Source organism: Candidatus Omnitrophota bacterium (assembly GCA_016209275.1).
Lineage (GTDB): Bacteria > Omnitrophota > Gorgyraeia > Aquiviventales > Aquiviventaceae > JACQWM01.
Genome location: JACQWM010000043.1, coordinates 1 through 57,138, shown reverse-complemented (window position 1 = coordinate 57,138; position 57,138 = coordinate 1). Strand labels below are relative to the sequence as shown.

59 protein-coding genes, 1 tRNA gene and 2 pseudogenes (1 of these 62 only partly in view) are annotated in these 57,138 nt (G+C 61.0%); 45 read left to right on the top strand and 17 right to left on the bottom strand.

From position 1 onward, the window contains the following. The 24 genes from HY737_06335 to aroB all read left to right on the top strand — a co-directional run. Nucleotides 1-816, top strand: part of the annotated coding region (locus HY737_06335; GenBank protein ID MBI4597999.1) for a valine--tRNA ligase (this coding region is incomplete at its 5' end). The annotated region extends 2,001 nt beyond the left edge of the window; 816 of its 2,817 annotated nt are in view. Between the two features lie 95 nt (nt 817-911). Continuing rightward, complete coding sequence (nadC, locus tag HY737_06330; GenBank protein MBI4597998.1) at nt 912-1,820, top strand: carboxylating nicotinate-nucleotide diphosphorylase; 909 nt, start codon at nt 912-914, stop codon at nt 1,818-1,820. Between the two features lie 16 nt (nt 1,821-1,836). Then, nucleotides 1,837-2,541: a DNA repair protein RadC gene (radC, locus tag HY737_06325; protein MBI4597997.1), complete on the top strand. Its 705-nt coding sequence runs from the start codon at nt 1,837-1,839 to the stop codon at nt 2,539-2,541. A gap of 4 nt (nt 2,542-2,545) precedes the next feature. Next, nucleotides 2,546-2,971, top strand: coding sequence for an exosortase system-associated protein, TIGR04073 family (locus HY737_06320; protein ID MBI4597996.1), 426 nt, complete (start codon nt 2,546-2,548; stop codon nt 2,969-2,971). Next, nucleotides 2,971-3,702: a hypothetical protein gene (locus HY737_06315; GenBank protein ID MBI4597995.1), complete on the top strand. Its 732-nt coding sequence runs from the start codon at nt 2,971-2,973 to the stop codon at nt 3,700-3,702. Before HY737_06320 ends, HY737_06315 begins: the two co-directional genes overlap by 1 nt. Nucleotides 3,703-3,724: 22 nt before the next feature. Then, nucleotides 3,725-4,819 carry a redox-regulated ATPase YchF gene (ychF, locus tag HY737_06310; GenBank protein MBI4597994.1) on the top strand — a complete coding sequence of 365 codons (1,095 nt, stop codon included), beginning with the start codon at nt 3,725-3,727 and terminating at the stop codon, nt 4,817-4,819. Continuing rightward, on the top strand, nt 4,816-5,811 hold the full coding sequence (locus HY737_06305) for an ornithine cyclodeaminase family protein (protein MBI4597993.1): 996 nt from the start codon (nt 4,816-4,818) through the stop codon (nt 5,809-5,811). The genes ychF and HY737_06305 overlap by 4 nt, the downstream gene beginning before the upstream one ends. Nucleotides 5,812-5,893: 82 nt before the next feature. Continuing rightward, on the top strand, nt 5,894-7,105 hold the full coding sequence (trpB, locus tag HY737_06300; protein ID MBI4597992.1) for a tryptophan synthase subunit beta: 1,212 nt from the start codon (nt 5,894-5,896) through the stop codon (nt 7,103-7,105). Beyond that, nucleotides 7,080-7,892 carry a tryptophan synthase subunit alpha gene (locus HY737_06295; GenBank protein MBI4597991.1) on the top strand — a complete coding sequence of 271 codons (813 nt, stop codon included), beginning with the start codon at nt 7,080-7,082 and terminating at the stop codon, nt 7,890-7,892. The genes trpB and HY737_06295 overlap by 26 nt, the downstream gene beginning before the upstream one ends. After that, nucleotides 7,892-8,977 carry a mannose-1-phosphate guanylyltransferase gene (locus HY737_06290; GenBank protein ID MBI4597990.1) on the top strand — a complete coding sequence of 362 codons (1,086 nt, stop codon included), beginning with the start codon at nt 7,892-7,894 and terminating at the stop codon, nt 8,975-8,977. Before HY737_06295 ends, HY737_06290 begins: the two co-directional genes overlap by 1 nt. Next, nucleotides 8,977-9,399: a Holliday junction resolvase RuvX gene (gene ruvX / locus HY737_06285; GenBank protein ID MBI4597989.1), complete on the top strand. Its 423-nt coding sequence runs from the start codon at nt 8,977-8,979 to the stop codon at nt 9,397-9,399. Before HY737_06290 ends, ruvX begins: the two co-directional genes overlap by 1 nt. A gap of 1 nt (nt 9,400) precedes the next feature. Further along, a complete protein-coding gene (locus tag HY737_06280) occupies nt 9,401-10,681 on the top strand; it encodes an insulinase family protein (protein ID MBI4597988.1) in 1,281 nt (426 codons plus the stop codon). 3 nt (nt 10,682-10,684) lie between these two features. After that, the gene (gene rpe, locus HY737_06275; protein ID MBI4597987.1) at nt 10,685-11,347 is read left to right on the top strand and encodes a ribulose-phosphate 3-epimerase; all 663 of its coding nucleotides are present in this window, start codon (nt 10,685-10,687) and stop codon (nt 11,345-11,347) included. After that, entirely contained in the window at nt 11,344-12,765 is a 1,422-nt protein-coding gene (locus HY737_06270) for a phosphoglucomutase/phosphomannomutase family protein (GenBank protein MBI4597986.1), read from the top strand. Before rpe ends, HY737_06270 begins: the two co-directional genes overlap by 4 nt. Before the next feature lie 28 nt (nt 12,766-12,793). After that, a complete protein-coding gene (lepA, locus tag HY737_06265) occupies nt 12,794-14,590 on the top strand; it encodes an elongation factor 4 (GenBank protein MBI4597985.1) in 1,797 nt (598 codons plus the stop codon). A gap of 12 nt (nt 14,591-14,602) precedes the next feature. Then, nucleotides 14,603-15,217: a signal peptidase I gene (lepB, locus tag HY737_06260; GenBank protein MBI4597984.1), complete on the top strand. Its 615-nt coding sequence runs from the start codon at nt 14,603-14,605 to the stop codon at nt 15,215-15,217. 57 nt (nt 15,218-15,274) lie between these two features. Then, nucleotides 15,275-15,634: a hypothetical protein gene (locus HY737_06255; protein MBI4597983.1), complete on the top strand. Its 360-nt coding sequence runs from the start codon at nt 15,275-15,277 to the stop codon at nt 15,632-15,634. 64 nt (nt 15,635-15,698) lie between these two features. Further along, a complete protein-coding gene (locus HY737_06250; protein MBI4597982.1) occupies nt 15,699-16,241 on the top strand; it encodes a CDP-alcohol phosphatidyltransferase family protein in 543 nt (180 codons plus the stop codon). Between the two features lie 82 nt (nt 16,242-16,323). Beyond that, the gene (der, locus tag HY737_06245; GenBank protein MBI4597981.1) at nt 16,324-17,622 is read left to right on the top strand and encodes a ribosome biogenesis GTPase Der; all 1,299 of its coding nucleotides are present in this window, start codon (nt 16,324-16,326) and stop codon (nt 17,620-17,622) included. Then, the gene (plsY, locus tag HY737_06240; GenBank protein ID MBI4597980.1) at nt 17,619-18,233 is read left to right on the top strand and encodes a glycerol-3-phosphate 1-O-acyltransferase PlsY; all 615 of its coding nucleotides are present in this window, start codon (nt 17,619-17,621) and stop codon (nt 18,231-18,233) included. Before der ends, plsY begins: the two co-directional genes overlap by 4 nt. 59 nt (nt 18,234-18,292) lie before the next feature. Beyond that, nucleotides 18,293-18,913 (top strand): SPOR domain-containing protein, encoded by a 621-nt coding sequence (locus tag HY737_06235; GenBank protein ID MBI4597979.1) that lies wholly within the window; start codon nt 18,293-18,295, stop codon nt 18,911-18,913. Between the two features lie 3 nt (nt 18,914-18,916). After that, complete coding sequence (locus HY737_06230; GenBank protein MBI4597978.1) at nt 18,917-19,186, top strand: small basic protein; 270 nt, start codon at nt 18,917-18,919, stop codon at nt 19,184-19,186. 35 nt (nt 19,187-19,221) lie between these two features. Beyond that, nucleotides 19,222-19,863 (top strand): NAD(P)H-hydrate epimerase, encoded by a 642-nt coding sequence (locus HY737_06225; GenBank protein MBI4597977.1) that lies wholly within the window; start codon nt 19,222-19,224, stop codon nt 19,861-19,863. After that, nucleotides 19,860-20,945 (top strand): 3-dehydroquinate synthase, encoded by a 1,086-nt coding sequence (gene aroB, locus HY737_06220; GenBank protein ID MBI4597976.1) that lies wholly within the window; start codon nt 19,860-19,862, stop codon nt 20,943-20,945. Before HY737_06225 ends, aroB begins: the two co-directional genes overlap by 4 nt. A gap of 9 nt (nt 20,946-20,954) precedes the next feature. Here the strand turns inward: aroB and HY737_06215 are convergent, their stop codons facing one another. Together HY737_06215 and HY737_06210 are read right to left on the bottom strand one after the other, a co-directional pair. Next, nucleotides 20,955-21,518, bottom strand: coding sequence for a hypothetical protein (locus HY737_06215; GenBank protein MBI4597975.1), 564 nt, complete (start codon nt 21,516-21,518; stop codon nt 20,955-20,957). Between the two features lie 12 nt (nt 21,519-21,530). Further along, nucleotides 21,531-22,349 (bottom strand): AAA family ATPase, encoded by an 819-nt coding sequence (locus HY737_06210; GenBank protein MBI4597974.1) that lies wholly within the window; start codon nt 22,347-22,349, stop codon nt 21,531-21,533. A 141-nt stretch (nt 22,350-22,490) separates the two neighbouring features. Between HY737_06210 and HY737_06205 the strand changes: the two genes are divergently transcribed. The 21 genes and pseudogenes from HY737_06205 to HY737_06105 all read left to right on the top strand — a co-directional run bounded on the left by HY737_06205 (nt 22,491) and on the right by HY737_06105 (nt 40,976). Continuing rightward, nucleotides 22,491-22,853: a PilZ domain-containing protein gene (locus tag HY737_06205; protein ID MBI4597973.1), complete on the top strand. Its 363-nt coding sequence runs from the start codon at nt 22,491-22,493 to the stop codon at nt 22,851-22,853. Nucleotides 22,854-23,413: 560 nt separating this feature from the next. After that, nucleotides 23,414-23,626: a hypothetical protein gene (locus tag HY737_06200; GenBank protein MBI4597972.1), complete on the top strand. Its 213-nt coding sequence runs from the start codon at nt 23,414-23,416 to the stop codon at nt 23,624-23,626. Between the two features lie 6 nt (nt 23,627-23,632). Next, nucleotides 23,633-23,977: a histidine triad nucleotide-binding protein gene (locus tag HY737_06195; GenBank protein MBI4597971.1), complete on the top strand. Its 345-nt coding sequence runs from the start codon at nt 23,633-23,635 to the stop codon at nt 23,975-23,977. Further along, on the top strand, nt 23,977-24,333 hold the full coding sequence (locus tag HY737_06190) for a PilZ domain-containing protein (protein MBI4597970.1): 357 nt from the start codon (nt 23,977-23,979) through the stop codon (nt 24,331-24,333). Before HY737_06195 ends, HY737_06190 begins: the two co-directional genes overlap by 1 nt. A gap of 39 nt (nt 24,334-24,372) precedes the next feature. Next, the gene (locus tag HY737_06185) at nt 24,373-25,200 is read left to right on the top strand and encodes an alpha/beta fold hydrolase (GenBank protein ID MBI4597969.1); all 828 of its coding nucleotides are present in this window, start codon (nt 24,373-24,375) and stop codon (nt 25,198-25,200) included. A gap of 23 nt (nt 25,201-25,223) precedes the next feature. Then, on the top strand, nt 25,224-25,934 hold the full coding sequence (locus HY737_06180; protein ID MBI4597968.1) for a glycerophosphodiester phosphodiesterase: 711 nt from the start codon (nt 25,224-25,226) through the stop codon (nt 25,932-25,934). Between the two features lie 311 nt (nt 25,935-26,245). Continuing rightward, nucleotides 26,246-26,836, top strand: a pseudogene (locus HY737_06175) (hypothetical protein). Nucleotides 26,837-27,001: 165 nt separating this feature from the next. Next, a pseudogene (locus HY737_06170) lies at nt 27,002-27,253 on the top strand (patatin-like phospholipase family protein). 15 nt (nt 27,254-27,268) lie between these two features. Further along, the gene (locus HY737_06165) at nt 27,269-28,153 is read left to right on the top strand and encodes a patatin-like phospholipase family protein (protein MBI4597967.1); all 885 of its coding nucleotides are present in this window, start codon (nt 27,269-27,271) and stop codon (nt 28,151-28,153) included. 12 nt (nt 28,154-28,165) lie between these two features. After that, entirely contained in the window at nt 28,166-29,356 is a 1,191-nt protein-coding gene (locus HY737_06160; protein MBI4597966.1) for a thiolase family protein, read from the top strand. A gap of 11 nt (nt 29,357-29,367) precedes the next feature. Further along, complete coding sequence (locus HY737_06155; protein MBI4597965.1) at nt 29,368-30,588, top strand: hypothetical protein; 1,221 nt, start codon at nt 29,368-29,370, stop codon at nt 30,586-30,588. A 15-nt stretch (nt 30,589-30,603) separates the two neighbouring features. Next, nucleotides 30,604-31,395 (top strand): enoyl-CoA hydratase/isomerase family protein, encoded by a 792-nt coding sequence (locus tag HY737_06150; protein MBI4597964.1) that lies wholly within the window; start codon nt 30,604-30,606, stop codon nt 31,393-31,395. 1 nt (nt 31,396) lies between these two features. After that, a complete protein-coding gene (locus HY737_06145; GenBank protein MBI4597963.1) occupies nt 31,397-33,253 on the top strand; it encodes an acyl-CoA dehydrogenase family protein in 1,857 nt (618 codons plus the stop codon). Between the two features lie 16 nt (nt 33,254-33,269). Then, entirely contained in the window at nt 33,270-35,057 is a 1,788-nt protein-coding gene (locus HY737_06140) for a long-chain fatty acid--CoA ligase (protein MBI4597962.1), read from the top strand. Continuing rightward, the gene (locus HY737_06135; GenBank protein ID MBI4597961.1) at nt 35,054-36,307 is read left to right on the top strand and encodes a tetratricopeptide repeat protein; all 1,254 of its coding nucleotides are present in this window, start codon (nt 35,054-35,056) and stop codon (nt 36,305-36,307) included. Before HY737_06140 ends, HY737_06135 begins: the two co-directional genes overlap by 4 nt. Beyond that, nucleotides 36,304-38,040: a DNA polymerase/3'-5' exonuclease PolX gene (gene polX, locus HY737_06130; GenBank protein ID MBI4597960.1), complete on the top strand. Its 1,737-nt coding sequence runs from the start codon at nt 36,304-36,306 to the stop codon at nt 38,038-38,040. The genes HY737_06135 and polX overlap by 4 nt, the downstream gene beginning before the upstream one ends. Before the next feature lies 1 nt (nt 38,041). After that, the gene (era, locus tag HY737_06125) at nt 38,042-39,004 is read left to right on the top strand and encodes a GTPase Era (GenBank protein MBI4597959.1); all 963 of its coding nucleotides are present in this window, start codon (nt 38,042-38,044) and stop codon (nt 39,002-39,004) included. Further along, nucleotides 38,988-39,437 (top strand): GatB/YqeY domain-containing protein, encoded by a 450-nt coding sequence (locus HY737_06120; GenBank protein MBI4597958.1) that lies wholly within the window; start codon nt 38,988-38,990, stop codon nt 39,435-39,437. The genes era and HY737_06120 overlap by 17 nt, the downstream gene beginning before the upstream one ends. Beyond that, on the top strand, nt 39,437-39,694 hold the full coding sequence (locus HY737_06115; protein MBI4597957.1) for a 4Fe-4S binding protein: 258 nt from the start codon (nt 39,437-39,439) through the stop codon (nt 39,692-39,694). Before HY737_06120 ends, HY737_06115 begins: the two co-directional genes overlap by 1 nt. Beyond that, nucleotides 39,687-40,070, top strand: a complete 384-nt coding sequence (gene metG / locus HY737_06110; protein MBI4597956.1) for a methionine--tRNA ligase subunit beta — start codon at nt 39,687-39,689, stop codon at nt 40,068-40,070. Before HY737_06115 ends, metG begins: the two co-directional genes overlap by 8 nt. A 24-nt stretch (nt 40,071-40,094) precedes the next feature. Beyond that, the gene (locus tag HY737_06105) at nt 40,095-40,976 is read left to right on the top strand and encodes an alpha/beta hydrolase (GenBank protein ID MBI4597955.1); all 882 of its coding nucleotides are present in this window, start codon (nt 40,095-40,097) and stop codon (nt 40,974-40,976) included. Between the two features lie 61 nt (nt 40,977-41,037). Here the strand turns inward: HY737_06105 and HY737_06100 are convergent, their stop codons facing one another. From HY737_06100 to HY737_06030, 15 genes are all read right to left on the bottom strand, one after another. Next, nucleotides 41,038-41,796, bottom strand: a complete 759-nt coding sequence (locus HY737_06100; GenBank protein MBI4597954.1) for a DUF3108 domain-containing protein — start codon at nt 41,794-41,796, stop codon at nt 41,038-41,040. A 55-nt stretch (nt 41,797-41,851) separates the two neighbouring features. Continuing rightward, nucleotides 41,852-42,187: an exosortase system-associated protein, TIGR04073 family gene (locus HY737_06095; protein MBI4597953.1), complete on the bottom strand. Its 336-nt coding sequence runs from the start codon at nt 42,185-42,187 to the stop codon at nt 41,852-41,854. A gap of 10 nt (nt 42,188-42,197) precedes the next feature. Next, nucleotides 42,198-42,557 (bottom strand): exosortase system-associated protein, TIGR04073 family, encoded by a 360-nt coding sequence (locus tag HY737_06090; protein ID MBI4597952.1) that lies wholly within the window; start codon nt 42,555-42,557, stop codon nt 42,198-42,200. Continuing rightward, on the bottom strand, nt 42,554-43,438 hold the full coding sequence (locus tag HY737_06085) for a CPBP family intramembrane metalloprotease (GenBank protein ID MBI4597951.1): 885 nt from the start codon (nt 43,436-43,438) through the stop codon (nt 42,554-42,556). The genes HY737_06090 and HY737_06085 overlap by 4 nt, the downstream gene beginning before the upstream one ends. Continuing rightward, nucleotides 43,419-44,519 carry an inositol-3-phosphate synthase gene (locus tag HY737_06080; GenBank protein ID MBI4597950.1) on the bottom strand — a complete coding sequence of 367 codons (1,101 nt, stop codon included), beginning with the start codon at nt 44,517-44,519 and terminating at the stop codon, nt 43,419-43,421. The genes HY737_06085 and HY737_06080 overlap by 20 nt, the downstream gene beginning before the upstream one ends. Nucleotides 44,520-44,572: 53 nt before the next feature. Then, nucleotides 44,573-46,726, bottom strand: coding sequence for a hypothetical protein (locus HY737_06075; GenBank protein MBI4597949.1), 2,154 nt, complete (start codon nt 46,724-46,726; stop codon nt 44,573-44,575). Between the two features lie 63 nt (nt 46,727-46,789). After that, a complete protein-coding gene (locus HY737_06070; protein MBI4597948.1) occupies nt 46,790-48,157 on the bottom strand; it encodes an alginate export family protein in 1,368 nt (455 codons plus the stop codon). A 384-nt stretch (nt 48,158-48,541) separates the two neighbouring features. After that, nucleotides 48,542-48,616, bottom strand: a tRNA-Arg gene (locus HY737_06065). A 21-nt stretch (nt 48,617-48,637) separates the two neighbouring features. Continuing rightward, nucleotides 48,638-49,546: a sigma-70 family RNA polymerase sigma factor gene (locus HY737_06060; protein ID MBI4597947.1), complete on the bottom strand. Its 909-nt coding sequence runs from the start codon at nt 49,544-49,546 to the stop codon at nt 48,638-48,640. Between the two features lie 87 nt (nt 49,547-49,633). Continuing rightward, nucleotides 49,634-52,339 (bottom strand): pyruvate, phosphate dikinase, encoded by a 2,706-nt coding sequence (locus HY737_06055; GenBank protein ID MBI4597946.1) that lies wholly within the window; start codon nt 52,337-52,339, stop codon nt 49,634-49,636. A gap of 3 nt (nt 52,340-52,342) precedes the next feature. After that, nucleotides 52,343-54,442, bottom strand: a complete 2,100-nt coding sequence (locus tag HY737_06050) for a glycine--tRNA ligase subunit beta (protein MBI4597945.1) — start codon at nt 54,440-54,442, stop codon at nt 52,343-52,345. Between the two features lie 34 nt (nt 54,443-54,476). Continuing rightward, entirely contained in the window at nt 54,477-55,337 is an 861-nt protein-coding gene (locus tag HY737_06045; protein ID MBI4597944.1) for a glycine--tRNA ligase subunit alpha, read from the bottom strand. A gap of 205 nt (nt 55,338-55,542) precedes the next feature. After that, on the bottom strand, nt 55,543-56,268 hold the full coding sequence (gene recO, locus HY737_06040) for a DNA repair protein RecO (protein MBI4597943.1): 726 nt from the start codon (nt 56,266-56,268) through the stop codon (nt 55,543-55,545). Beyond that, on the bottom strand, nt 56,249-56,593 hold the full coding sequence (gene ybeY / locus HY737_06035) for an rRNA maturation RNase YbeY (GenBank protein ID MBI4597942.1): 345 nt from the start codon (nt 56,591-56,593) through the stop codon (nt 56,249-56,251). Before ybeY ends, recO begins: the two co-directional genes overlap by 20 nt. A 144-nt stretch (nt 56,594-56,737) precedes the next feature. Then, nucleotides 56,738-57,138, bottom strand: a 401-nt coding sequence (locus HY737_06030) for a PhoH family protein (GenBank protein ID MBI4597941.1), incomplete at its 5' end; no start/stop codon positions are given.

The following is a 57,138-nucleotide window of genomic DNA, read 5'->3' as shown; positions in this document are numbered from 1 at the left end:
CTGCAGCGCACCATCCAGCGGGTCACCGGCTCGCTGAATACGCATGTGTTCAGTGACGCCGCCAACGCGCTGTATGACTTTCTCTGGCACGACGTCTGCGACTGGTATCTGGAAATCGCCAAAGTCCAGCTTCAGACGCCAGACAATACACAACAGACCGCAGATATCCTCGTCCACGTGTTGGAAACCAGTTTGCGACTGTTGCATCCCGTGATGCCGTTTGTCACGGAGGAGCTGTGGCAGCATCTCATGCCGGCACACAGCACACAGCACACAGCACATAGCATCATGAAGGCGGCGTGGCCCACGGCGACAAAGAAACTGATGGATGCTGAGGCGGAGAAACTCTTTGAACGGTTTCAGGCCGTGACGGTGGCGATTCGCAACACGAAGGCTGAACTGAATCTGCCGCCGGAGAGCCGGCCGGCGGTGCACCTGGTCAGCCATCACGCCTCGGTGCGGAGCTTTTTTGCGTCGCACGACGCGCTGTTGAAAATGCTCGCGGCCACCGGCGAGGTCCATGTGGCCGCCGACCGCACAAGCATCTCGCATGCCGCCGCAACGGTCGTTGACGGCATCGAAGTGCTCATCCCCCTCGCCGGGCTGATTGATCCGCAGAAGGAACAAGCACGACTGCAACAGAAAATTGATGAGCTGTCGCGCTATATCTCCCACACCGGTAATCGCCTGAAGGATGCGCAGTTCGTCTCGAAAGCGCCAGCCGAGGTGGTGGAGCAAACCAAAAGTAAGTTGACGCAAGCCGAAGAAACCCGGAAGAAGTTAGCGGAGTTGCTCTCGCTTGTCCAATCCATGTGAGATGCTCAAAAATACGTACAGTGGCCCCTGGCCAGCCCAGCGAGCACTGAGCGAGCGGGCTGGCCGGGGGTACGTGTAACAGAGATACTTTTCATATGATAGCGAGATCAGATGTCCTTCCACTCATTCGAGCTGCGCTGCGGGAAGATGCGGCGGCTCACGACATCACCTCCCGTGCTACGATTCCCGCCTCGCGGCGCATCCGGGCGCGCATCATCGCGAAAGCCTCCGGCATCCTGGCGGGCGGACCGATCGCCGTCTGGACCTTCCAGGCGGCTGACCCGACACTGCGCTGCCGCCTCCAGGCCAAGGAAGGGGCTCGACTCGCCAAGGGGCAGACGATTCTGACCGTCGAGGGCAAGGCCCGATCGATCTTTGCGGCCGAGCGCACCGCGCTCAATGTCCTTGGGCATCTGTCCGGCATCGCCACGCTCACGCGCGCCTTTGTCGACCGCGTGAACGGCACCCAAGCCAAGATCCTCGACACCCGCAAGACGCTGCCCGGCCTGCGAGCGCTGGAGAAGCATGCCGTGCGCGCGGGGGGAGGGCAGAGTCATCGCGCGTCGTTAGCAGACGCACTGCTCATCAAAACGAATCATCTCAGAACGGCGACACACGACACACGACACAAGACACATGACCTTCAGTCGCTTGTCCAAAACGTCAAAAAACGTTACCCACATCAGCCCATTGAAATTGAAGTCGTGGATTTGAGGGAATTTGATTCGGCGTTCGCAACGCGTCCCGATATCATCCTCCTTGATAATTGGTCAAACAGCCATATTCGCCTTGCGGTTCTTCGACGAAATACGTCGTGTGTCATGGGTCATGGGTCATGGGTCGCACTTGAAGTGTCGGGCGGTGTGACGCTGCAGAATGTCCGCGCCATCGCCGCAACCGGTGTGGATCGCATCTCCATCGGCCGCCTCACCCACTCCGCACCATCACTTGACCTCTCATTGCAAGTCGTTTATTGTGGGATTACACCGATTATGAAAAGATGATGACACAGATTATACGATGTTAAACCGTCTTACGGTCCGTGACTTACCGCTCTCGGAGCGGCCAAGAGAGCGGCTGACCCGTTTGGGGGCGGAAGCCCTCTCCGATCAGGAATTGCTGGCGTGCGTCTTAGGCCGCGGGGTCGCCGGCGAATCCGTCCTCGTGGCCGCCCAGCGGCTGCTGGCAACGTTTGGACACTTGCCAGGGGTCGCCGAGGCTTCAGTCGAACAACTCTCTGGCGTGTATGGCATTGGTCCAGCGAAAGCCGTGCAGCTCAAAGCCGCGGCAGAGTTGGCCCGCCGAATGGCCTTGGCTGGGTCCCATGATCAGCCGGCCATTGACAGCGCCGAGGCGGCGGCAGCTATCGTGCGCCCGCATCTCCTCGAGAAGAAAAAAGAGCATTTCGTCGCCCTCCTGCTCGATAGCCGGCATCGGCTGATTCGCCTCGCCCCCATCGCGATCGGCAGCCTCTCCGCAACGCTTGTGCATCCTCGCGAATTGTTCAAAGAAGCGATCGCGGCCTCGGCGGCCGCCGTCATCGTCGCCCATAATCATCCGTCCGGCGATCCGGAGCCCTCGGCCCATGATCTGGAACTGACCACGCGGCTCATGGAAGCCGGGGTACTCCTCGGCATTGAAGTGTTAGATCATGTGATTGTCGCCACCGGGGGAACGAGCAGCCTCCGAGCGCGCATCACACCCACGACACGAAGGAGGACATAAGCTGATGAGAACGCCTGGCGGCTATGGTACGCTGGCGATGGTCTTGGCGGCCGGCCTCTCTGTGGCAGCCCTGGCCTGGGCCGAGAGCGGCCAGCGCACACTGGCCGATACGGATTATGTCGATCGCAGTCTTGGCAAATACGGGTTGCACCCAGCGTTTGAAAAATTCGGCCGCGGCGTGTCGAATCTCCTCGGCGGCTGGCTGGAAATTCCCCTCAACATCCAGAGCCGCTATTCCAACAAGGATACCGCCGGGAGCCTTGCGACGGGCCTGCTCTATGGAACCGTCTATGGCGTGGTGCGCACCGGAGTCGGGGCCTATGAAACCGTGACGTTTCTCCTGCCGTATCCGGAAGATTTTGCGCCGATCCTGCCCCCCATCGGCTACTTCAATACCGAAGGCAAGCGCAAACCTCTCCTCTGGGAGTAATGAAGCACGTGTTGATTATTGGGCGGCCGGGCATTGGCAAAACGACGCTGATCCGGCGCCTCACGCAAACCCTGCGCCGTTTCCCGATCGACGGATTCCTCACGGAAGAGTCTCGGGAAGATACGCAGCGGGTTGGATTTTGGCTCAGCGCCCTCGACGGACGCCAGGTGCTGCTGGCCCACCGGCAATTGGCCAGCCCGGTGCACGTGGGGCCCTACAAAGTTAATCTGGCTGTGCTCGAGCAGGTCGCCGTCCCGGTGATCCACCGCGCGATGCAGCAGACGACGATTCTCTTTCTCGATGAGCTGGGGAAAATGGAGCTGTCCTCGCCGGTTTTTGAGCGGGCCGTCCAGGAGGCGTTCGACCGGGGCCCCTCCATCGTCGCCACCGCCGGAGTGGGGCATGTGCCGTTCGTGGACGCGCTCAAACGCCGCAAGGATGTCGAGCTCATTCCCCTCTCCGCCAGCAATCGTGCCGCGGTCGAAGAGGAGCTCGCGGCGCGCCTGACCGCGCTGTGCGCGGAAGATGACGAGATCCGCGCGATCCAACGGCACGCGGATCTGATCTGCGGCATGATCGTTTCAGGCGAGGCCTCGCCAATCGACATCGAGATCCAGCAGGCGAAACTGCGCGAGATGATCGCGCGGCTCTTGCCGGAGAAAGACGCTCTCTACCATTTGATCTATGAAACCCGCTTCCGCCGCCTCTGGCAGCAGTTCCGCCATCATTGATATCTGATATCGCCTGGAAAACATGGGAACGAAGTTAGGAATTGTTGGTCTGCCCAACGCGGGCAAGTCCACCCTGTTCAACGCGCTGACGGCAGCGCACGCGGCCGTCGCCCCGTATCCCTTCACCACCACCGACCCCAACATCGGGGTCGCGCACGTTGACGACGCGCGCCTGACGACGCTCGCCGCAACGCTCTCTCCAGGAAAGGTCATTCCCACGAGCATCGAATTCGTCGACATCGCCGGACTGGTCAAGGGGGCGCATCAGGGCGAAGGACTGGGCAACCAATTCCTCAGTAACATTTTTGGCGTTGACGCGATTCTGCATGTGGTGCGCTGCTTCGAGGATGAGAACGTCGCCCATCCCATGGGGACCGTCGATCCGCTGCGAGACATCGAGATCATCAACACGGAGCTCATGCTCAAAGACTTGGACATGCTCAAGCGCCGGAAAGAGAAAGAGCACAAGCTGGCGAAGGGCGGCGATAAAAAGGCGATGCACCTGCTGCAGCAACTGGAACGCTGGGACGCCGCACTCTCCGCGGGGACTCCCATCCGGCAGATGGAGCTTGTCCCCGAGCATCATCCCAAGGCCTTCGGCATCGACTTGCTCACCGCGAAACCAGTCTTGTACGCGGCGAATGTCGGTGAGGCGGCGTTAGCTGACGGCGCACAGCCGCTTGAACCGCTGCGAGCCCTCGTCATACGAGAGCAAGCTGAACTCGTGATCTTCTGCGCCAAATTGGAAGCCGAGCTGACCGAACTTGAGGCCGCCGATCGCCAAGAGATGATGCGCGAATTAGGCCTCAAGGACTCCGCCCTGCCGCAAGTGATCGCGCGAGGCTACGCCCTGCTGCGCCTGATCACCTTTTTCACGACGGCCTCGAGCATCTTGCAGGCCTGGACGGTGCGGCGGGGTACCAAAGCCCCGCAGGCGGCCGGCGTGATCCACACGGACTTTGAGCAAAAGTTCATCCGCGCTGAGGTCGTCTCGACTGAGACGCTGCTCAAGTGCGGCAGCGAATCCGCCGCCCGGACGCAAGGCCTCCTTCGTGTTGAAGGCAAAGACTACGTCGTCCACGATGGCGACGTCATCCACTTCAAAATTGGCCCATGACTAGAGACACGTGGATTCTGACGCAACGCGATATTGAACGTCTCATCGATATCACGACAACGATCCGGGTCGTGCGCGAGGCGTTTAAGGCGAGTGCGCGAGGGCAAACGGTGATGCCGCCCAAGCTGTATCTGCCGCTGACGGGAGGCAATGACTTCCGCGCCATGCCGGCGTTCATCCAGCGGCCGGCCGCCTGCGGGGTCAAATGGGTCAACGTCCATCCGAACAATCCCAAAAAAGGCTTACCCTCGGTCATGGCCGTTATCGTCATCAATGATCCAACGACCGGTGTGCCGCTGGCCATCATGGATGGGCTCTTCATCACGAAACTGCGCACCGCGGCTGCGGCTGCGGTCGCCGCGCAAGCGCTGGCTCGGCCCAAGAGCCGGATCATCGGCCTGATCGGCTGCGGAGCCCAGGCTGATGCGCAACTGCTCGCCCATGCCGCTCTGTTTCCGCTGACGCACATCAAGGTGTGGGGCTATGCGCGCGGGGAAGCGCAGCGGTTTATCCGTCGAACACGACACCTTTTGCCCAAACGAATTCGCTGGGAAAGCTGCCCAACCATCGAGTCGTGCTCGCGCAACGTCGATATCCTGATGACGCTCACGCCATCGCGCAAACCGTTGGTGAAGCGCGAGTGGCTCTCGCCAGGCACGCATATTGGGGCGATTGGCGCCGACGCCCCAGGCAAGCAAGAGCTAGATCCTCGTATCTTGCGAGATGCACTCGTGGTCGTCGATGACCGCATCCAAGCTGTCCATGCCGGCGAAATCAATGTTCCCGTTGCAAAAAAGCAGTTCTCACTGAAGCGCATCCACGCCACCCTTGGAGATATCCTCATCGGCCGTGCACGCGGCCGCCGAAGCCCTCGCGATCTCACCGTCTTCGACTCCACCGGCCTGGCAATCCTCGATGTCGCCGTCGGCCACGAAATCGTCCGCCGTGCCCGCCACCACCATCTCGGCCGCCGTCTTGCGTTATTCTCATAACTCCTCTCTCGTCCCCCCCAGCAGCCCAGCGAGCGGGGTGTTTGACACTCTCGTGGGTATTCGTTAAGATAAGAGTTTCCACATGATCCGACGACAAACACTCCCTGATCGCAGCGGCCACTTCGGTCCATTTGGCGGCAAGTTTGTGCCGGAAACCGTCATGGCCGCCTTGACCGAGCTTGAGCGCGAGTACGCGGCCGCCCGCCGCGACCCCACCTTCCGGCGAGCGCTGCGCTCCCTTTTGCGCGATTATGCCGGGCGCCCCACACCGTTGTATTTCGCCAAGCGCCTCAGCCATCGGCTGGGGGTCAACATCTACCTCAAACGCGAAGACCTGCTGCACACCGGCGCGCACAAGATCAACAATACGCTCGGACAGGGACTCCTGGCCGTTCGGATGGGCAAGCAGCGCCTGATTGCTGAAACCGGAGCCGGGCAGCATGGCGTGGCCACAGCGACGGTCGCGGCCCTCTTTGGCTTAACCTGTGAAGTCTTCATGGGCGAAGAGGATATGCAGCGGCAGGCCTTGAACGTCGTGCGCATGCGGCTGCTTGGAGCCACCGTCACCCCAGTCACCGGTGGGACGAAAACGCTCAAAGATGCCACCAGTGAAGCGATCCGCAATTGGGTGACGACGGTGCGCACCTCGCATTATTGCATCGGCTCAGTCGTCGGCCCGCATCCGTACCCGATGCTGGTGCGCGATTTTCAATCGGTCATTGGCCAGGAAGCCCGACGACAAATCCTTCAGAAGACCGGACGGTTGCCGGATCTGCTCCTGGCCTGTGTGGGCGGCGGCTCAAACGCCATCGGCCTGTTTCATCCATTCCGGCATGATCGGCGCGTGGAGATGATTGGTGTTGAAGCCGGCGGCAGCTCGCTGACCCCAGGCCACCATGCCGCCACGTTGATGAAAGGACGCCCCGGTGTGCTGCATGGCGCCAACAGCCTGCTCTTGCAAGATCGTTTCGGCCAAGTGCTGCCGACCGAATCCATTTCCGCCGGCCTTGATTATCCAGGCGTCGGCCCTGAGCATGCGTACTATCAACTTGTGAAGCGAGCTCGGTATGTCGCGGTCAGCGACCGGCGCGCACTGCAGGGCGCGCAGTTGCTGGCGCGCACCGAAGGCATTCTGCCAGCGCTCGAGCCGGCCCATGCCATCGGCTATCTTGCCCAGGCAGCATGGCGCCTGAGGCGAGGCGCTCCGATCATTGTCGGACTCTCGGGCCGCGGCGATAAGGACGTCCAAACGCTCGCCCGCCATCTTCATGCAGCAGATCCGCGCCACGTTTGATCGGCTCCGGCATCAGCGCCGCAAGGCGCTCATCCCCTTCGTGATGGGAGGGGATCCGAGCCTCGCCTCTACACCGTCGATGCTGCTGGCACTCCAAGACGCCGGCGCTGATCTCATCGAAGTAGGCATCCCGTTTTCTGATCCGCTGGCCGACGGCCCCATCATCCAAGCAGCCTCCGCAAGAGCGCTGGCCGCCGGGGCGACCCCGGCCCGCGTGCTGGCTGCGGTCGCCGCGGCGCGCCCCCGGCTCACCGTGCCCGTGGTGGCGTTGTCGTACTGGAATCCCGTTGCGCAATTCGAGGGGCAGCCCGGCCTTGAGGCCTTGCGCGCGTTTGTGCGTGGAGCCCGCCGCAGCGGCCTTTCCGGCGTCATCGTCCCGGATCTGCCGGTGGAGGAAAGCTTCGCCTTTCGCCGGATCGCCGGCCGCGAGCAGGTCGCGATGATCCTGCTCGCCGCGCCGACGAGCCCGGCGGCGCGCCTGCGGATGATTGCGCGCGCCTCCTCAGGGTTCGTGTATTACGTGTCCGTGACCGGCACGACCGGCATCCGAAGAGCGCTCCCGCCGCATCTGGTCGACGGGGTGCGGCAACTGAAGCTGCTGACGACACAACCGGTCTGTGTGGGCTTCGGCATTTCAACACCGGCGCAGGCCGCGATGATCGCCCGCGTCGCCGATGGCGTCATCGTCGGCAGCGCGGTCATCCGCGCCATGGCGCAGGGAACCACGACGTCCCGCAAGATCAGCAACGCCGCACAGTGCGTCGCGCGGCTGCGGAAGGCCCTCTGATGCCCAGGCAGATGCCCGGGGGGATTTCCGTCACATTTGTGATTATGGCCGGCGGGCGCGGCGAGCGCCTCTGGCCGCTGGTCCGCGCGGCGCGCCCGAAGGTCTGCCTGTGTCCTGAGGGAAAGTGCTCGCTGCTGCAAGCCACGATCGATCGCCTGCGGCCCGCCTGGCCGAAAGCGCAGTGGCTGATAATCACCACCCCGGAGCAGGCGGCGGCCGTTCGCGCGGATGTGCCTCAGGCCCTGCGACGCCGCGTCCTCGTTGAGCCGGCGATCAAGAACACGGCCGCCTGCATGATGCTGGCCGCGGTGGCGGTGGCGCGGCGCGATCCCAACGGCATCATGGTCGCGGTACCCGCGGACCAATGGGTGGACCGCGATGTCGCGTTCAAAACCGCGGTGCGGGCCGCGATCCGCGCGGCCATCAGCCAAGACACGATCGCCCTGGTCGGCATTCCGGCCACCCAACCGCACACCGGCTTTGGCTATCTCTGCGCGGGGACTCCCGTGGAAGGGTTTCATCATCCGGCCGTGTTTCACATCGACCGATTCATTGAAAAACCCACACGCGCGCGTGCGCGTCGCCTGATCGCAAAACCTCGGACCTACTGGAATAGCGGGATCTTCGTGGGCAGCGCGGAAAACTTCCTCACGCAGATGACCGAATGGCTGCCGGAGCATGCGCGGCAGCTCGTACCGGTGGCGGCCCGCGTGCGCCGATGGAATGATGCAACACTCCGTCGCGCCTACCGGAAGCTGATCCCGATTTCCTTTGATTATGGCGTGATGGATCATCTCCAGGGCGGCGTGGTCGTCGAGGGCCATTTCTCCTGGGCGGATGTGGGCAGCTGGGATACGTGGATGAAGCTCGGGTATGGCTCGTCGCACCACGTCTCCGTCGACAGCAACAACATCACGGTGATCAGCCAGCAGGACGACCACCTCGTGGCCACGCTGGGCGTGCATGACTTGGTCATCGTCCGCACGCCGACGGCCACGCTCATTTGCCACCCGACGCGCGCCCAAGCGGTGCGCGAAGTCGTCAAGAAAATCTCCGCCGATCCGCGCCTGGCCTCATACCGATAATGCGGATGCTGGGGCTTGATGTGGGCGACCGTCGGATCGGCGTGGCCATGAGCGACGCGCTTGGGCTGACCGCCCAACCTGTCACCGTGATTGAGCGTCGCACCCTCGCCAAGGATGCGGCGGCGATTCTCGCCTTGGTGGATTCGCATCACGTTGAAGGCATCGTCGTCGGCTTGCCGCTGACCCTGCGAGGCGCTGAGGGACCGCAAGCCAAAAAAGTCACCGTCTTTGTCGAGGCCTTGCGCCGGCGCGTCACCATCCCGATTCAGACAGCCGATGAGCGCCTGACGACGGTGCAGGGGGAACGCACCCTGATCGCCATGGATGTGCCGCGCCAGAAGCGCAAAGAGGTCATTGACCGGGTCGCTGCCCAGTTGATCTTGCAGCATTATCTGGATACCCAACGCGATGAGCAGGCGTAACATGAAGTCACCCTATCAGTTCGCCACATTGAAGAATGGCCTGGGCCTCGTGCAGCGGCCCATGCCGAATGCGCTCTCAACGGCCGTCGGCATCTGGGTCAGGGCCGGCGGCCGCTACGAATCGAAACGGCATGCGGGCATCTCGCATTTTCTCGAACACCTGCTCTTTAAAGGAACGCGCCGCCGCTCGTGCGAAGCCCTGAAGCAGGCCATCGAAGGTGTGGGCGGCAGCCTGAATGGATTTACCGCCGAAGAATTTACGTGCTATATGGCGAAGGTGCCGGCCCGCTTCACGCGGCGGGCGGTTGATGTGCTCACCGACATGATCCGCCACCCCACCCTCAGGCCGAACGATGTGGAGAAGGAGCGCGAGGTCATCGTGGAAGAAATCCGCATGTACGAGGATGCGCCGGGCCAATACGTGCATGACTTGCTCAGCGCCTTGTTGTGGCCGAACCATCCCCTCGGCACGCTGCTCTCCGGCACCATGGACTCCGTTCGGCGCATCCGGCGATCGGATGTCGTCCGCTATTGGCGAGGAATGTATCAGCCGCGAAATATCGTCGTCTCGTGCGTGGGGGCGGCGGAGCCCAGCGTCATTGCCCGACACGTGGGACAAACCCTGGGCGCCATGACCCCGCGGCCATCGGCCAGATTTCGTCGGGCCCCGCGGGTCCGCTTCGGCCCCCAGGTTCGCCTCTGGAAGAAAGACACGGAGCAAACGCACCTGTGCTTGGGCACGTATGCGGTGCCGCGCACGCATCCGGATCGGTTTGCGATGGAGCTGCTGCATGTGGTGCTCGGGGCGAACATGTCCTCGCGCCTTTTTCGGGAAGTGCGGGAAAAGCGCGGACTCGTGTACGAAATCGGCAGCCAGATCAAACGTTTTGAGGACACCGGGGCCTTCATCATTTATGCCGGGTGCGATACCAAGAAGCTCCATGCGACGATGCAAACGATCATGACTGAACTGTCGCGCATCCGTCGGACCCCCATCGGACCCACCGAGCTGCGCCGGGCCAAAGACTACTACGCCGGACAGCTGCTGATGGGACTGGAAGATACGATGGATCACATGCTGTGGATGGGCGAGCAAGCGGCCATGGTCGGCCGCGTCGCTCAGCCAGAAAAACTGCTCGCGCATCTTGAGCAGGTGACCGCCCGCGACATCCAACGCGTGGCCCGCCACCTGTTCACGACGCCGAAAATCCATTTAGTGGTTGGCGGCCCCATCGCTGAGACGGAAACGCCGCAACTGGCGAACCTCTGCCGAATCGGGTGACCCATGGTTGACCGTCGGATTCTGGTCGCACCGAGTCTGCTGGCGTGTGATTTTGGCCGGCTGGCCGAAGAAGTGAAAAAGGTCGAAGAAGCCGGCGCGGACTGGCTGCACATCGACGTGATGGATGGGCACTTTGTGCCTAACCTCACTATGGGCCCGGTCATCGTCGAGGCCATCCGACGCGTCAGTCATCTGCCGCTGGATGTGCACCTGATGATCGATCACCCCGAAGCGTACATTACACCGTTCGTGGATGCTGGCGCGCATTACCTCACCGTGCACGTCGAGGCTGAGGGGCTGCGCAATGAAGCGCTCCTGCGCAAGACGCTGGGCGAGATCCGGACATCCGGCGCCCGGGTGGGGCTCTCCTTGCGGCCGCGCACCATCGCCGATGCCATGAAACCGTTTCTTGAAGAGCTGGACTTGCTGCTGGTGATGACGGTCGAGCCGGGGTTCGGCGGCCAGTCCTTTCTTCCGGAGGTCGTCCCCAAGGTGCAGCAGCTGCGCACGTGGTTTTCCGGAAACCTTTCCGTCGACGGCGGGATCAATGCCGACACCGGCCGCCAATGCCGCCAAGCCGGAGCGAATATTTTCGTCGTCGGCACCTATGTGTTCCGCTCAACATCCTATAAAGACGCCATTCAATCGCTGCGAGGACCCGCATGACGACGACCATTAAATTTGGCACGGAAGGTTGGCGCGCCGTGATGGCGGAGGAGTTCACCGCTCAGAATGTCCGCATCGTGGCACAAGCCATTGCGGAGTACGTCGTGAAACGCCATGCCGAACCCGTCACGGTGGCGGTCGGACACGACACTCGATTTCTGTCGGACTATTTCGCCACGACCGCCTGCGAGGTGCTCGCCGGCAATGGCATTCGCAGCATCGTCAGCACCGGGGCCGTGCCCACCTGCGCGGTCAGCCGCTACGTGGTCGCGAATCGCCTGCCGCTGGGCATCGTCATTACGGCTAGCCATAATCCTGGCCGCTATAACGGGATGAAGGTCAAAGAATCGTATGGGGGATCCGCGACGAACGAAACGGTCGCAGCCATTGAACAGCACCTCGGGCTCTCTGAGCCCAAACGCCTCGTGCTGGAGACCGCCCTGAAGAACAAGCTCGTTCGGCGAGCCGACATGATGCCGCTGTTTCTCCGGGGGATCGCCTCCTTCATCGATGTGGCCGCGATTCGCCGATCCAAGCTGCGGGTCATCGTCGACTCGATGCACGGGACGGGCGGGCGCATCATCGAGCGGCTGCTCTCCGGCGGCCGCTGCCGCGTCGAAACACTGCATCCCGCGCCTGACGCTTGGTTTGGAGGCCATGCGCCGGAACCGATTGCCTCCAACCTGGATGAACTGATGGGAACGGTCAAACGAACCCGGGCGGACCTGGGAATCGCCAACGACGGCGACGCTGATCGCCTGGGCATCATTGGGCCCGGCGGCGCCTGGCTGAACCCCGGGCAAATGATGTGCGTGATGCTTCAATATCTGATCCAGGAGCGCCGCGTCAAGGGCGCCATCGTCAAGACGGTGTCCAATACGATGATGATCAATCGCATGGCGGAGGCCCTCGGTGTTGCACTCTACGAAACGCCGGTCGGCTTTAAACATATTGCCAAACTCATGCTGAGCGAGGATGTGGCCATCGGCGGGGAGGAATCCGGAGGGATTGGTGTGAAGGGCTACTTGCCGGAGCGCGATGGAATTGTCAACGGCCTGCTCGTGCTGGAAGCGATGGCCGTCCAGAAAAAATCGCTCACCGCGATCTTACGGGAGCTGCAGCGGCAATTTGGCGAGTGGCATTACGGCCGGCGCGATTTGCATTTGACAATGCCGCAAGTGGACGCGCTGTTTGCCCGGCTGAAGCACTCGCCACCAGAGACGATTGCCGGTGTCCCGGTGGCGAGTGTCAATACCATGGACGGAGTCAAACTCATCGGCCGGGATGAGAGTTGGATGCTCTTCCGCCGCTCCGGCACCGAACCCATCGTCCGCATCTACGCCGAGACGCCGAAGAAATTCCAGCTACCTCGACTGCTTACACTGGGTGTTCGAGTAGCCGCTGATTCGAAACCATAATTGATATTCAGCTGTGTGCTCACATTCGATGACGGACCTCTCACGCATTCGAAACTTCTGCATCGTGGCGCATATCGACCACGGCAAATCAACACTGGCCGATCGGCTGCTGCAGATGACCGGCGCGGTCGATCAGCGCAAGTTCCGCGAGCAGCTCCTGGATGACATGGACCTGGAGCGCGAGCGGGGCATTACCATTAAAGCCTCCGCGGTGCGGTTACACTACCACGCCAAGGACGGCCAGGAGTACGTCTTGAATCTGATCGATACCCCGGGGCATGTCGACTTTTCGTTTGAGGTCACCAAGAGCCTGCAAGCCTGCGAGGGCACCATTCTCGTCGTCGATGCCGGGCAGGGTGTCGAGGCGCAGACCGTCGCCAACTACCAACTGGCACACGAGCGCGGGTTGGCGGTGATTCCGGTCATCAATAAGATCGACCTGCCCAATGCGCAGCCGCAGCGGACCATCACCGAAATCCATCATTTGATGGGGCGCGATGACATCGCGGTCACGCCGATTAGCGCGAAGGAAGGCCGCGGGGTGCCGGAACTGCTGGAGCGCGTCGTCAAAGAAATTCCGCCGCCGAGCGGCGCCCCCACCGAGCCGCTCTCCGCGCTGATTTTTGATTCAACATACGACGCCTATAAAGGCGTCATCGTGTTCATCCGGCTGATCAACGGCAGCATCCGCAAAGGCGTGCCGATTATTCTGATGAGCGCGAAGAAACGGTTTGAGGTGCAGGAGACCGGCACCTTCGCCCCCAAGCCAGAGCAGACCGGGGAGCTCCATGCCGGAGAGGTGGGGTATTTCACCGCGAACATCCGCCATCCGCATGATGTCATCGCCGGAGATACCGTGACAGAATCCGCCCGACCGACCACGACACCGCTGCCGGGATTCCAGCATCTCAAACCCATGGTCTTCGCCGGCATCTATCCGGCCAATGCGCAAGATTTGACGACCTTGCGCGCCGCGATGGAAAAATTCGCGCTGACCGATGCGGCGTTTCAATTTGAGCCGGAGCAGTCCGACGCCTTGGGGCAGGGATTCCGGTGCGGATTCTTGGGCTTGCTGCACATGGAAATCGTGCAAGAACGGCTAGAGCGGGAATATGGGGTGGGGCTTGTCCTCACCACACCCAGCGTCGTGTTTCGCGTCACCACCCATGGCGGCACATCCATCGAAGTCCACCGCCCGAATGATTTTCCTTCGCCCTCAACCATCACGTCGATGAGCGAGCCGTTCGTCAAAGCCGTCATCCTGTGTCCGGCGGAATCCGTCGGGGCCATGATGGATTTGGCCATCCAGAAACGCGGCATCTACACATCCACCGAATATCTGAGCGAGACCCGCGTGAAGCTGGTGTTTGCAATGCCGCTGGCGGAAATTTTGATCGACTTCTACGACAAGCTGAAGTCGCTCACGCGCGGCTATGGCTCCTTCGACTACGAGGTGATCGGCTATCGTGAGGCGAAGCTCGTCAGGCTCGATATCCTGCTCAATGGACGCATCTGCGAACCGCTCTCCTCCATCGTGCCCAAGGATCAAGCGTATGAGAAGGGCAAGGGGCTCGCCGAGAAACTGAAAGACCTGATTCCGCGCCAGCTCTTCGAAGTGGCCATCCAGGCCGCGGTCGGTAGCCACATCATCGCCAGAGAAAGTGTGCGCCCCTTGGCGAAAAACGTCACGGCGAAGTGTTACGGCGGCGACATCAGCCGCAAGCGCAAGCTGTGGGACCGCCAGTCGGAAGGGAAAAAACGCATGAAGCAATTCGGCAACGTCGAAATCCCCCAAGAAGCCTTCCTCGCCGTGCTAAAAATCTAATGGAGGACGCAGATGTCCGCTGATTTCTTCGCAGATGTCCGCAGATTTATCCGCGGCAATCCGCGCAGCAACCCGCGGGAATCTGCGTCCAGCCCTTCGAAGTCTGCACTTCGGGAAAATATCGAGTCGTTGCTGTGGGCGGTGGCCCTCGCCCTCATCATCCGCACGTTCATTATGGCGCCGTTTAAAATCCCGTCCGGCTCGATGCGCCTGACGCTGATTGAGGGTGACCGCATCCTAGTGAACAAATTCATCTATCGGTTTCAGCCGCCGCAGCACGGCGACATCATCGTCTTCCGCTTTCCGGAGGAGCGAAAACGGTCCTTCATCAAGCGCCTGGTCGCGACGGGCGGGGAGACGGTGGAAATCCGCGACGGCAAAGTGCTGGTCAACGGCCAGCCGCTGGATGGCGCCGGCATCTTCCACAAGAACTACTACTATAATCGCGGCCCCTACGGGGCGGAGCATGCCCTCATCACCGTCCCGCAGGATTGCTACTTTGTGCTGGGCGATAACTCCTCCGCCTCGCTCGATAGCCGGTTCTGGGGTTTCGTCCCTCGCAAGCTCGTGATCGGCAGAGCGATGTGCATCTTCTGGCCGCTCCCCCGCTGGCGGATCTTGCACTAGAAGGCGCTTCGTGCTACAGTAATGCCATACAGGAGGCAGATGATGAATCGGATCGGAATGCTTGGCATTGCCGCTGTGGCGGTCGTCTTGGCAGGCTGTGAAACGATGGGCACGGCGGCCCAGTCAAAGACCACGCAAGGCGCGCTGCTGGGGTCAGCACTCGGCGCTGGAACAGGGGCGATTATCGGCAACCAGAGTGACCGTCCCGGCGCTGGGGCGGCGATAGGTGCTGGGTTGGGCGCATTGGCCGGCGGCTTGGTTGGCCATGGGATGGAAGAAAGCCAAGCGAAGCAGCAAGCGGTCTCAACACCTCCCGCCACGGGACGCGTGAAGTTCTGCCCGGTGGGCGGTGAAACCTATGCTGAAGACGTCAAGTATTGCCCGAACCACGGCGTTGAGCTTCGCTACAAGGAGTAAGGACGTCTCCGTATTCCGAGCGATCTCAGATATCGCACGCGATATCTGAGATCAATCGTTTCCGATGAGCTTGGCCAATAAGATATCGATTTTTCGAGTCTTGTTGGTGCCAGCGCTGATCGCGTGTTTTGTCTACTATCATCCCACCCGCGAGTGGCTCCGCTATCTGGCCCTCGGCATTTTCCTTGTGGGGATGGCCTCCGATGCCGCCGATGGATTCTTGGCCAGACGCCAGAATCAGCAGACGGAATTGGGCACGTTGCTCGATCCCATCGCGGATAAAACCCTCATCTTGGCGGCGCTGATTTCCTGTTCCGTCGTCCGCGAGCTGCCGGCAGCGCTGCGCATCCCCGCCTGGTTTAATCTGGTCGTGATCAGCCGTGACGCCTTGGTCACCGTCGGCTCCGTGGTGCTCTTCGCCTTCAAAGGCAAGTGGCATGTCCGTCCGAGCCGGCTCGGCAAATGGGCGACCTTCCTGCAAATGCTGGTCATTCCCGTCGTCCTGCTCGGACTGCCGGTGAAGCTGCCCGTCATCATCATTGCGGCGTGCTTCACGATGCTCTCAGCCATCACGTACGTGCGGGTGGGCATTCGCGCCCTGAGTTAGCCCTCAGCGTTCAACGATCAGCAATCAGCGGCACACCATACACATCATGACCACAAGCTACCCTCATCCTTGGATCGCGTTGGTGGGCCGACCGAATGTGGGAAAGTCCACGCTCTTCAACCGTCTGCTCGGCCGCCGTAAAGCCGTCGTCTCCTCAACGCGGGGCACGACGCGCGACCGCCTCTTCGGCACGCTGATGTGGCAGGGAAGAGCGCTCACGCTGATTGACGCCGGCGGCATGGAGCCTCAACCCTCCCATGATCTGAGCCGCGCCGTGCAGCGCCATGTGCAGCAGGCCCTGCGAGAGGCCGATGGTATCGTGCTGCTCTGTGATGCCCAGCAAGGGCTCATCCCTGCGGACTTGATGATTCTTGAGCGCCTCCGCCCGCTGAATAAGCCGATCGCGCTGGCCGTGAATAAACTCGATGACCGGGCGATCGTGCCCCCGGAATTTTTTTCCCTGGGGTTGCCGGATCCGCTGCCGCTTTCCGCCTTGCACGGTCGGGGTGCGGGAGAATTGCTGGACCGCATCGTGCATGACCAGAAGGGGTCTGCGATGAACGGGCAGGCCGCGGACCCTACGATCTCGGTCGCTATCGTCGGGCGGCAAAACGTCGGCAAGTCTTCGCTGCTCAATGCGCTGCTGCGCGAAGAGCGCGCCATCGTCAGTCCCACCCCCGGCACGACGCGCGATGCGATTGATACCGAACTGATCCTCGATGGCGCGGCCATCCGCCTGATTGATACGGCAGGGCTGCGGCACCGTCGGAAAGTCAGCGATCCGGTCGATCACTACGCCATGTCGCGCACCACGGAGGCCCTGGCCCATTGCACCGTCGCCCTGGTCGTGCTCGACGCGACGCTGGGGATCGCGCGCGATGACCAGCGCATGCTGCATCACGTCGCCGACGCCGGATGCGGATGCGTCATCGCGATCAACAAATGGGATCTGCTCAAGGCGCGGGAGCGCAGCGAGCGCGACCTGGCCTCGCGCGTGCATCATCAGGCCTCGGCCGTTCCGTATGCGCCGGTCATTGCCACATCGGCCACCACCGGATTCCATGTGGTGGATAGCCTGCGGCTGGCCCTGCGCGTGGCCAAGGCCTGCCAGCGCGGCGCGGATCAGACGCAAGCCATCGCGTGGCTCACGAAGGCCTGGCAATCGCACCCGCCACCCCGATGGCGAGGCCGCGTGATCCGACTGCACCATGCGGAATGGCTCCCGGGCCGCCCGAATCAGCTGCGCCTCCATTTGCGCCCCACCGGGTGGCTCCCTCGCCCCTATCAACAGTACCTATTGAAACACCTCTACGACCGTCCCCAGGTGGCCGGCGTGCCGATTCGGCTTGTGCTGCGGGGGCCGAGCCAGGAGCGACGATGACGTGGTCGTGGTGGCTCGCCCTCGCTGCGTCGTACCTGGTCGGATCGTTTCCCACCGGGTATGTGCTAGTCAAATGGCTCACGCATCAAGACGTGCGTGCGATCGGCAGCGGCAACGTGGGTGCCACGAATGTCACGCGCGCCGCAGGCCCAGGGCTGGGAGCGATCGTGCTGCTCATCGACATCGCGAAAGGCGCCCTGGCCGCAAGCCTCCTCGCCTCCGCCTTCATCCACCCGATCTCGCTGACGGCGCGCCTCAGCTGCGGGCTGGCGGCTGTTGTGGGCCATACGGCCTCGGTCTTCTTGGCCTTCCGCGGCGGCAAAGGGGTCGCCACCACCGTCGGCGTGCTGCTCGCCGCCATGCCCGGCATCGGTCTTGCGTCGTCGCTGGTGTGGCTCGCGGGATTTGCCGTAAGCCGCTATGTCTCCGTCGGCTCGCTGCTCGCCGCCATCAGCATTCCGGTGTGGCAGATGCTCGCGCATCAGGATCCCTCGGCGGTTGGACTTGGCATCGCACTGGCCCTGCTCATCAGCGTGCGGCACTATGCCAACATCACACGACTCGTGTCCCGCACCGAGCACCGCGTCAGCTGGTCACGGCGCCGGCGGTGATCACGCGTTGAATTTCAGTTGACGGCGCCCGCGGAGTTTTCTACAATACTAAGGTCAGTATGCCAGACGGACACGAGAATCAGCTCGAACTCTTTGACCTTGCAGCGCACGTCCCGCCGCCGCCCCATCGTGAAACGCTTGGAGGGCTCTTCCTTAACCTGCGCTATGACCACTTAGCGCTGGCGAGCATCGGCACCCTGTTGACCATTACGGTGGTCTTTGCGTGCGGCGTTGAACGCGGCAAGCATCTCGCGCGGGCTGAGCGCTTGTGGATGGACCAGCAGACGCGCACGGCCACAGGCCCAACGGCTGCACGAAGAGTTGAGGAGCCAGCCACACGAACAGCGGAGGGACCGCCTGTCGTTCTGCCGCAGCCGTCCAAGGCGATCGATGCGCCGGTCATCCGAACGCCGGCCACCGCGCCAAAAGCGCCGATGCCGAGCCTGAAGAAGGCGCCAACGCGCTCTCGGTACGCGGTCCAAGTGCGGACATATCAACAACCGCAGCTGGCCCGCATGGAGCTGGAGCGATTGAAAGCTAAAGGGGAATCGGCGTTTATCGTCATCCGTGAAGGACGGACCTCGGTGTATGTGGGCCCGTTTCCGTCCAAGGCGGATGCCAGCAAGAAATTAGCCATGCTGAAAACACGCTACGAAGATTGTTTCGTCAGGAGCCTATGACCCATGTCCCTCCATCCTTCCTTGCGCGTTTCCGGCGCGGGCGCGACCGTGCGGAACGTCCTGAAGCGGCATGAGCGGGTTCGCCATCTCATGACGCAGGGGCAATGGGCGGAAGGGCACTCCGCCCTCGGCCTGCCGAAAATTAAGCAGCTGAGGATGAAAGCCCGCAAAGCGGCCAAGGAAAAAACTGAAGAAGCCGCAGCTCCTGCAGCAGCACCAGCCGCGAACGCCGCGGCGGCAGCCAAACCTTCAGGCGCGAAACCATCAGCGTAAGCCCCACCCCAGCATCGGCCGTGTCGGTCGCACAGATGCAGCGCATCGACCGCGCCGCGATTGAGTCGATCGGCATTCCTCGCCTGCTCTTAATGGAACATGCCGGGATGGCCGTCGCCGCCGCCGCTCGGAGGATGGTGGCGTCCACGCACGAAATCTTGATCTGCTGCGGCGCGGGGTTCAACGGCGGAGACGGCTTGGCGGCGGCGCGGCATCTGCTGCAGTGGAGCTCTCCGCTGCGGATCGTGCTGACCGCCCCCATGGATCGGTTGCGCGAGGAGCCCGCCGTGTATGCTCGAATCCTGCGCCATCTTGGGACCCCGCTCCAGTCGGTGACGTCCCCGCAGCAGCTTCCGGAGATCGAACCCATGATCCAATCCTGCGATCTCATTATCGACGCCTTGCTGGGTATTGGAGCCCTCGGGGCGGTTCGCGAACCGACCGCCTCGCTCATCGACGCCCTCAATCGGTCGGGCAAACCCATTCTGGCGGTGGATGTCCCCTCCGGACTTGATGCCGATACCGGGGCGGTGCAGGGCAAGGCGGTGAAGGCCACGCAGACGGTCACGTTCGGGCGACCGAAACGCGGCCTGCTGCTGAATGAGGGGCCGGCGCACGCCGGCGCGCTCACCGTCGATTCCATCACGATCCCTGAGGCGCTCTTGCGCTCACCATGATGATGCTGCCTGTCCGTCTTGGCGAGCGATCGTACTCGATCCTGGTCACCGATTCGTACCGTCGATTGCCAGCCGCGCTCGCCCCGCTGTCGCCCTCGCGCGAGGGATGGGTGATTTCCCATCCGTCGGTCTTGCGGTGGCACGGCCGCCAGCTGCTGCAGCCGCTACGCGCGGCGGGCTGGAGGCTCTCCGTCATGACGATCCCTGAATCTGAATCGTCCAAGTCGATGGCGATGGCGCAGCGAATCATCAGCCGGCTCACCCGCTCCGCCGCCATGCGGCCTCCGATGCTCTTCGCCTTCGGCGGAGGCGTGCTCGGAGACCTGACGGGATTCGTGGCGGCGATCTACCGGCGAGGCGTGCCGTACATCCAGCTGCCGACAACGCTGCTGGCCCAGGTGGATTCCGCCATCGGCGGAAAAGTCGGCGTTGATGTGCCCCAGGGGAAAAATCTGGTGGGCGCGTTCTACCAGCCCCGCCTCGTCTATAACAACCTCAGCGTGCTGGCGAGCTTGCCGCTGCGGCAGCGCCGCTCGGGGCTGGGCGAAGTCATCAAATACGGCTTGATCGCCAACCGGCCGCTGTTTGAATTTCTGGAAGCGCACCTGCCGGACTGCTTGGCCCTTGAGCCCCGCGCCCTACGGGTGATGGTCGAGCGGTCGTGCCGCATCAAAGCACGCGTCGTCTCGCAGGATGAGCGGGAAACCGAGGGAATTCGCGTTGGCTTAAACTTCGGCCACACGATCGGCCATGCGCTGGAAGCCGCCACGGACTATCGGCGATGGACGCATGGAGAAGCGATCGCGATCGGCATGTGCGCTGCGGCGGATCTTGCTGTCCGGATGGGGTGTTGTCGCGCGAGCGATCAGGAGCGGCTGGCACGGCTGATCTGCGCCGCCGGGCTGCCGACGCACGCCACAAACGTCTCACTCGCCGCCGTCCGCCGCGCCTTGCGCCTCGATAAAAAGTTCATTCATGGACGACCGCGATGGGTGCTGCCCACACGAATTGGGCGGGTGATGGTCACGGAAGCCGTCCCGACAGGCCTCGTCAACCGCGTGCTGGCAACCTCCCTACAGTAAATCGCGGTCTTACCGGGGGACGCGCAGGATGGTTTCGCTGCCGTCGTTCTTCTGCAGCCGCACGGAATTCTGTGAAATCTCAATCACGACGTAATCCCCCAGCCGCTCCCCCACCGAAAGAATCAATCCATTAATCATCGCGTAGGATTCCCCCTGGCTGCCGGCAATTCCTGTGAGGGATAACCGCTCTGGGACCGTCGGTGGCGGCAGGAGACTGGCCTCGTCTTTCGGCGGTTCTTGGCTCGGCTCAGGCAACGGCGCAGCCGAGGGCATCGCAGGGGATGGTTCAACCACGGCGGGCATCGGTTGGGGAGCGGTGGGTGAGGCCGTGGGAAGGTTGCGGCTGAGCCATACGCCCCCGGCCACGAGCCCCAATGACGCCACCACCCCGATGATAACCGCGATGATCAGCATGAGTGGAGCCGGGCGCGACGTCGCAGGAGCTCGCTGACTGGCGGTCTTCCCGGTTGACCAGGAATGGACGTTCGTTGTTTTGCCGGATGGCGATGATGAAGCCGGTTTCGGCAGCAACGGTTCTTGAACTTTGCGCAGCGCTTCTTCAATCAGGCTCATCGCCCCTCCCTCTCATGAGACGAGCACTTGCCCGGAGAGCTCCTGATAACTCCGCTGGACCACGTCGGCATCCACGCGCTTCGTTTCCGCAAGATAGCAGGCGAGCAAGCAGCGGTCCCCGAGCTGATTAATGAGCCGCGGGGTGCCCTTGGAGCAGCGGTAGACTTCTTCAACCCCCTCCGGGGTCCACTCGAGGCTCCCGTCGGAGCCGGCGATCCGCAGCCGGTGCTCAAGGTAGGTCGCGACTTCATCCCGATCCAGCGGCGAGATATGGTAGCGCACCCCGATGCGCTGGCGGAGCTGTTCCAGCGCGGGTTGGGCCAAGAGCTCCCGCAGCTGCGGCTGGCCCACCAAAATGATTTGAATGAGTTTATGCTTATCCGTCTCAAGATTCGAGAGCATGCGGATTTCCTCGAGCATGCGCGCGCTGAGCGTTTGGGCCTCGTCAATCACCAGCACCACGTTGTTGCCCAGCGTCGTCTGCTCGATCAGGAATTGGTTGAGTTGATTAAAGAGATTCAGCCGGGAATTGTGCATAGGATTCAGGCCGAAGTCCTGCGCGACCGCCTGCAGCAGCTGGATCGACGAGAGCGTCGGCTGAAGGATCAAGGCGGTTTTGGTCATCGCATCGACATGCCGCAGCAGCGCCTTGCACAGGGTCGTCTTGCCAGTGCCGATATCGCCGGTGATTTCCACGAACCCTTTGCGCTCGCGGATCCCATAGATCATATGGGAGAGCGCTTCACGATGCTTTTTGGACAGATAGAGAAAGGCGGGGTCGGCGGTGATCGAGAATGGATTTTCTCGAAGGCCTAAAAACTCTAAGTACATGCGTTTGTGAAACGCGAATTGCCGCGTTTATCGTATTGTAGCGTACTCCACCAGGCGGCGCAAGCAGGAACTATGCGGTGTTGACACGACGCGGTGTTGCGCTTGACGCCAGCCCTCACGAGGGCTACACTAATATCCATCATGAGCAACGGCGAACGTCGAAAAACTGAGCGGGTGCGCACCTATCATCCTGTGCGCATCTACAAGCAACGCGAGCCGAAGGTCGTCGAAACGTTGACAAAAGATGTTTCCGCCGGCGGCGTGCGATGCGTCAGCCCGCAATTGTTCCCGATTTCCTCAGATCTGGGCGTTGAGATGACGCTCTTTAAGGGCGAAGAGTCCTTATCGGTGAAGGGCAAGGCGGTGTGGTTTCGCATGCTGCCCCATAGCGACCAGTTTGACCTTGGCATTTCTTTCCTTGAGCTCTCTCCCCAAGATAAGCGACGTTTGTCTGCCTATCTTGGGCGATTCACCGAACCCCGCGAAACATCCCAAGCCGTTTAAATTCTGTAACTTCCTATGAAAAAACAGGTTATAATTTTTAGTGTACCCTTGTCTAGATGCCAAAAATATGGTATGGTTCCAACTGAGGGGGTTGAGGCGTGTGGAGGACGCCTCCCTCTCCACTCTAGACAAACGTCTAGAAGAAGGGGGTGAATCGAGAATGAAACTAGAAAAATTGCTTGGACATGATGTCGTGACGGGAATGATCCTAGGAGGCCTCATCGGCCTGTACTTCCCGTTGGATGCGTATAAGTTTATTCTCGTTACCCTGGCTGTGGTCCTAGGCCACAAGCTAGTCTCGACCAAGTAACTCGGTCGCCAGGAGAGCGAGAGGGATCCAAACCCCGCCTCGCCCAGCAATGGGCGGGCGGGGTTCTTTCTCCTTGACCCTCGTCGAGCAAGACGGTACAATACAGTCTCTTGTGGAGCTCGAAGGCGAGGGTCGAATGTTTCCGTTTTTGAATCCGCGCAGCGCAGACATGATGCTGGGATTGGCCATCGGCTTAACCCTTGCGCTGGCGTATCATTGGGTCGCCTGGGTCATTCATTAAGGAGCCGTGATGAGTATTGGAACGCGCGCCGCCGCGTGCACGTCCTGCGGAAAGCGCCTGAGTCGGAAGCAGTGGTATTATCGCAACAATAAGTATTTCTGCACGAAGCGGTGCTGGGTGACGGAATCCAGCAAAGCCGCGGCGGAACAGACGGCGAAAGGCGCGAAAGACGCCCCAGCCGCGAACGAAGCGAAAGCAGCGCCTGCGGCCAACAAAGACTAGCAAGCCATGGCGGAGTGCTTGTTCTGCCGCATCGCCAATCGGCAACTGCCAGCGGCTGTCGTCGGAGAAGCGGAGGGCGTGCTGGCCTTCAACGATATCAACCCGCAAGCACCAATCCACATCCTCATTATCCCCGCAGATCACATCCCCACGCTGGCTGATATCACGCCTGCCCATGCACCGCTCCTTGGCCGTATGATCGGCTTGGCGAATGACCTGGCTCGGCAGCATCGGCTCGCCGACTCCGGCTATCGCGTGGTCATGAACTGCGGGGCCGGGGCAGGGCAATCGGTGTGGCATCTGCATCTGCACCTCTTAGGAGGGCGCCGCTTCACATGGCCACCAGGCTGATGAAACAGGAACGACGCGGGCATCCTCGTATTCCTGAGCAGGTCGAGCTGTCCTTACAGCATGACCGCGCAGCGCTGCAGGCGGAAACCAAGAATCTCAGCGCCTCCGGGGTGTATTGCATGGTAGACTCATTTCTCCCCCCGATGACTAAATTGCAGGTGGACTTTGCGCTGCCGCACGGCGCCTCTGCGGCGCGCATCCGCTGCACCGGTGTTGTGGTGCGCGTGGATCCCATCCTCTCAAGCCTGGACCGGTGGCGCTATTCGATCGGCATTTTCTTTTCCGATCTGTCAGACCGGGATCGCTCAGCGATTGCCCACTACGTCAAACAGCGTCTATCACAAGCGGCCTCATAACCCGTGTGGTGGATTGTTCCTGGCGGCATGGGTCTTGCGATGATCGCGTGGAGCGTCTACACCACGCGACGGCTCCTGTATCCTGAGCGCCGCGCCATCCCGCCGCCCTCGCCGCTGCCCGATCACCTCGTTTGGACCTTCACGGCCCCTGATGGAGCGACCTTCGAGATCTGGGCGCTTGAGGTCCCTTCGCCGCGCGCCCGCATCCTCCTGTATCACGGCTATTTCGCGAATCGGTTCCAAGTGCTGCCGCTGGCTGCAGCGCTGCGCGAGCGCGGATATGACGTGCTCCTGCCTGAGCTGCGCGGCCACGGCGCGCGCCCAGGCCCGTTTACCTTTGGGGTGAAGGAAACCGAGGAAGCCGGCGTCATCCTTCGCTGGTGCGCGCAGCGCGACGGGGTCGGCCGCGCCGTGCCGGTTGCCATCGCCGGCTTCTCCAGCGGCGCGATGGTGGCCTGCCAGATCGCGCAGCGGTACCCGCAGCAGGTGCACGCGATGGTCGCCGACTCGCTCTTTCCTCGGTTCTTTGATCTCTTGGCCCAGCGCCTTCGAGAGGATCATGGCGTGCCGCGCTGGCCGTTCGCCTGGCTCTCGTGGTGGAGCCTCCAACTCGCCTTACAGACGCGCCTCGGCGCGCGCGAGCCGGTGGCCATCGCGTCCTCCATGTCGCAGCCGCTGCTGGCTATTCATGGAGGGCAGGACCGCTGGATCTCGCGCGAAGCCGTGCTGCGGTGGTTCGACCGATGGGCCGGGCCAAAGCAGCAATGGGTTGAGCCCGAGACAGCGCACGTCCAGATGTTCCATCATCATCCTGAGGAATACGTGAGGCGCGTGACGGCGTTTTTGTCCCAAGCGCTGCCGGCATGAGCGTGGTATCATCATCTCGGGGCATGAAGGGGGTTCCGATCATCATCGCGCATCGAGGAGCATCCGCTGTGGCACCCGAGAGCACGAAAGCCGCCATCGCCGCGGCGTGGGCTGCGGGTGCCACGATGGTCGAGCTGGATGTGCAGATGACCCTCGACGGGCGGCTGGTCGTGTTTCATGATGCGCACCTGTCCCGCACGACGAACGGCCGCGGACGGCTCGCGAAGACATCCTACCGTACGCTCGCACGTCTTGACGCCGGATCCTGGTTTCATCCGCGCTTTGCCGGGCAACGCATTCTGCTGGTCTCCCAGGCCATGCGATTGATTCCACGATCCCGGCAGCTGAATCTCGAAGTCAAAGCCACCGCGCAGCCTCGCCGGGTGGTGAAACAGCTCCTGCCGCTGACTCGGCCGATCCGCCAACGCCTGCTGGTCTCCTCGTTTGACCGCGGCGTGCTGCAGCAGCTGCGGGCCGTGGCGCTTCCCTCGGCGCTGATCTGTGCGACGCGCGCTGACCGCGCCCTGCGCGAGGCGATCCGCCTCGGCTGCGCGGCCTGGCACCCGCAGGTGTCGCTGGTCACCCCTCGACGCATCGCGAACGCCCACGCGGCGGGAGTGCGCGTCCATGTCTGGACCGTCGACCAGCCCGCGGAGGCCAGGCGGCTTCGCCGGTGGGGCGTGGATGGCATCTTCACCAATGACCCCGCCCGACTCCGAAAGGCTATCTCCTAATGGCGCAGGAAGCGTCCCGACCGCAGGATAAGGTCATCATCTTGAAGCGCGTGCCGATTTTCTCCTCCTGCACGGAGGAGCAGATCCACCTGATTGCGGATCGGACGCGGCTCGTCGAATATAAAAAGGGCGAATACGTGTATCGGGAAGGGGATCCAGCCGACGCCTTTTACATCATCGGCTCCGGACGGATGCGCGTCTTTGGTCTTGAGGGGGAGCAGGAGCGCACGCTGACCTTTCTGCACAACGGGGATTCCTTCGGCGAGATTTCGCTCTTGACGGGCGAGACCCATTCGGCGACCGTCCAGGCGATGAATGATACGCTGGTCTTGCAGCTGCAAAAGCAAGACTTCGACGACGTGATCAGCCGCATTCCCTCCCTCACACTGCATCTGTCGCGCCTGCTGTCGAAGCGATTGCGAGCGCGCGAACGCGGCGGCGAATTCTCGGAGGCCACCATCGTCGCCTTGCATAGCGCCGTCACCGGGGTGGGCAAAACCTGCTTTGCCGCGGGGCTGGCGACGCATCTGCTGCGCGAGACAGGCAACACCGTGGCCATCATTGACTTCGGGGGCGGCGACGGCGCTCACCAATTGCTGTACGCCTCAGCGATCCCCCCCGCGGCCACTGAGCGCGCCATCGAGGAAACAAGCGCTGAGGCCGCCTTCCACTCCGCCGTCTGGGAGCATCCGCTGGGATTCAGTGTCGTCTTCGCGAAGGCGTTGCTTGACGCCTCGAGCGCCGAGCAGATCATTGCACCGCTCCTCAGCTTTCTCAGCAGCCGGTATCATTACGTCCTGATCGATCTGCCGGCAGACGTCCACCCATGGGTCTTGAAGGCGCTGGTGCAATCGGATGTGGTCTACATGATGCTCAACCCGGCCCGCGAACATGTGATCCGCACCAAGGCGCTCATCCACCAACTGCAAACGGCGCTGGGCACGCTGGAGCACCGCCTGAAGGTCGTCGTGAACATGAAGGAGGCCGCGACCGAGGCCATGACGCTGGCCGACGTCACGCAGCAGCTGGAGCATCCGATCGATGTCCTGCTGCCAGCCCTGCCCGCCATGCCCCATCCGCTGACGACCGAAACGCTCTCCCGCCTGCTCAATGAACGAACGGGGGGGTATTCCAGCGCCATCCGCTATGTCGCCCGAGAGCTCGGCGGCCTGCTGATTGGCTTGGCCCTGGGTTCCGGCGCAGCGCTCGGTCTGGCCCATATCGGGGTGCTGAAGGTGATCGAGCGGGAAAAAATTCCCATTGATATCATCGCCGGCTCGAGCATCGGCGCCTTGGCGGCCGCCCTCTGGGCCTCAGGAAAATCGGCCACGGACATGGAGCAGCTAGCGCTAAAATTTAAGAATCTGTGGGACATTCGGCAGATTTTTATCTTGGATCTTGGCATTCCGGTCTTCAGCTTCATCATCGGATGCGCGGCCGGCGCGCTCGTGGGATGGCTGGCGCACTCGATCTGGACCGGCATCATGTTCGGCTTTGTCCTCTGCCTCGGCATCGGCGTGACCTTTGGGCCGCTGGTGGGAGGACCAATCCAAGGGGCCCGGTTGATGAAAAAGTTCCAAGACGATTTCGAAGGAAAGTCCTTTGCGGATACGTGGCTGCCGTTGAAGGTGATTGCGGCGAACCCGATGGCCCGCGAAGAGGTGGTGTTCGACTCCGGCCCGCTGGCGGATGCGGTCCGCGCCTCGGTCTCGATTCCCGGCATCTTTAAGCCGGTGGTGCGCAGGGGCAAGATCTGCTTGGATGGCGGGGTGGTGAATCCGGTGCCGGTCAGCGTCTTGAAGCGGGCCGGCGCGCACCGCGTGATCGCCGTCAACGTGTTTCCCACCACACCGGAGCTCATCGCCAGCCAGCACGACATGCAGCGCCGAAAAGCGGACCGCGATGCCGCGCTCGCCTCCCGGAGCCTGCCGATCCGCCTGCTGGTCCGGCTGCGGCAGGAATTGGTGCGGTCGGTGTCCCCCCTGATCTTCGATGTGATCATGCGCTCGATGCAGTTCATGGAGCATCAAATCGCGGAGATCTGCTGCCGGGACGCCGACATCACGCTTCGCCCAACCCTGCCAGGCTCCCATTGGCTGGAGTTCTATAACCCGGAGAAATTCATCAACCGCGGCGAAGAAGTGGCGTTGCAATATCTTCCGGAGCTGAAACGCATCACGAGAATGCGCAGCGTTGACAATAACTACCAACCTCAGTAGGATGTGACGATGATGCGCGACGTCGTTATCGTGGATGGCGTTCGGACCCCGCAGGGCGTCTTCGGCGGCGCGCTGAAGCAGCTGACCGCGCAAGCCCTCGGGGAAGTCGCCATGCGCGAGCTGCTGAAGCGGACCAATCTGAAGCCCGCCGATGTCGAAGAAGTCATCGTGGGATGCGTCGGGCAGGGTTCGGACGCCCCGAATATCGCGCGCGTGATCGCCTTGCGCTCCGGCGTGCCCATCCAGACCCCCGGCTACACCGTGCAGCGCAACTGCGCCTCCGGCCTGCAAGCGATCATGGGTGCGGCCCAAAATATCCTCTGCGGCGACCGAGACATCCACATCGCCGGCGGCGCGGAATGCATGAGCGCGTCCCCGTACGTGAGCCGTGATCTGCGCTGGGGCAAGCGCCTGCGCCATGCCGAGATGATCGATTCGATCTGGGAAGGGCTCACCGACCCTGTCTGCGGCCAGATCATGGGGCAAACCGCGGAAAATTTGGTGAAGGAATTCTCGATCAGCCGCGCGGATCAAGATCGCTTCGCGCTCCTCTCGCATCAGCGCGCCTTTCGAGCCACCCGCGAGAACCGATTCAAAGATGAGCTGGTTCCCGTCATGGTGCCGAAACGGGCGATGGGACGGGACCTGCCGCCTGAACCGTTCACCCAGGATGAAGGCATCAATCCCGGGCTCACGGAGCAAGTGCTCAGCCAATACCCGGCGGTGTTCCAGGACGGCGGCACCGTCACACCCGGCAATGCCTGCTTCAACGCCGATGGCGCCGCCATGACCCTGGTCATGCCGGCGGAAAAGGCCAAAGCCTTAGGCTATCAGCCGCTGGCCAAAATTCGCGCCTATGCCGTCGCCGGTCTTGAGCCGCAGCGCATGGGGCTTGGCCCAACGCTGTCAGTGCCCCTCGCCTTGCAGAAAGCGAATCTCACGCTCAAGGACATCCAACTCATTGAGCTTAATGAGGCCTTCGCCGCCACGTATCTGGCCTGTGAAAAAGTCCTGGGCTACAGCCGGGATATCTGCAATGTGAATGGCGGGGCCATTGCGTTGGGCCATCCGGTGGGGGCGACCGGCACTCGCTTGGTCGTCACGCTGCTTCATGAGATGAAACGGCGGAACCTTTCGCTGGGGCTCGCGACGGCCTGCGTCGGCGGCGGCCAGGGCGTAACCATCATTTTCGAGCGAACATAACATCTGACACCATGTACATTTATAAGACGGCGGTGGTCGGGGCAGGAGCGATGGGCGCGGAAATCGCCCAGGTCATCAGTTTCAGCGGCGTGCCAGTCCTGGTGAAGGACGTGGACCAACCCCAGGTCGACAAGGGGCTTGCGACCATCCGCAAGATTTATCAGCGCCGGGTCGACCGCGGCAAAATGACGCAGGATGAGCTGGAGAAGAAAATGACGTTGGTGACCGGGGTCACCACCTATGAGAGCTTCAAGGACGTTGACCTCGTCATTGAGGCGGTGCCGGAAAAGATGGCGCTCAAGCAGCAGATCTTTCAGGACCTTGATCGGGTCGTCCCGGCCACCGCTATCCTCGCTTCGAACACCTCGTCGTTGTCCATCTCAGCCTTGGGCGGAGTCACCACGCGGCCGCATCACGTCATCGGCATGCATTTCTTCTATCCGGCCCACATCATGAAGCTGGTCGAAGTGATCCCCGGGTTAGCCACCTCCGAAGAAACCACGGGCGACATTATGGGGTTTGCGGAAAGCCTGCGAAAGCTGCCGGTGCGCGTCAATGAGTGCGCCGGGTTTCTGGTCAATCGCATCCTGATGCCCTACCTGAACGAAGCCGCGTTCTGCGTCCAGGAAGGCGCCGCCACTCCCCGGCAGATCGATGAGGCGATGGTAGCGTTCGGCTTTCCGATGGGGCCGTTTACCCTCGTCGATAATTTGGGGTTCGATGTGTGCCGGGAAGTCGTCCATGTTTTGGTGGATGCCTACGGCTCTCGAATGCGCCCAGCCGAGATCTGGGATGCGTTGTATCAACTGAAACGCTATGGCGTGAAATCGGGTGCCGGCTTCTACCTGTATGGCGACAACGCCGGCCAGCCTGACCAGGCCCTTGAGGCTGCGATCCAACCGCTGCGCAGCCGGCAGAAAGCGCCGGCATCGTACAGCGATCATCGCCTCGTCCTGCCCATGATCAACGAAGCGATCCGCTGCCTTGAAGAGCACGTCTGCACCGCCGCCGATGTGGACTTGTCCGTCATCGCCGGCTTGGGATTTCCGCAAGACAAGGGGGGCATCTTGCATTACGCCGATGCGGTGGGCCTTGACACGATCCTGGCCGAGCTCGAGGGATTCGTAACACAGTACGGCGAGCGGTTCTGGCCCTGCCCCTTGCTGAAGCGCCATATCGCTGCCGGCCACCTGGGCAAGAAAACGAAGAAGGGATTTTTCGACTACCCTTAACTCTCAGGAGTCTCAATGGCCCTCCCGCAAGGTGAACACGTCAAGGTCGTGATGGAGGAACGCGTGGCCGTGGTGACGATTGATCATCGCCCCGTCAACGCGCTCAATCGGCAAACACTGCAAGAATTGGGCCAGGTGACTGACGCGCTCAACGCCGACCCCACCGTCAAGGTCGTGATTCTGACGGGTGCCGGGTCACTCGCCTTCGTGGCTGGCGCTGACATTAAAGACGTGAGCCAACTCACCTCGACGCAGCAAGCGCAAGAGATGGCTTCACTCGGCCAAACCGTGTTCTTGAAACTGCAGCGGCTCGGAAAACCGGTGATCGCCGCCATCAACGGCGTGTGCCTTGGCGGCGGCCTGGAATTGGCCATGGCGTGCCACCTCCGCATCGCCGGGGATCGCGCCCGCTTCGGTCAACCCGAGGTCAATCTGGGCATCATCCCGGGGTGGGGCGGCACGCAGCGGCTGCCGCGGTTGATCGGCAAAGCCAAAGCCACGGAATGGATTTTGACCGGCGACATGTACACGGCTCAAGAAACCGCCCGGCTTGGGCTCGTCAACCTTCTCGTGCCTCAGGACCAGGTCCTGAAAACCGCGAAAGATCTTGCGCGGAAACTCGCCGCCAAAGGCGGGGTGGCGATCACCCAAGCGCTGACCGCCATTGAAGCGGGCCTGGACCATCCGCTGGATGAGGGGTTAGCCGTGGAAGCCGCCGCCTTCGGCCAGGTGGCCATCAGCGAAGATAGCCAGGAAGGTATCAAGGCGTTTTTGGAAAAACGCCAGCCGCGTTTTCAGGACCGGTAGCATGGCCGATCCTCACACCCTGCTTGGGAGCAACGCTCCAGAAGCCCTCGAAGTCACGGAAGCCGCACGGCAAACCGAATGGCGGTACCCCAGCATGGTGGCCGATCTGTTCATGGGCCGCGTGCGCGCCGATTTATGTTTCCCGTTCCCCGAACAGCCGGAGGAGGACCGTCGGATTGGCGACGCGTATCTGGAGCAACTGAAAGCGTTTCTCAAGCAGCACATCGACCCTGATGAAATCGACCGCACCGGGGAGATCCCAGCGTCGGCGATCGAAGGCCTGGCACGGCTGGGATGCTTCGGCCTGAAAATCCCACAGCCGTACGGGGGATTGGGGTTTTCACAGACGAATTATAACCGGGCCATGGAGCTGATCGGCAGTTATTGCGGCTCCACCGCCGTGTGGGTCAGCGCGCATCAAAGCATCGGCGCTCCCCAACCGCTCGTGCTCTTCGGCACCGAGGAGCAGAAGCGCAAGTACCTTCCACGATTGGCCACCGGAACTATTTCCGGATTTGCCCTGACGGAGCAGAACGTCGGCTCCGATCCAGCCAATATGCAGACGACAGCCGTCCCAATTGAGGATGGCAATGCCTACCTGCTCAACGGAGAGAAACTGTGGTGCACCAATGGCCCGGTCGCGGAGATCGTCGTCGTGATGGCGCAAACCCCGTCCATCATCACGCATGGCAAAGAGCGCAAGCAAATTACCGCGTTTATCGTCGAACGATCCATGCCGGGTTTTCAGGTGGTCCACCGCTGCGAGTTTATGGGATTGCGGGGCATTCAGAACGGGGTGCTGCGATTGACCAACGTCCGCGTCCCCAAAGAGAATATCGTCTGGGGGCTGGGGCAAGGCTTGAAGCTCGCCCTGGTCACCTTAAATGCCGGGCGCATCGCCGTCCCAGCCTCCTGCGCGGGATTAGCGAAGCGGTGCGTGCAGATTACGCGCCAGTGGGCCAAGGAACGCAAGCAATGGGGCGGGCCGATTGGAAAACATGAGGCGATTGCGGCCAAAATCGGCGAAATGGCCGCCACGACATTTGCGATCAAGGCTATGGTGGACCTTGCCTCGGCGCTCGCCGACCGGAAAACCGTCGATATCCGATTGGAAGCCGCGATATCAAAGCTCTTCGGAGCGGAAGCCGCGTGGCGGATTGTGGACGATACGGTGCAGATCCGTGGGGGCCGCGGCTATGAAACCGCCGGATCATTGAAGGCCCGCGGCGAAGCGCCCATCCCCGTCGAGCGCATGATGCGGGACCTCCGCATCAACTTGATCATTGAAGGGACGAGCCAAATCATGCGGCTCTTCATCGCCCGCGAAGCGCTTGATGCGCACATGCGCAGGGTCAGCGACCTGCTCGATCCGCATCAGCCGCCGATGAAAAAATTATCCTCGTTGGCGAAGGCGGTGAGTTGGTACGCCATCTGGTATCCTCGACAATGGCTCTCCTGGGGATGGTGGCCCCGGTATCATGAGCTGCCGCCGCGTCTTGCCGTCCACATGCGGTTTGTCGAACGCGCTAGCCACCGGTTGGCGCGAGCGCTGTTCCACGGAGCCATGCGGCACCAAACCCGGCTCGCGGTTCGCCAACAATTGCTTGGTCGGCTGGTCGATGTGGGCAGCGATCTCTTCGCCATGGCGGCCGCGTGCTCCCGCGCCCAATCCCTCACGCGCCTGCAGCCTTCCGAGCAAAGCCCAGTGGAGCTGGCGGAGCTGTTCTGCCGCCTCGCTACGAGGCGGATCCGGCAGAACTTCCGCAGCCTGCGCCAGAATGACGATCGACAATCCTATCGCCTGGCTCAGGACGTCCTCAACGGCCGCTTTCTGTGGCTTGAAGAGGGCATCGTGTAGCGCGCCGGGTGGTGCCATGAACGAGACGATCCCGGCCCGCTTCGATCGCCAAGTCGCCACGCGAAGCGCCCACCCGCTGTTTTTGACGAAGCGCGGCGGCGCCTACCACCCCATCACCTGGCAGCAGGCCGACAATGATGTCGTAGCCCTCAGCAACTACCTGCTGATCCGCCAGGTTAATCCAGGCGACCGCCTGCTGATCCTCTCGGAAAACCGGCCGGAGTGGGCCATGGCCGATCTGGCCATCCAATCCGTCGGGGCATGGACCGTTCCGCTGTATCCAAACCTCCTGCCGGAGGATCTGGCGATGATCGCCAACAATTGCGAACCGGTCGGCGCGATCGCCTCCTCCCCAGATCAGATCAGGAAACTCCTGGCCATCATCCCGCGCGTCCCCTCGCTGCGCTGGATCATCGCGCTCGATCCCCACGACCAAGCCTCAAACCTGCTCACCCCATGGAGCGAAGCGCTCGCCAAAGGCTCAGAGCAGGGCACGCGCTTGGAGGAAGTGCGCCAAGCGCGCCGAAGCCGCCTGCAGCCGGATGAGACGGCCACGCTGCTGTACACCTCTGGGACGACCGGCGAGCCGAAAGGGGTCATGCTGACCCACCGCAACTTGCTGTCTAATGTCGATGCGTGCCTGCGCATCCTGCCGATCACGTCGCAGGATCTTCATCTGTCATTTTTGCCCTTGTCGCACATCTTTGAGCGCATGGCGGGCTGGTACTTGATGCTCTCGGCGGGGGCCTGTGTGGCCTATGCAGAATCGATGGAGACGATCGCGCTCAATATGGCCGAAGCGCATCCTACCGTCATGCTGGGAGTGCCCCGCATCTTTGAAAAGCTGTATGCGCGCATCCATGAGCACCTCCAGCAGGCTTCTCCCTTCAAGCGGCGGATCGCCACGTGGGCCCTGAACGTCGGCCAACGCGCCACGGCCCATCAGGCCACCGGACGACGGCTGCCGCTGCCGTTGGCCGTGCAGCGGTGGCTCGCGGATCACCTCGTCTACCGCGCGCTGCGCAAACGGCTTGGCGGGCGGCTCAAATTCTTCGTCTCTGGAAGCGCGCCCCTCTCCAAGGAGATCGCCGAATTCTTCTATTGGGTAGGGATCATCATCCTCGAAGGCTATGGGCTGACGGAAACATCACCGGTGATCACGGTCAACCGGCCTCCCCGGCCGCGGTTTGGCAGCGTGGGGCAGCGCATTCCCGACGTGGAGGTTCGGATCGCCGAAGATGGCGAGATTCTCACGCGCGGACCAGGCGTCATGCAGGGCTACTACCGCAACCCCCAAGCCACCGCCGGAGTCCTCGTGGATGGGTGGTTCTCCACCGGGGATATTGGCCATCTGGATCAGGATGGGTACCTGTTCATTACGGATCGGAAAAAGGATCTTATTAAGACCGCGGGAGGAAAGTTTGTCGCACCCCAAAAGCTTGAGAGCCTCTTCGTCACCGATCCCCACATCGCGCAGGCATTTGTCTATGGGGACCGCCACCCGTATTGCGTCGCGCTGATCGTCCCCCAGATCGAGCGCCTGCGCCGCTACGCGCAAGAGCAGGAGATCGCCTCCCGGTCGTTGCAGGAGCTGGTCCGCGAGCCGCGAATCATCGAATTCTACTGGACCCTGGTCCAAGCCAAACAGCAGGGGTGCCCGAGCTTTGAGCAAGTCAAGAAGATCGCGCTGCTGGACCAAGAATTTTCACAAACGTCTGGGGAGTTGACCCCAACCCTCAAAGCTAAACGCAGTGTCATCGCCCAGCGGTACGCCTCGCTGCTTCAGAGCCTGTATGAGCCATGAGACGGCTGGCGCTGCTGGGCCTCATCATCTGCTCGGCAAGCCGGCTGGCCTCGGCTGAGGAGGCGACGAAGGAGCCGGCGGATTGGCCAACGGTCATTGCGAAACTCCAGCAGCAGATGTACGACCGTCCCGGCATGGCCTATGTCCGCCAGCAGCTGGCGACCGCCTATAACAACTACGGGGTGAGCCTTGGAGAACAGCGCCAGTGGCGAAGCGCAACGGAGCAGCTTGAGCGCGCGCGGGAACTGGATCCGTTGAATCAGCAGGTCGTCGAGAATTTGAGCACGATGTACGCCAATCAAGCTCAGGAGCAGTACGTCGCTCATCAATTGGTCGATGCCGAAACGCTGATCCGCAAGGCCCTGGCGGCCAATCCTCAACTGGCCATCGGCTATGCGTTGCTGGGACGCATTGAATATGACCGCCAACGGCTCAAGGAAGCCAAAGCCGCATGGCAGCAGGCCATCCAGCTGGATCCACAGCTGCCTGGGATCGCCCAGCAGCTCGCCCAGGTCACCGAGGAGCTGCCGATCGAATCGAAGTTCGAGCGGCTCTCTCAAGCGTCCTTTGACCTGCGCTATGAAGAAAAACTCCAGAGCCCGGTGGGGTTTGATATCCGCGATGCGCTGCTCGATGCCCGCCGGCGGATCGGGCTGGATTTTGCGTGCTGGCCGAAGCATAAAATCATCGTGCTCATCTACAGCGCGGAGAGTTTCCGGCAATTGCGGCGCGACACGCCGGAGTGGGTCGGGGGGCAATTTGATGGGAAGATCCGCGTGCCGCTGCCCAGCGCGCAGCTGCCGTCGACCACGGTCAGGCAGATCGTCTTCCACGAATACACGCACGCGGTGATTGCCGAGCTGACCGGGGTCAGATGCCCTCGATGGCTGAATGAAGGTCTCGCCGAATACGAAGGCCGTCAAGAGGGGGTGAAATCGCTTCATGCCCTGAGCCGAGCGCATTCGGCCCAGCAACTCATTCCGCTGACGGAGCTCTCGGAGCGGTTCTCCACGACCCAATCGGAGGACGCCGCGCTCGTGTACGATCAATCGTACAGCCTCGCGGCGTATCTCCTGGACCGCTATGGATGGTGGCGCATCCGCCGGCTGTTGAAAGCGCTCGGCGAAGGGCAGTCATTGGATGCCGCGCTGACCGACGTCTGCCATGTCACGCTGGCAAAGCTCGAAGGGCACTGGCGCGCATGGCTCCCTGATTTTCTCAAGACCGCGCCAACCGGTCCCGCGCCATGACCCAGCATGACATTGCCGCCATCTTCGCCCGCATGGCAGACCTCCTGGAATATCGGGGAGAGAACCCGTTTCGCATCCGCGCCTACCGCCGAGCCGCGCAGAATCTTGAGAGCTTCAGCGGACATCTTGAATCGCTGGCCTCGGCAGGACGCTTGACACAACTCTCCGGCATCGGGACGGATCTTGCCGCGAAGATCACGGAATATCTCAAGACCAACCGTATCATGGCCTTTGAGCGCCTCAAGCAGTCCATCCCCCAAGGCGTGTGTGACCTGCTTGAGGTCCCTGGCATCGGCCCCAAAACAGCCAAACTGCTGACTGAACGCCTCAACATTTCTTCAGTGCGCACGCTTGAGGCGGCGGCGCGATCGCATCGGCTTCGTACGCTGCCGGGATTTCAGGCGAAAAAAGAAGACAACATCCTGAGAAATATTGACGTGGTTAAACAGGGCAGGGCGCGCATGCATCTGGGGTTGGCGTTGCAGATCTCCTCGCACCTGATCGCCGCGCTGCGACAGATCCCTGGAGTGACGCGCGTCTCAACCGCCGGGAGCCTCCGGCGGATGAAGGAAACGATCGGCGACCTCGACCTGCTTGCCGCTTCCTCAAGCCCTGAGCGGGTCATGCGCGCATGGCGCCGCCAATCGTTCTGCCGTCGGATCCTCGCGGCCGGCAGCACCAAAACCTCGATCCTCACACCTGAAGGGCTGCAGGTGGACCTGCGCGTCGTGGCTCCGAAGAGTTTTGGCGCGGCGCTTCAGTATTTTACCGGTTCGAAGGAGCATAACGTCCGCCTGCGGGAACTGGCAGCGCGAAAGGGACTGAAGGTCAACGAGTACGGGGTGTTCCGTGCGCGAACCAACCGGTGGGCCGCGGGCAGGGAAGAGGAAGAGGTGTACCAGGCTCTCGGCCTGCCCTGGATCGCCCCAGAGCTGCGCGAGGACCATGGAGAACTTGAAGCCGCCAAGGCCGGCCGCCTGCCCCAGCTGGTCGAGGCCGGCGATATCCGAGGCGACTTTCACATCCACACGAATTGGTCTGATGGAAGCGACCGGCTCGAAGCCATGGCGAACGCCGGCAGAGCGCGCGGCTACCAGTACCTGGCGATTTGCGACCATTCTCAGTCGCTGACCATCGCCCACGGCATGTCCGTGGCGCGCTTGCGCCGGCAACTGGGCGAGATCCGAAAGCTGAATGAACGCCTTAGCCCATTCCGGTTGCTCACCGGAGCGGAGGTGGATATCCTCAACGACGGCTCCATGGATTATCCGAATGCGGTCTTGGCTGACTTGGATGTGGTCATTGGCTCCATCCACTCCGGGTTCAGCCAGCATCACACCCGCTTGACGCATCGACTCGTCAGCGCGATGGAAAATCCGCATGTCACCGTGATTGCCCATCCGACCGGGCGGCTGATGGGCCAGCGGGAGCCGTATGCCGTAGACCTGGATGCGGTCTTCCAGACCGCGCACAAGACGCACACCGCCCTGGAGATCAACGCGTATCCGAAACGCCTTGACCTCGGAGATGCGCAAGCGCGCGCCGCGCAGCAAGCCGGAGCCATGCTGGCGATTTCGACCGACAGCCACAGCCTGGATCAACTCGACCAGATGGCCATTGGGCTCGGCGTGGCTCGGCGCGCGTGGCTTGAACCCAAACATCTCCTCAACTGCCTGTCACTCAACGAACTGCTAGCCTGGATCGCTCGTAAACGAAAGCCCACCCGCGCCTGACATGACCTATCGCTCAGGGTTTGTTGGTATCGTGGGTCGGCCGAACGTGGGGAAATCCACGATCCTTAATTATTACTTGGGGGAGAAAATCGCCATCGTGTCGTCAAAGCCACAGACCACCCGCCAACGCATCTTGGGTGTGCTCACCCGACCTGAAGCGCAGGTGCTCTTTCTTGACAGCCCCGGCTTGCACAAACCTGAGCATGTCTTGGGCCGGTATATGGTCGAAGTCGCAAAATCCGTGCTCGAGGAGGCCGATGTCATCGTCGCCGTCATTGATGGTCGCGTCAGCCTCAGGCCGGAGGATGAGCGAGTATTTGACCAAACCAGGCAAGCGCTTGAACAGCGCGCTTCAAGCCGCCAACACCGCAGCGCGCTGCTCGCCATCAACAAAGTCGATGCGGTCAAGAAACCGAAGCTGTTGCCGCTGCTGAAAGCGTGCGCCCAACAGCGCCTCTTCGACGACTGCATTCCCATCTCAGCCTTGACGGGAGAGCAGATGCCGGTCTTGCTTGACGCCATCATCGCGCACCTGCCCGAAGGGCCCCGGTGGTATGACCCGGAACACCACACCGATCAGCCCGCCAGCTTCCGCATCAGCGAGCTCATCCGCGAACAGGTCTTGATCGCCACGCACCAGGAAGTCCCTCACGCGGTCGGCGTCATCGTGGATCAAATCGAAGAGCGGCCGCGGGTGCTGGCAATCCACGCGACGATCCTCGTGGAGCGGGATGGGCAGAAAGCCATCGTGATCGGCCGCGAGGGCGCGATGATGAAACAGATTGGCTCCGCCGCGCGGCAGCAGATCGAGCGGCTGCTGGGAAAGAAAGTCCACCTGGGCCTCTGGGTCAAAGTCGCCGAGAACTGGCGGGATAATGAGCGCGTCTTGCGACAATTGGGGCTCTTCCGGTATGTTTCCGAAGGAAAAGATGTTACAATACAAGATCATGGCAACCCTGAGTGAACGACTGGACACCGACTACAAGACGGCGATGAAGGCCGGGGACCGCACCCGCATTGATACCTTGCGGCTGCTGAAGGCGGGCATGCAGAAAGCGGCCATTGAGAAGCGAAAGCCGACCCTGGAAGATTCGGAAGTCCTGCAGGTCTTGGCACAGCAAGCGAAACAGCGCCATGAAACCATCGAATCGGCGAAGAAGTCGAACCGGCAAGACGTGCTGGCCCAAGCGACGGCTGAGCTGGCCATCGTGCAGGCGTACTTGCCGACACCGTTATCTGTCGAAGACATCCGCACGCTGATTGATGAGGCGATCAACACCGCAGGGCTCAATCAGGGACAGATCATGAAAGCGGTCATGAGCAAAGCGGTTGGCACAGCCGACGGGAAGCTGGTCAGCCAGCTGGTGGCTGAGCGCTTGAAGCAGAGTCGGGCGTAATGGCGGCGACCACCGCCGCCCCGAGGAAAGGCCGCCCCAAAGCCCTCATCAATCCGGATAGCTGCACCGGCTGCGAAGTGTGCATCGCCGTCTGCCCGGTCGATTGCATCAGTAAACAGCCTGGCCCGGAGCATGCAGGGGTGAACGCCACGTGCATCATCGATCAACCGAAGTGCATCGGCTGCTTCCTGTGCGAGAAGATTTGCCCGTGGGACGCGATTACCATGGTGCCACCCCAGGATCCCCCTCATGGATGAAGCAGGGAAGAGCCCAACGCCAGCTCAACCTCAGCCGGCAACGCCTGTCGGCCTGCTGTCTATTGACGACTTTAAGAAGCTCCAGCTTCGCGTCGGAATCGTCACATCAGCGCAGGACCATCCGAACGCCGACCGGCTGCTAATCCTCTCGGTTGACATCGGCGAACCCACCCCGCGGCAGCTCATCGCCGGCATTCGAGGCTCCTATCAGGCAGCGGATCTCATCGGCAAGCACGTCGTCGTCGTGGCGAATTTGAAACCGGCGATGCTGCGCGGTGTCGAAAGCCAAGGGATGGTGTTGGCGGCCTCGGATAGCGCTTCGATTATTCTGGTCGCTCCTGAGCGGCCGATCGCGGCCGGCAGCCAAGTCAAATAACCGATTAACCGGAATCCCCCGCTCGTGATTGTCCTCGAAGTCGCCTTCTTGGCCATCTTTTGGACGTGGGTGGCATGCGCCATCCTGTTTCTCCGGAATACCCTCATGCCGCGGCTGCCGTTGACCATGACCCCTGAGTCCTTCGGCATGGCCGCTGAAACGATCCGGTTTCCCGCAACCGACCGCCTAGAGCTTGAAGGCTGGAACATTCCCGGCCAGCCTGCTCAACCGTGGATCATTCTCTGTCATGGGCTCGGCTCAAACCGATCCGACCTGCTCGAGATCGCCGCGGGCTTGCATCGCGCCGGCTTCAATCTCTTCCTCTTTGATTTCCGCGGCCATGGCGGAAGCCGAGGCCGGACGACCTCATTCGGATTGACCGAGCAGCGGGATGTGGAAGGAGCGCTGGCCGCTCTTGGACAGCGCGGCGAGATTCCGGCAGCCCCCTATGGGATCTACGGCATTTCCATGGGCGGCTCCGTCGCCCTTATGGTGGCCGCTCAGGATGAACGGCTTGGGGCGATCGCTGTCGACAGTCCCTACACGAATCTGAATTCCTCCATCAGCCGCCATGTCCACTTGATGTATCCCTGGCTGCCTAGAGTGCCATTTGACTGGATGATCGCCGCCACCTACCGGATGCGCTTTGGCCTCTGGCCGCAGCAGCTCTCTCCAGAAGCCAGTGCAGCACAGCTTGGCCCGCGACCACTCTTGCTGATCCAGGGCGGCGCAGACCCCAGGATGCCGCCGGAGGAGGCCACGCGGCTCTTTGAACAATCCTCAAACCCGAAAGAGCTCTGGGTCATTCCTCACGCAGGCCATTTAGAGGGCTACACGATGGATCCCGCAGCCTACGTGAAACGCCTGGTCATATTTTTTGAATCGCATCTCAAGCGAACCCGTTGATCTGTGTCCTCTATTTAACAGAATATATCTTATAAGACATTAATATCATCAGTAAATGACCCTAGCGTATCCGTTGAACGTCAGTAGGAATTGACGTCTCATCGAGCACCGCGCTCATCGGCCCCCACGGAGTGGTCGCCTTCACCAGCAGCGGCAAGCGGTAGCGATCAGCGGTCACATGCGCCCACAGGCGGGCTCGCTTGACGAGCAAACCTTTAAACGACGCTTTCGGCTCCACCATAAAGCAAGAAAACGTTCCGCGCTTCAACAGTTCTAAACGGGCTGGGGATTGGACCGTCACGGATGTTTGGAACATCTTTTCATCGCTATAGATGTCGACCATAAGTGTTTGCGGAGCTTGGATCAGTTGGGCGCGAAACCAGTACAGCGCGCTGATGATATCCTGCATCCGGTCCGGAAGCGCGATCTCCTTGACGGACCCATTCAGGAGTGATTCATATCTCGCGAGATGCCGGTGATGGTCAAAGGTCACAACTTCATCGGCCCGGTAATGCCCCTCGCGCTGATGTTTGACAAACCGCAGCGGCTGGAGCGTCTCGGCATCCAGATAGGAATCAATGGTGTCGTGAATCGGATAGATGACCGAGAGCACCTCATTGGTATGGCCCTCCGCATGGATGTGATAGGCCTTCCGTCCGTCAAGGTCCACCATGGATGCGACCTCAATCCATCCATACCCAACCGGGATGGCCAACCAATACCCGTGGAATGCCAGACGCTCCCCCACCGCGGGGCGCTCTGGCGGCAGGGAATCGGCGCGTCCCTCTTCCCTGCCCAGCAGCAGCACGAAAAGGAACACGGCCCCAACGCGAAGCAGCCGTTGAGGCCGTGGATCACTCGTCGAAACAATCAGCCTAATCCCACGAATAGTCGCTGAGCTCCATCGGTTCATACGGCGAGGCGAACTGCTGCGGATAGGGGATTGGAAATGTCACCGCCTCATAGAGGCCAAGACCAGTTCGCAATGCCGTCAGGCTGACACCTCGCAACACCCCCTGGCCTAATCCAATAATCGGGTTGCTTTCTTGCGCGCCCAGGTGGATCTGTTTCGGGATCTCCAGCCACCCGGTGAGCACATTGACCACGCCCCGGCCCATCTTATGAATGGGATCCTGCGCCCATGCGCCCGCCGGCAGCCCTAGGACGATCAGGCTTCCTGCAACAAGAAACGCGCGACACCGTCGTTTCATGGTGTTCTCCTTATTCCACCCAGTGGCCATGCTCCCACACGAATTCCGGGCGAATCAGCGGCTGATAGCCGTTCGGCTTGTCGGAATAAAACGTCAGCACCTCATAGATCCCGGCTGCGCCGCGAGCCAATCCCCGCCAGGCCCCTTGCAGCACGCCGACGGTCACGCCAGCCAGAAACCCTTCCCGCCGGCTCACCAGTTCGGGAGTTCTGACAAGCTCAGCCGGGCACGTCGCGATATTCGCCAACCCGCGGCCAAGTTTTCGAATCCGTCCCTGCACGTCAGGACTCTCCTCGTATTCAGCCCGCGCGACACCCGCAATCCCGAACACGATCAGGCCGCATAGAATCCGTGCCCACCGCCGGTTCATTCCACCCTCCTCGGAATGCCGAAAGCGCGAGCTTTCGGCTGTTGCTGAGAGGATCGCACCCACCACACCATGACCCCGCACATGGCCAGCAAGGCCATCCAATTCATGACGCCATTCACCAAGCGATTCGTGCCGATCAGCCAATTCAGCGCCGGGCGAGGAAACTCCACCAAGAGCTTATTCACCCTGGCCCCATACGCCAATGACGCATGCAGCCCCACGGCAAGATAGAGCTGGCCGGTCAAAAAGAAGCTCACGCACAGGATCATCCCGAAAAGAAACAGCCCAAACAACTCAAACCAGGGCCCCCAGGGGCTCCAGGTGGGCGCGAGGGTCTTCAAATGCACGATCGCGTAAAGGGCGCTGCTCACGAACATGGCCACCGGCCGCGAGTAGACTATCAGACGCTGGAGAATCACGCCGCGAAAGACGAGCTCCTCCAGCACGCTGACGAGCGCCATGGCGGGCATGAGGCCGATGATCGTGCCCCAAAACTTGAGCGGGCTCTCATCAATGGACACGTGGTAAGCTCCGCTCCAGAGCCCGATACCGAACATAGCGGCCAGCGTCGACGCGCCCAAGACCACGCCAAAGAGCAATTGGCGCATTCCCTTCCCGGCATCGGCAAACCCGTAGGAACGCACCGTCCGCCGTTCCAGCACCTTCACGCAAATCAACACGCTCGCCGCGGCCCCGATTGACACGCACCGCCGAAACACTTTCCACCACGGCAAGCCGACAAATGGCCATACGATGACACTCAGCAGGACGCTGATAGCAAATGTCAGCAGTCCAAACGTGATCACCGACCACCAGCCGGAGACCGCGCGAGGCTGGAGGGCATGCGCCAGGGGCTTGGGGCTACCGGCTGCTTGTGCCACGAATGAACGCCTCAGTTGATCCTCGCGCCTCCTCATCCGTCATGGGATGCGGTGGGTGCTTCATCGTCCATGCCGACACCGACTGAATCGGCCCGCGCAACCCGCGATCTCTCGCGATTCGCAGGCAGCGGATGGCATCAATGGTCATGCCAGCGCTGTTCGGGGAATCCTCAACCGACAACCGCGCTTCGATTTCAATCGGGCAGTTCCCGAACCCCCGCCCTTCAATGCGCAAAAAACAGACTTTCCGGTCGCGCTGCCACGCCACGTAGTCGCTGGGCCCGATATGGATATCCATCGTGGGCAAGCGCTCCGAGAGGATGCTTTGGACGGCTTCGGTTTTTGAAATCTTCTTCATTTGGAGGCGGTCGTGATTCAGCATGTTCAAGAAATCCGTGTTGCCGCCCACGTTCAGCTGATAGGTGCGGGCGACCACGGCCCCGCGATCTCTAAAGAGCTGGGCGAGGGCCCGGTGAAGAATGGTGGCTCCCACCTGCCCCTTCACGTCATCACCGATGAGCGGGATGCCTCGATCGGCAAATCGCTTCGCCCAGCGGGCATCTGAAGCGATAAAGACCGGAATGCAATTGATCAAGCTCACCCCGGTCTTGAGGCATGCCTGCGCATAAGCTTCGGTGGCCCGCTGAGACCCCACCGGCAGATAGTTCATGAGGATGTGGGCGCGGGAACGTTGTAAGACCTTGTCGATATCAACCGCCTTGGCGTTCGCTCGCAGGAACGTTTCTGCGGGGGGATAACGGAGCATGTGCGGAGCGATCCCATCAAGCACCGGCCCCATCTGCACGGTCACGCCATAGCGAGGCAACCGACGCATGAATCGAGTCGTGCAATTCGGGGGAGCCGACAAGGCGACCTCCAAAGGCTTGCCGACTTTTCTCGCATCAATGTCAAATGCCGCGACCACCCTGATGTCCGATGGCGCGTACGGGCCGACCCGCGGATGCAAGAGCCCTGCGCTCGCCGTTCGACGCCGTCCAGGATTTCGGTAATATTCAAGTCCCTGCAGTAACGCGCTCGCGCAGTTGCCAACGCCGGCGATCGCAATGCGAATTGGAGGCATCATGACGATTTATTCATTATAGGTGTTCACCGTCGACAATTCAAGCGCAGGATCTAGAGCGGCCACGCGCGCATTTCCAACTCTTGGATGGAAATAGAGAGCGCAAAGGTTCCTTGGAGGGGGTAGCGCTCCACCACGGCGCTGTCATGGCTTAGTGCCAGCGCGACCAACACCCTTTCGGCCGCTCGCGTCGGAAGATCATCCAGCGGCAGCGCGAGCTCAATCACGTGATCAAAAGCGCATGACAGTGGTTTCGGCTCCGCCGCCGTGGACCGATCCAAGAACGCCAGCGCCACGGCGTCCTTAGGTTGAAGGGTGATCGCCACATCCTCCCCAAGGCTCACCGTGATCGTCCAAGGAACCAATCGCTTAAGCGCCATGCGATCGACATCGATGCGAAGGTACAGCGCGTGATCATCGAACCCGTAGAGCAGCTGCCGCACGCATTGCTCCGACCGCTGAATGGCGGCGTATTGCTGTGTGAGATCGCAGCGGCCGGCATACAGCCACTCATAATAGGACGTTTCTCGGCCGTCGATCACCGGATGGATCAGCCCGGTTGGCTCAACAAGCCGCTGGACCTGCTTCTGGCGGATCGGCTGTTCGAGCGCTTCGGGAGGTGCCAGACCGGCCTGCCGATACGCATTCATCAGATGCGCGCGGAATAACGCATCAAACTGATCGGCCTGCGCCGAAAAATGCGTATCGCCAAACCACCACATCCAATCACTGCCTTCCGCAATTCCCAGGCTCTTCCAGGCCTCGCGAGGAGGCTCCTGCCCTGCTGCCGGCGGCGGCCCAAGCGCCTCACGCGCCTCGCTCAGCGCCGCCCACGCCGCGTTCTTCTCCGGATGGCCGACCCAGGTGGCGAAGTTGCCGCCAATCCAAGAACCGCTGGAGAGTTTCGGCAAGGAGGGCCATTGCCCCATGGGAGCGCGGTCGAGAAATTCGCTGACGGTCACGCAGCGAAACCGCTCATCACGAGCTAGCGCCTCATACAGACGCATGAAAAATTCGTGCCCATCATCCGGGTAGTATTCCCAGGCATTCTCGCCGTCAAGAATAACGCTCACTAGCGCGGGCGGGCCATCAGCTGGCACCTGGATTCGAATGCTCTCAAGCCGCTTCAGAAAATCGGCTGTCGCCGCCTTGGGATCCCATTGGCTATAGACAAACCCGATGAGATCAGACAGTTCCCGATCCCGAAAGACGATGGCCAGCTCACCCTCACGGCGCTGCAGGACGTGGGGCCGATACAAGTGCGCTGGATTTCGCGGCGATTGCAGACTTCGCCAAAGGATTTCCTCATCCGTCGCCATCCACCGCAAGCGCTCGGCCATCGCAAGCCCAATGACCGCTTCGCTCACGCTGCCTTCAGACGGCCAGAACCCCTTGGGGGCGCTTCCAAAGACTGCGTGGTGGCGCGTGAGCGCTTGCCGCAGATGCCATGAGGCATCGTCAGGATGCCGGAACCCTTGCCGCGGAAGCTGGGTATCCGGCAGCGCCTGCTTAGCCTCATTCATCTCGCACAGCAGCGGCAGAATGGGATGGTAGTAGGGAGACGTGGTGAGCTCCACTTGGCCGCGCCTCAGCGCTTGGCGGTACGCCGGAATGACCTTTCCCATAATCTGTATGTGCTGATCAAGCACGTACTGCTTTTGGGGTTCGGTAAACCCGCTGCCCTGCGCTTCAAGCTTGGCCAGTTGGGGGTCTTGGCGTCGCAGCCACGGATCGATCCACACCAGATTAAACCACACCTGCAAATCACGATACTCTTGCGTGCTAAAACGGCGCTCCAGCGAAGGCCAATCGTCTGAAGATGGGTGCAGGCCGCGCTTGGCCAGCAGATCGTGATAACACGGATAGGGTTGGATCATGCGTTCGATATGGGCCAGGAAAAACCACCACAGCACGAATCGCCGCTCTTCGACCGTCAGATCGGACGCCGGCTTCCTCGAGAGATCAAGAAAGGTATCGGAACGGCTGGCCGGCGGCAGATACTCTTCGAGTTGATCGAGTAATGAGGGTACGAGATTAAAGGTCTGATGGATCGTCGGGAAGGCCTCAAGTCGCTGCACCATATCCAGATAATCTTTGGTCGCGTGCAGACGGACCCACGGCATCGAGCATTCGCCGGTGACCGCATTCCGGTAGTACGGCTGGTGCATATGCCACACAAACGCGATGGATAACGGTTGAGAGATCATGTCAGAAAACAACACCCCCTGCCTCTTACGAGACAGGGGGACGTTGTGTGATGCAAGGACGACTTAGAACTTGACGCTCACCGTCGTCACAAGCTCTTGTGAAGAGGCGTCGTTTAAGCCCCTGTAGATGTTGCCCGGAGCAAACAAGGCGTACAGCAGACCAAATTGCACATCGTCTGTGTAGTTGTACACCACGTTGGTGTCCCATTCCGCCCCGGCATAGCCCCTCCGCTTGCCCGGTTTCGCCACAGTTGAGCTCTCATCGAGGAAGAAGAAGGTCAGGCGGGGTGCGATCGTCAAATCCTCAATCGGGTTAATACTGCCGTACCAGGCAAACTGATGCTGGTTGGTTGCGGCAGACGTGTCACCCGCTTGGGGTGTCGGATAGAAGCCGGCGTTGGCTCCAGTTTGGAACTCGCGCAGCGCTGTCGTGTAGTACCCGCGCGCGATCGGGTCCCAGCCATTTCCTGCCCCGTCAATATCCTTGCCTGACCAGAAGATCCACTCCCATCCCAGTTTCGGGTTCCACGCCGTGTTCTGGAGCGTGTACTCGACCCCAAGATCCCACGCCCACGCTTGATGCGCATCGCCAGCGATCAGAGCTGCATCGCCATCAAGCGCTCGCCTGCCGAATTGGTAGGCGATCTCCCCAAACACGTAGCCGCCTTCCACTGGCTTCGCACTCCCACGAACACCGATCGTGTTCACCGACCCAAAATTATCTGTTGCTGGCGTCGTCGTCGCACCACCGGTGTCCGTCAGGTTCTTCGTACTCCGATCTCTCTTAATCAGCCAGTAGGTCTCAGCCTCAGCGTTGTGATTGTCCAAATGCGTGCTGAAGTTCACACCCTGGAGGGTGACATCGTCCGAACGTCCGACACTCCCCTCATTGAGCTTGATATACACGTAGTCAGCCAGTAAGGGAATATTCAGCCCGCCCATGTTGGACAAGTCAAGCGTGGCACGGATCGCGTCGAACGCCGTGAAGTCCGTGAACTCATTCGCGGTAATGGATCCATGCAGATCGTTCGTTCGGTTCACGATCGATGGGATCAGGTTGCTGCCGAGCACAAATCCCCGTCCCCACGAAATGGGCTGCCGGCCGACCTTCACCGTCAGCGGCGAGTAAAACAGCTCTTTGAGGGTGACATAGCTTTGGCTCACCGCAAAATCCGAGAGGGTCCCTGTGGCTCCGCCACCCGTGGCCGCATCTCGCGCCCAATCACTTTCATTCGCAAGCCTGACAAACGTCGACACGTTCTCGGTCAAGTCTGCGCCGATGTTGATCCCGGTGGTCTGCATCAGAAACCGATCGTTTCGATCTCCGGCCGCCACGGTATTATTCGCGACCGACTTTTCGTCATCAATACAGTTTAAGTCAACACACCGCCTGATGAACCCGCGGACGGTGATGTCTCCGCCAACCTTCACGTTCTGCACTTCCGCCAATGCAGGAACGCTGCCCGCGACTAGACTGATGGCCGCGAGGCCAAGAAGGACTGCGCATCTTCGCGTAGCCTTCACCATCGCCTTCCCTCCTTGTTGTACCTCTGCATCTCCGACCCAGCACATCCAAACTCACATATCCTCAGACGCTCAAAGATTGAAAGGAACTTTTCCTCGCGTTCCACCCGCGCAGGATGCCTGGCTTGTTCCTCCCCTTCCCCGGGAGTCTAAGGACACCTCCTTCTCAGGTTTTCCCCACTATAGAAAGTCTCGCAAAGCTTGTCAAGTATTTTTTCGACATTCCCTGATAAGCGCTATGCATCTTCTAAGCAATTCTAAGGGGCTGTTGTTGGACTTTGCTGGATGAAGTGCGCCTGGGAGGAGTCGAACCTCCAACACAGGGCTTAGGACGCCCCTGCTCTATCCAGTTTGAGCTACAGGCGCATAAGACATAGGATGTTGGAATCACGAGGAACGCCTGCGAAGCTTGCCGTTGGTCTTCGGCGTCGTGGCGCGCGAAAAACTTTGGGAACCGGACGCTGCAGCCGCCGGAGCGGGGGTTTTAGCTCCTTCGGCCGCTAAGAGGGCGCGGAGTTTTCGGATCGCCACAGCTTCGATCTGGCGCACACGCTCGCGGGTGATGCCAAAATGCTTGGCGGTTTCCCCCAGCGTGCGGGTGATTTCATCAATGAGGCCGTAGCGCAGGAGAATGATCTTCCGCTCACGCTCATTGAGCTTCGCCAGCAGCGCATCAATGCGCTCGTGCTGCAGAAAACGCGTGATGTCCTCTTCGGGGGTTGCGCTGTGCTCATCCTGAAGCAAATCGATCATTTCGGTTTCACCCTCATCACCGACCGGCGTTTCCAGGGAGGTGGCTTGGGGCGCATTCGCCAGCTCTTGCAGCCGTTCCACGCGCTCCTCCGGCAGCCGCATCCGTCTGGCCAGTTCAGGGATGGTGGGTTTGCGGCCAAGCTTCTGCGCGAGCTCCTCGGTGACGCGCTTGAATTTCGAGAGCATCTCGGTCATGTAGACCGGGATGCGAACCGTCTTGCCCTGATTGGCGATGGCCCGCGTAATGTATTGGCGGATCCACCACGCCCCATACGTGGAAAAGCGAAAGCCTTTTTTCGGATTGTACTTGGTGACCGCTTTCATGAGGCCGAGATTGCCTTCCTCAACGAGATCAAGGAGGGGGACGCCGAGGTGGGAGTATCGCTTGGCGATATTGATCACGAGCCGCAGGTTGGCGGTCGTCATCTGGCGGCGGGCCCTCGCGTCGCCTTTTTGGATTTTCTTCGCCAACTCGATCTCCTGCTTGGCGTTGAGCAAGGGGATGGACTTGATATCTTTTAAGTACGAACGAATCGGATCCATATATATGATTACACAGATTTCCAAGGATGATTACACAGATTAAAACGCCTTAATAATCTGTGTAATCGCATTTCGCAATCTGTGTAATCACCCTTTATGTTTCTCTCTCAACACGGCTTGGGCGGCGGCCAGCCGGGCCACGGGCACGCGATACGGCGAACAGGACACATAGTCGAAGCCCAGGCGGTGGCAGAACTCAATAGAGGAAGGCTCCCCACCATGCTCGCCGCAGATGCCGACCTTCAGATCCTTCCGCGTGGCCCGGCCCTTGCGAACGCCCAGCTTGATCAACTCGCCGACCCCCTCCTGATCGAGTTTCACGAATGGATCGGCCGGCAGGATCCCTTCCTTTAAATAGTGCGGCAAGAACTTGCCGATGTCATCGCGCGAGAAGCCGAAGGTCATCTGGGTCAAGTCATTGGTGCCGAAGCTGAAGAATTCGGCCTCGTGGGCAATGACATCAGCCACCACCGCGGCGCGCGGCACCTCAATCATGGTGCCGACGAGGTAGGTGAACGTCATCTGAAAGCGTTCCATCGTGTGCTTGGCCACGTCATCGATCGTGCGCTTGGCAACCCGAAACTCATTCGGATGACCCACGAGCGGGATCATGACCTCAGGAATCACCTTGATCCCGTCGCGGGCCAGCTCACAGGTGGCCTCGAAGATGGCTTGCGCTTGCATTTCGTTGATCTCCGGATAGGTCAGGCCGAGCCGGCAGCCGCGGTGCCCGAGCATGGGATTGATTTCATGTAGGGTGTTGACGGTGTCCGCCAACTGCCGGACAGGAATGCCCAGCTGCTTGGCCACGCGCTCCTGATCCTCCGGGGTCGCCGGCAGAAACTCATGCAGCGGCGGATCAAGCAGGCGAATCGTCACGGGCAGCCCTCGCATCGCCTCAAAGATGCCTTTGAAATCGTCCCGCTGAAACGGCAGCAGCTTGGCGAGCGCCTTCTTGCGCGCGGCCACATTTTTGGCCAGGATCATTTCGCGCACCGCCGGCAGCCGATCCTCGGCAAAGAACATGTGCTCGGTGCGGCACAATCCGATGCCCTCCGCGCCGAAATCGCGCGCCACGGTGGCATCGTGCGGCGTATCCGCGTTGGCCCGAATCTTCAGACGGCGGATCCCATCGGCCCAGTCCAGGATCTGCTTGAAACTGCCCGTGAGCTGCGGCTCCACCAGCGGGGCTTCGCCCAGCATGACCTCGCCGGTCGTCCCGTTAAGCGTAATCCAGTCAAGCTCCTTGACGACAACATCACCCACGGTAAAGCGACTTTCCTCCTCATGTACGGTAATCTCACTACAACCTACGACACAGCATTTCCCCATCCCTCGTCCAACAACGGCTGCATGGCTTGTGATTCCCCCACGTGACGTGAGGATGCCTTGGGCCGCGTGCATGCCTTCGATATCCTCGGGCGATGTTTCTTCGCGGACCAAGATGACGCGCGAGCCCGCCTCGGCAAGCTCCACCGCTCGGCGGGCATGGAAGACCACTTTTCCGACCGCAGCCCCAGGAGACGCCGGCAGCCCTTTGGCGATCACGCTGAGTTTGGCCTTCGGATCGATCGTCGGATGCAAGAGCTGGTCGATCTGCGCAGGGTCGATCCGCAAGAGCGCGGCTTCTTTCGAGATCACGCCCTCGTTGACGAAATCGGTGGCAAACGTGGTTGCGGCTCGCGCCGTGCGCTTGCCGGTGCGCGCTTGCAGCATATAGAGGACGCCTTCTTCGACCGTGAACTCAAGGTCCTGGACTTCCTTAAAGTACTTCTCGAGGCGCTTGCCCACCTTGAAGAGCTGGTCGTAGAGCTTAGGGAATTCCTTCTTCAGTTCGGCGACCGGCTTGGGTGTGCGAATGCCAGCGACGACATCTTCGCCCTGCGCATTGACGAGATACTCGCCGTAGAAGACGTTTTCGCCCGTGCTAGGATCACGCGTAAAACAGACCCCGGTCAGCGAGGTCTTGCCCATGTTGCCAAAGACCATCGACTGAACGGTGACGGCGGTGCCAGCTAAGCCGGTGATGTTGTTGAGCCGGCGATAGATTTTTGCGCGTTCGTTATTCCAGGAGGAGAAGACGGCGTTGATCGCCCCACGCAGCTGCTCCATCGGGTCTTCGGGAAAGTCGGCGCCCTTGGCGCGCTTGACGATCTGCTTGTAGTCGGCGACAAGCGCTTTGAGCGCCTCGGCGGGGAGCTCGGCATCGGTCTTCACGCCATGCGTCGCCTTGTGCTTGCCGAGTGCCTCCTCAAATTGTTTGCGCTCCACTTCTAAGACGACATCGCCGTACATCTGGATGAAGCGGCGGTAGGCGTCGAACACGAACCGAGGATTCTCGGTTTTCACCACGAGGCCATGGACGGTCTGCGTGTTCAACCCCAGGTTGAGAATCGTGTCCATCATCCCAGGCATGGACACCGCCGCCCCTGACCGCACGGAAACCAGCAGCGGATTCTTGGGGTCGCCAAACCCTTTCTTCGTCACGCCTTCCAGCCATTTCAGTCTCTGCGCTAACTCGTGCTCCAGCCCCTTCGGCCACCGTCCGCCCAACTCGTAAAATTGGCGGCAGACGTCGGTGGTGATGGTGAATCCCGGCGGCACCGGCACGCCGAGGTTCGTCATTTCGGCCAGGTTCGCCCCCTTGCCGCCGAGCAGCTTCTTCATCTCGGCGCTGCCATCAGCCCGGCCGCCGCCAAAGCGATAGATGGACGTCTGTTTCTGAGCGCCATTGCGGCCGGTGCGCGCTGACGCGCTGGCGGGTTTGGCGAGCGTGGCCGTGCGTCGTTTCATGACTTACTCCTTCGGTTGTTGTTGCAGAATGGTCAATTTGGAGAGGTCGGCAACCCGAGCAGTATACAACACATTGATGGCCCGCATCAACGCCTGACGATTCGTGCGGATTTGCTCATCGTCGACGTTCACCATCACCTTGTCAAAGAACTCGTGGATCGGGTCGAAAAACGTCTCGCCGTAGGCTGCGGTCGCATCCGCATAGGAGCGTCGGTGGATCAGTTGCTCGATGCGAGCTTTGGAGCTGGTGTAACAGCTCCACAATGCTTTTTCGAGCGGCTCCTGAAATAACGCTTGGTTGATGCCCTTCCCGCCATCACGAGTTCCGACCAAAATGTTCCTGGTCCGTTCAACCACTTTCGCGGCTTTGAGCAACGCTGAGCGGCGCTGGTGGAGCCGCTGCAGCGTATGGATGCGATCCATCGCATCAACCAAATCCTCGCAGGGACTGGCGAGCACCGCTTGGATGCAATCGGCTGAAGGCGACGGCGCTGGCCAGGCAAAGGTGAACAACCGCTCCAAGAGATATCGCCGCACAGGTTCGCCAACGCGAAGACGCGCGAACGGAAACGGGCGACGAACGTTCCACGCGACTTCCACAATGCCCTGCGCGGCACGGCGCAGCCCAAACGGATCTTGGTCACCAGTCGGCATAATGCCAATGGCAAAGTAACTCGTCAGCGTGTCGAGCTTGTCGATGATCGATAAGGCGCTGCCGATCAGCGTCTTCGGCGCTTTCTCCGCCAACGGCAGATAATGCTCTTCGATCGCCGTCGCAGTAGCCGGTGACTCGCCGGAGTCCAGCGCGTAATATTTGCCGATGACCCCTTGCAGCGTTGGAAACTCTTTCACCATCGTGCTCACTAAATCGGCTTTGGCCAGTACACACGCACGGCGTAGCTGCAGACGTTCCTCGGTATCAAGATCCCACGCCTGGGCCAGTGTTTCGCTCAATGTCTCCAGTCGCTCGCTCTTCTGCGCCATGGTGCCGATCTTTTCATGAAAGGTCACGCCGGAGAGCCGCTTCGCCATGTGCTCCAGCGGCAGATGCTCGCGATCTTCCTTGAGGACGAGGAGGCTATCGGCCAGGCGCGCATTCAAGATGCGCTCGATGACCGCTCGCACCTCGGCGGGCTTGCCGGGCTTGCCTTCAAGAATCGCGATGCAAGTCGGCTGCAGCTTCCCGCCTGACTCAACGGCAAAGACGCGCTGATGTTTGGCCATGCTGGCGAGGAGCACTTCACGAGGCAGTACCAGATATTTGGGATCGAATCGGCCGGAGAGTTCGATAGGGCACTCAACTAAATGCGTGACCTCATCGAGCAAACCGTAGGTGAGCATTTCGGGGGCGGTCTTCCCTTTTGAGGCAGCCGCCATCCGTGTGACTTTTTGCTCAATGACGCGGCGCCGCTCAGCGTGATCCAAAACAATCCCGGCCTGTTTCAAGGCTCGGTGGTAGGCGTCATGAGATTTGACCGTGACGGCTTTGGGCTGCGTTGGCAACCCCACCATCGTGCGCGACGGGGTGCTGGAAAGACGCCCGAGCTGATAGCGAATAGGCGTCGTGCCATACAGCGCAAACGTCCAGCGGATGGGCCGAGCAAATCGCAGGGAGCTTGCATCCCACCGCATGGTTTTGGGCGCGCGCAACGCCGTCACGAGCTGAGGCAGGAGTGTTGAGAGGACCTGCGGCGTTGGCGTCGTGCTGGAGGACTTGAGGAAAAAGACGTATTCGCCTTTCTCAGAGGACACGAGCTTCACATCGCTGAGCGCCCCGCCGCGTGACTTGAGAAACCCAAGAAGGGCCGGCGTGGGCTTACCGTCTTTGTCGTACGCGGCTTGTTTGGATGGCCCGCGGATTTCCTCGGCCGGCCGACGCTGCACGGCATCCAGTCCCAAGACAACAAGGACGAGTCGCCGCGGCGCGCCAAATGTTTCCACTTTCTGAAACGCCAGACGGTTCGCCTGTAAAAGTTTTTCAGCCTCGACCCTGAGCTGATCGATGAGACCTGGCAGATACGCGGCTGGCAGTTCTTCAGTCCCGATCTCGAATAACAGATCTGAGACGCGGCTAGAAGCTGGGAGCTGGGAGCTAGTGGTCACAGCGTTTTTGCTCCCGGCTCTTAGCTTCCAGCTCTTAGCGTGCTTCAATTTTGGCATTTTGACGTTCCAAATAGAGTTCTGCACAGCGCTTGGCTAAGGTTCGGATGCGAAGCACGAAACGAGGACGGTCGGACTGGCTGATGGCCCCGCGGGCATCGAGCATGTTGAACGTATGGCTGCAGTGCAGCAACTGCTCGTACGCCGGCAGCACGAGCTTCTCCGCGAGGAGCCGCTTCGCATCTTTCTCGTAGCTATCAAACCACAACCGGTGCAGCTCGATATCGGCGTGATTGAAGTTGTAGTCGGAGTGTTCTTTTTCTAACGCAAGATGCAACTCGCCGTAACTTTTGCCCGGGCCGTAGGCGAGCTGATACACATCCGCCGTCTTTTGCGCATACATCGCGATGCGCTCCAGCCCATACGTGATCTCGCAGGAGATGTGATCCAGATCCAAACCGCCGATTTGTTGGAAGTAGGTAAACTGCGTGACTTCTAAGCTATCCATCCAGACTTCCCAGCCTAAGCCCCACGCACCCAGCGTCGGCGATTCCCAGTCATCTTGGACAAAGCGCACATCATGATCTTCCAGCTTGATCCCGCAGCGGCGAAGGCTCTCAAGATACAGCTGCTGCACGTTATCCGGTGTCGGCTTGAGGATCACCTGATACTGGTAGTAGCGCTGCATGCGCAGCGGATTCTCCCCATAGCGTCCGTCGGTAGGACGCCGTGAGGGCTGCACATACGCCGCGCGCCACGGCTGAGGCCCGAGTGCCCCGAAGAACGTCGCCGGATGAAACGTCCCTGCCCCCATCTCCATGTCATATGGCTGCACGATCACGCATCCGCGCTGCTCCCAAAACGTATCCAACGTCCGAATCAACTGTTGTAGCTGCATTTCGCCTAACCTCGGGCCCCCACCCAGCCCGCTCGCTCAGTGCTCGCTCCGGGCGCTCGCCTTGCAGCGAAGCGGCCACCAACTCCGCGCCCGGCTGGGGCGCGATCGAACAGGTGGCCGCAGCTTGACAGCATTCGCTGCCGGCTCGCTGAGCTCGCACATCCGCTCGCCGGGCTGGCGGGGGCCCGATGAACTTCCAGAAATTTCATGGTGACACCAATGTTTTCAACGGTCGGTCGAGGCGCCAGCGGAGGAAGTCGTCGATGCGGGTGTTGAGTGCTGGCATCAACAGTGGATCCAGCAGTGGGGGCTGATCAGCCTCGGACAATGTCGTCAGCACGCCCAAGAGTTCTGGCGTCACTGCCTCGGCCCGCGGATCATGATACAAGCACCGGGGACATAGGAAGCCGCCTTCCCGAGCGCTCCAAAACCCTCCGGAGGAGACCGACGTCTGGCAGCTCGCGCACTCGGTCAATTGCGGATGAAACCCGGCCAGCTTCAAGAGCCGCACGATAAAATGAAGACGGAGGCCCTCCGGCTGTCCCACCCCGAGGGCCAAATGCTCCAGCGAATGTTTCAGCAAGGAATATAGAGCCGGCTCTGGATGCTCAAGCGGTGTCACCGTATCTGCGAGCTCCAGAAAGAGTGCGGCTAACCGCGTCGTGTCCAAATCGCGCTGCAGCTCTGTGAGTGGTGAAAGCAGCTCGCACTGGCTGATCAAGTGGAGCTGGCTCGTGCGCGTGTCATAGAAGACGATGCGGTTAATCGTCATCGGCTCCATTGCGCTACGATACCGATTCGGCTGCGCGCGCAGCCCTTTGACGAGCCCTTTGAGTTTGCCGAATTGATCCGTCAAGCAACTTAAAGTGACACTCGTCTCTCGGAACGGATAGCGCCGAAGGACAATGGCGTCAGCCGTGTGAATTCCCATCGCACCGGGTGAGCAATCGGTCTTCCATCATTCGCATCGTTCGCTGTTGAGCGGGCGTGCGGTCATCATGTCCAAGCCAATGCAGCAAGCCATGGAGCACATACCGCGCGAGTTCCTGCTCATACGGAATGCCGTGCTCCTTGGCATACCGATGCGCCTCGGAAGGGGCGACGAAGATTTCTCCGGCCACCGGCTCATCCTGATACCGAAAACTGATCACGTCGGTCACGCAGTCGTGGTGCAGCGCTTTTCGGTTCACCGCGCGCATCCGCTGCGGGCTGAGGAACGTCACCTCGAGCACCCCCGGCGTTACGATCTTCAACATACGGATCGCACATCGGAGGAGTCTGATCATAGCGCGCGAATTGACCGGAAATTTTTGTTGCGCGTTGAACACGATGATCTTCATAGCTCGACGAACGTAAAGCTCCCATCATCCAATCACTTAATCACCTAATCACTTAATCACTCACTTCTTATGATTGTTCTGCTCGTACGCCTGGATGATCGACTGGACCAGCTCATGGCGCACGACATCCTGGCCGCTGAAGAACGAGATGTTGATCCCGGGAATATTGGAGAGCAATTGCTCGGCTTGAATGAGGCCGGATGGTTTATCGCTGGGCAAGTCAATCTGTGTGACATCGCCGGTGATGACCGCCTTGGAGTCAAAGCCAAGCCGGGTGAGGAACATCTTCATTTGTTCATTCGTGGTGTTTTGCGCCTCATCGAGAATAATAAAGGCGTCGTTAAGCGTTCGGCCACGCATAAAGGCCAGCGGAGCCACCTCAATAATGCCGCGGTTGATGTATCGCTGGACCATATCGAATTCCATCATCTCATACAGCGCATCATAGAGAGGTCGAAGGT

Coding starts and splice junctions, on each gene's coding strand:
- HY737_06080 (MBI4597950.1), bottom strand. CDS start 44,519: ATGCCTCCAATTCGCATTGCGATCGCCGGCGTTGGCAACTGCGCGAGC.
- nadC (MBI4597998.1), top strand. CDS start 912: ATGATAGCGAGATCAGATGTCCTTCCACTCATTCGAGCTGCGCTGCGG.
- lepA (MBI4597985.1), top strand. CDS start 12,794: ATGACGGACCTCTCACGCATTCGAAACTTCTGCATCGTGGCGCATATC.
- metG (MBI4597956.1), top strand. CDS start 39,687: ATGGATGAAGCAGGGAAGAGCCCAACGCCAGCTCAACCTCAGCCGGCA.
- HY737_06320 (MBI4597996.1), top strand. CDS start 2,546: ATGAGAACGCCTGGCGGCTATGGTACGCTGGCGATGGTCTTGGCGGCC.
- HY737_06095 (MBI4597953.1), bottom strand. CDS start 42,187: ATGAAACGACGGTGTCGCGCGTTTCTTGTTGCAGGAAGCCTGATCGTC.
- HY737_06230 (MBI4597978.1), top strand. CDS start 18,917: ATGTCCCTCCATCCTTCCTTGCGCGTTTCCGGCGCGGGCGCGACCGTG.
- HY737_06165 (MBI4597967.1), top strand. CDS start 27,269: ATGGAGCAGCTAGCGCTAAAATTTAAGAATCTGTGGGACATTCGGCAG.
- HY737_06115 (MBI4597957.1), top strand. CDS start 39,437: ATGGCGGCGACCACCGCCGCCCCGAGGAAAGGCCGCCCCAAAGCCCTC.
- HY737_06305 (MBI4597993.1), top strand. CDS start 4,816: ATGACTAGAGACACGTGGATTCTGACGCAACGCGATATTGAACGTCTC.
- HY737_06200 (MBI4597972.1), top strand. CDS start 23,414: ATGAGTATTGGAACGCGCGCCGCCGCGTGCACGTCCTGCGGAAAGCGC.
- polX (MBI4597960.1), top strand. CDS start 36,304: ATGACCCAGCATGACATTGCCGCCATCTTCGCCCGCATGGCAGACCTC.
- HY737_06140 (MBI4597962.1), top strand. CDS start 33,270: ATGAACGAGACGATCCCGGCCCGCTTCGATCGCCAAGTCGCCACGCGA.
- rpe (MBI4597987.1), top strand. CDS start 10,685: ATGGTTGACCGTCGGATTCTGGTCGCACCGAGTCTGCTGGCGTGTGAT.
- aroB (MBI4597976.1), top strand. CDS start 19,860: ATGATGATGCTGCCTGTCCGTCTTGGCGAGCGATCGTACTCGATCCTG.
- HY737_06280 (MBI4597988.1), top strand. CDS start 9,401: ATGAAGTCACCCTATCAGTTCGCCACATTGAAGAATGGCCTGGGCCTC.
- plsY (MBI4597980.1), top strand. CDS start 17,619: ATGACGTGGTCGTGGTGGCTCGCCCTCGCTGCGTCGTACCTGGTCGGA.
- lepB (MBI4597984.1), top strand. CDS start 14,603: ATGTCCGCTGATTTCTTCGCAGATGTCCGCAGATTTATCCGCGGCAAT.
- HY737_06255 (MBI4597983.1), top strand. CDS start 15,275: ATGCTTGGCATTGCCGCTGTGGCGGTCGTCTTGGCAGGCTGTGAAACG.
- ybeY (MBI4597942.1), bottom strand. CDS start 56,593: ATGTTGAAGATCGTAACGCCGGGGGTGCTCGAGGTGACGTTCCTCAGC.
- HY737_06055 (MBI4597946.1), bottom strand. CDS start 52,339: ATGAAACGACGCACGGCCACGCTCGCCAAACCCGCCAGCGCGTCAGCG.
- HY737_06145 (MBI4597963.1), top strand. CDS start 31,397: ATGGCCGATCCTCACACCCTGCTTGGGAGCAACGCTCCAGAAGCCCTC.
- HY737_06045 (MBI4597944.1), bottom strand. CDS start 55,337: ATGCAGCTACAACAGTTGATTCGGACGTTGGATACGTTTTGGGAGCAG.
- HY737_06250 (MBI4597982.1), top strand. CDS start 15,699: ATGAGCTTGGCCAATAAGATATCGATTTTTCGAGTCTTGTTGGTGCCA.
- HY737_06235 (MBI4597979.1), top strand. CDS start 18,293: ATGCCAGACGGACACGAGAATCAGCTCGAACTCTTTGACCTTGCAGCG.
- HY737_06225 (MBI4597977.1), top strand. CDS start 19,222: ATGCAGCGCATCGACCGCGCCGCGATTGAGTCGATCGGCATTCCTCGC.
- HY737_06215 (MBI4597975.1), bottom strand. CDS start 21,518: ATGAGCCTGATTGAAGAAGCGCTGCGCAAAGTTCAAGAACCGTTGCTG.
- HY737_06135 (MBI4597961.1), top strand. CDS start 35,054: ATGAGACGGCTGGCGCTGCTGGGCCTCATCATCTGCTCGGCAAGCCGG.
- HY737_06155 (MBI4597965.1), top strand. CDS start 29,368: ATGTACATTTATAAGACGGCGGTGGTCGGGGCAGGAGCGATGGGCGCG.
- HY737_06290 (MBI4597990.1), top strand. CDS start 7,892: ATGCCCAGGCAGATGCCCGGGGGGATTTCCGTCACATTTGTGATTATG.
- radC (MBI4597997.1), top strand. CDS start 1,837: ATGTTAAACCGTCTTACGGTCCGTGACTTACCGCTCTCGGAGCGGCCA.
- ychF (MBI4597994.1), top strand. CDS start 3,725: ATGGGAACGAAGTTAGGAATTGTTGGTCTGCCCAACGCGGGCAAGTCC.
- HY737_06150 (MBI4597964.1), top strand. CDS start 30,604: ATGGCCCTCCCGCAAGGTGAACACGTCAAGGTCGTGATGGAGGAACGC.
- HY737_06190 (MBI4597970.1), top strand. CDS start 23,977: ATGAAACAGGAACGACGCGGGCATCCTCGTATTCCTGAGCAGGTCGAG.
- era (MBI4597959.1), top strand. CDS start 38,042: ATGACCTATCGCTCAGGGTTTGTTGGTATCGTGGGTCGGCCGAACGTG.
- HY737_06185 (MBI4597969.1), top strand. CDS start 24,373: ATGATCGCGTGGAGCGTCTACACCACGCGACGGCTCCTGTATCCTGAG.
- HY737_06205 (MBI4597973.1), top strand. CDS start 22,491: ATGAGCAACGGCGAACGTCGAAAAACTGAGCGGGTGCGCACCTATCAT.
- HY737_06210 (MBI4597974.1), bottom strand. CDS start 22,349: ATGTACTTAGAGTTTTTAGGCCTTCGAGAAAATCCATTCTCGATCACC.
- trpB (MBI4597992.1), top strand. CDS start 5,894: ATGATCCGACGACAAACACTCCCTGATCGCAGCGGCCACTTCGGTCCA.
- HY737_06270 (MBI4597986.1), top strand. CDS start 11,344: ATGACGACGACCATTAAATTTGGCACGGAAGGTTGGCGCGCCGTGATG.
- HY737_06160 (MBI4597966.1), top strand. CDS start 28,166: ATGCGCGACGTCGTTATCGTGGATGGCGTTCGGACCCCGCAGGGCGTC.
- ruvX (MBI4597989.1), top strand. CDS start 8,977: ATGCGGATGCTGGGGCTTGATGTGGGCGACCGTCGGATCGGCGTGGCC.
- HY737_06295 (MBI4597991.1), top strand. CDS start 7,080: ATGCAGCAGATCCGCGCCACGTTTGATCGGCTCCGGCATCAGCGCCGC.
- HY737_06315 (MBI4597995.1), top strand. CDS start 2,971: ATGAAGCACGTGTTGATTATTGGGCGGCCGGGCATTGGCAAAACGACG.
- HY737_06075 (MBI4597949.1), bottom strand. CDS start 46,726: ATGATCTCTCAACCGTTATCCATCGCGTTTGTGTGGCATATGCACCAG.
- HY737_06180 (MBI4597968.1), top strand. CDS start 25,224: ATGAAGGGGGTTCCGATCATCATCGCGCATCGAGGAGCATCCGCTGTG.
- HY737_06120 (MBI4597958.1), top strand. CDS start 38,988: ATGGCAACCCTGAGTGAACGACTGGACACCGACTACAAGACGGCGATG.
- recO (MBI4597943.1), bottom strand. CDS start 56,268: ATGGGAATTCACACGGCTGACGCCATTGTCCTTCGGCGCTATCCGTTC.
- HY737_06195 (MBI4597971.1), top strand. CDS start 23,633: ATGGCGGAGTGCTTGTTCTGCCGCATCGCCAATCGGCAACTGCCAGCG.
- HY737_06060 (MBI4597947.1), bottom strand. CDS start 49,546: ATGGATCCGATTCGTTCGTACTTAAAAGATATCAAGTCCATCCCCTTG.
- HY737_06090 (MBI4597952.1), bottom strand. CDS start 42,557: ATGAACCGGCGGTGGGCACGGATTCTATGCGGCCTGATCGTGTTCGGG.